Below are 57671 nucleotides of genomic sequence, written 5' to 3' on the forward strand. Positions count from 1 at the left end.
TTGATCACAGCGGTGGCCGTGGACTTTGCGACGACCAACGGAACGGCGATCAGCACCAATGACTACCGAGGAACCAACGGCACGTTGGCCTTCGCAGTGGGTGTCGCGTCGCGAACGATCACGATCCCGATCGCCAACGACACGTTGGATGAAGAGGACGAGACCTTTGAAGTGAACCTGTTCAATCCGCAATCGGGAGTGCAGCTGGGCACCATCACGAATACGGTGGTGACCATCGTGGATAATGATGCGGGTGGGACCATCAAGTTGTCGGCCGCGACCTATTCCGGAACCGAGGGAACCAATGCCATCATCAAGGTATTCCGCAGCGGTGGACTGGCGAGCGGCGTCACGGTGCACCTCGGTAGCTCCGCGGGGACAGCCACGGCGGGAACTGATTACACCGAAGTCTCGACCAATCTGGTGTTCGCGGCCGGAGAAACCAACAAAACCGTAAATCTGGCGGTTGCCATGGATGCTCTGGTCGATTCGAGCGAGACCGTCAACTTGACTCTGACGGAGGCGACCGGCGGGGCGAGCCTGGGTGAACCAAACACGGCAGTGCTAACCCTGACTGACAAGCCGGACCCGAACGCCATTCCGGCATCCGGTCCAGTCTTCCTCAAGTATACTATGGGCAGCACCTTGATCAATGTGCCGACGAATCTGCTTCAGGGAGCCGGCTATGACGCGGGAAGCGAGGATGGTTCAGTAGCTCCCACCTTGTCATTCGGCGGGTCGATCTTTGCCAATACGTTGACCTCGATCGACACCAAGCAACTCATCTTCACCCGAATCGTGGCGCGGACGCTGGGTGCTGTGACGATTTCAGGCAGCTCCGCCAACGGACTCGTGAATCTGACTCACACCCATGGTTCCCTGTTCTCGCCGACCACCGACAGTTATTCGGCTTACAACGGCAATGGGAGTGGGCCGGGTGGCACTTTCACTATCGATGTGCTCGACCCGGTTAACAAGCTTGCCACGGGCCGGTTTGATTTCATCCTGAGAAACGATGAGGACACCGAGTCCACGAACCCGCATCGCGATGTTCGTGTCGTCGGGAGCTTCCGCTTCCGCTGGCTCTGATTCCAATTTCATCCTCCGCATCTGGGAGCGGGAGGGGTTTTCCCCCCGCTCTCTTTTTTTTGTGTGTAGCGTGGGCCGTCTCGGCCCAGGAGGCGTGGGAAGAGGGAAGGGTGAAGGAACTTCCGCTGCGCTGGGGACCGGGGGAACGTCCAGCATGGACGACTCTAGTGACGTGTCGTTGGCGATGACGCGGGCCTCCTCAGCACCAACGGTGCGTCCCATCCCAGCCTGGGGTGAAGAACCCCAGGTAACTATCGTTCCCGCCATCGAGGGCTGAAAGCCCGGCGTAGGGCCGTCGGTTCCGTCTCAACCACTGTATAACCACGGATCTCCCAGATGACACGGAAGGGACCCCAAGGGGGAGCCGCTCTCCCGAGACCTTCCCCTTGAATTCACATCATTCATCGAAATCAATTGCAGCTTTCATTCTGACTGGGCAATCTGTCGCAAACCCGACCCTAACGGACTCAAGCTCCTGATGTGGAACGGGTATGGACCCGAGTCGCTATGAAGAAGATCGAAGCCATCATCAAACCGTTTAAGTTGGAAGAAGTGAAAGATGCCCTCCAGGAGCTGGGGATTCGAGGGATGACGACCACCGAAGTGAAAGGATTCGGGCGTCAGAAAGGGCACACGGAGATTTACCGCGGGAGCGAATACACCGTCGACTTTGTTCCCAAGACCAAGCTCGAGTTGGTGGTCAGCGACGATCAGGTGGACAGCGTCGTTCAGGCGATCGTCGTGGCTGCCAAGACCGGGAAGATTGGAGACGGCAAGGTGTTCGTGTCCCCCGTGGTGGAGGCTATCCGTATTCGGACCGAAGAACGCGGTGAGCAAGCTGTCTAGTTTCCACGTGTGATCCGCTGCGCCCTTGACCGTTGACCCTTGACCCTGACGCGAATCCCCAACCCCTCTCCCCATGACTCAACTTCGCCTCGCCTATTGGTTGCTCAGCTTGTGTTTCATGCTCTCTTCGCCGGTTACTGTGACGGCGGCCGAGCCCCCGCCCGCCCAGCGTATCGCTGACACGGAAGCGTATCTACGGAACGGCCCCCGCAGTGAGAACACAGCGGTCAATGTGGCCGGACCCGGGCACAACGCGTGGATGATGATGTCCTCGGCCCTCGTGCTGTTCATGACCTTGCCGGGGTTGGCGCTGTTCTATGGCGGCCTGGTTCGTCGCAAGAACGTGCTGTCGGTGGTGGCTCAGTGCCTGGGACTGGCTTGTCTCGTTCCGCTCCTGTGGTGGGCGGTGGGCTACAGCCTGTGCTTCTCGAAGGGTAACGCCCTTTTGGGAGGGTTGGATTTTGCGTTTTTTCGCGGGGTCGATGCCACGCCCAACGCCGACTACGGCGTCTGGGTCTCGCATAACATCTACGCCATCTACCAGATGATGTTCGCCATTATCACCCCGGCGTTGATTGTGGGAGCGATTGCTGAGCGCATGAAGTTTTCCGCCGTGATCCTTTTTTGCGTCCTGTGGATGTTTATCGTTTATTTTCCCACGGCCCACATGCTGTGGGGGGTGGGGGGCTGGATGAACGGGCTCTGGAATCCATCGGCGGCGATCAAAGGCATCGATTTCGCGGGTGGCATTGTGGTCCACATGACCTCCGGGTGGTCCGCGTTGGTCCTGTGCATCCTGCTGGGCAAGCGGCTGGGACATGGCCGGGAGCCGATGCCTCCACACAGCATGGTGCTGTGCGCCATCGGCACCGGAATGCTGTGGGTGGGATGGTATGGCTTTAACGCCGGCAGCGCGGTTGCTGCCGATGCTATCGCGGCCAATGCGTTTGTGGCCACGACACTCTCGGCCGCTGCGGGCGGGGTGACCTGGGCGGTGATTGAGTATGCACTTCGTGGCAAGCCCAGCATCCTGGGTCTTTGTTCCGGAGCGGTCGCAGGGCTGGCGACCATCACCCCGGCGAGCGGCTTCGTGACCGCCAACAGTGCTGTCTTGATAGGTGTTCTGGCTGGCGTGGCGACCTTCTTGGCGTGCAGCAAGCTTAAGGCGCGGTTGGGTTACGATGATTCCCTGGACACCTTCGGAGTTCATGCGGTCGGCGGTACTTTGGGAACGCTCCTCGCCGGGGTGTTCGCCACGCCAGCGGCCAATGCCAACCTGGATGCCCCTTATCTGAAGGAATTTGTCGGAAAAACTCTATGGCTCGAGCAGGTCAAGGCCGGAAGTATCGTGCTGCTGCTCTCCGTGGTAGGCACGGTGGTGATCTTCTATCTCGTGGGAGCGGTGGTTGGGAGCCTGCGGGTCGATCCCGAGACCGAAACGGTGGGTCTGGATCTGGCTGAACATGGCGAAGAAGGATACAACGACTAGGTCGTTCATCAACAACCCGCTTTCAGTGCATCTATCTTTTGGATTCATGGCTTCAATTGGACAACTTGAATAAAGTTCACCAAGAACAGGCAGCAATTCCGGCTGAAGAGATTTTTCACATGAGTGCTCGGAGGCCCCTCTGACCCTTTTTTGGCCTCCGGTTTTCCTCCAATCATTCTTGGTCTCACTCGGCGATCCTCTCGTGTACACGCGGCAATGGTGCTGAGTTCACAAATCATTCATTCATAGAATAGATAGATTTCATTAACGTCTGGCAGGTTCCGGCATGGCAACTGTTCTAGCCCCGGCGCATGAACAAAAAACCATTTCGTAACCGACCCAAACATCGAACCCTTTTGCTCGGGACACTGCTGGCCAGCGGAGCTTCCCTTGCGATGGGGCAAGAAACCGGAAAACTCGACCAGCTCGAGAAAGAGAACGTGGATCTTCGCAAGCGTCTAGAAGCCTTGGAGGCGATGGCGCAAAAAGAGGGCATCATGCCCAGCGGCGACGCTTCCCCAGCGATGCCCATCAAGGCGATGTCCGAGATGATGATCAGCGGCTTCGTCACCGCGTCCTATTTCTACGACACCCGGACTCCCAAGGACAATGTCTCCGACGGCTATCTCTGGAACCAGCGCCACAATTCCTTCTCGATCAACAAGGTTAAGCTCACCATCGCCAGTCCGGCGGTCGAGCGTAGCGGCTCCGATTGGGATGCGGGTTACCGGGCTTCTTTGATCTTCGGTGAGAATGCCAATGCTGTGAACACCGGCGGCGAGCTTCAGGGTCTCGAGGCCTTGCGCGAAGCCTACGTGGAAGTGAATGCCCCGCTGGGCACCGGATTGAACATCAAGGCCGGTCAGCTGATCTCGCTGCTCAACTATGAGTCGGGCGATGGTGGTGCGGCGAACGCGAATTTCTCCCAAGGCTATCAGTGGTACTACACGGGCAACGGCCCCTCCGCTGGTGTTCAACTGGGTTATACCTTCACCGATTGGATGGATCTCAAGGTTCGCGTGCAGAACGGCATGTATGCCGGAGCCGTGGACGGCAACAATGGCAAGACCGCGATGGCGAGCCTGGGGCTCAAGCCTGACAGCAAGACGTGGATCAACCTGATTGGCTTCGGCGGCGACGAGAGCAGCTCGCAGACCGTCAAAGGCGGATCGATCCTCGCAGGCCGTCAGATGACCGAGAAGTTCGGCCTCGGGCTCGAGCTCGACTACTTCCACTTCAACCCGCCCGGCGCCTCATCTGAACTGATGTCCGCAGGCGCATGGGTCACCTATGACTTCACTCCGAAGTTCGGAATCGCTCTGCGCGGCGAGTATCTGTCTGATCCCGATGGCGGCGGTCTGAAAGGCATCTTGGTCGGCGGACGCGCGGGCAGCGCGATCACGTCCACCGAGGCGGACGGCAACCTTGCCAGCTTGACACTCACCTTCAACTGGCGCCCGACTCCGAACATCAAGGTTCAGCCTGAAGTTCGCTACGACACCACCTCCTATGATGGTGGATTCGATGGCAAGACGGATCGTGTGATCGTGGGCGCCGGCGTGTCCTACCTGTTCTAATCTCGACTCCCAAGTCCTCTGACAAACAACCAATTAGTCCTCTCTATCATGAAACCTACCCTCTGGAAATTGTTCGCCTCCGCCGTGCTGGCGATGGTGGTCTCCAAAGCTTCGGCCGCGGAAACCGTCAAAGTCGGCGTGCTTCACTCGTTGAGCGGCACGATGGCCATCAGCGAAACATCCCTCAAGGATGTTCTGCTCTTCACCTTTGACGAGATCAACAAATCGGGCGGCGTGCTCGGCAAGATGATCGAACCTGTGGTCGTTGACCCGGCTTCGAACTGGCCTTTGTTCGCTGAGAAGGCCCGACAGCTTCTCGAAAAGGACAAAGTCTCGGCCGTGTTCGGCTGCTGGACCTCCGTCAGCCGCAAGTCTGTGTTGCCGGTCTTCGAACAGGCCAACGGGCTGCTGTTCTACCCGGTGCAATACGAGGGCGAAGAGCTGTCGAAGAACATCTTCTACACCGCTGAAGCCGTGAATCAGCAGGCCGTGCCTTCGGTCGACTACATGCTCGGTGAAGGCAAGAAGAAGTTCTACTTGCTTGGCTCCGACTACGTCTATCCCCGGACTACGAACAAGATCCTGAAGCAGTATCTGAAAGCCAAGGGAATTCCCGACGCTGACATCATCGAGATCTACACTCCCTTCGGCCATACCGACTACCAGACGATCGTGGCGGCCATCAAGAAGTTCTCTGCAGGCGGCGGCGCCTGCGTGATCAGCACCCTGAACGGGGATACCAACATTCCCTTCTTCAAGGAGTTTGCCAACGCCGGCCTGACCTCCGAAAACTGCCCGGTAGTGTCCTTCTCCATCTCTGAAGACGAGTTCCGCGGCCTGCCGGCCAAGGACCTGGTTGGACACTTCGGCTGCTGGACCTACTTCATGTCTCTGAAGACTCCCGAGAATCAAAAGTTCGTGGGTGACTTCATGAAGTGGATCAAGAAGCCGGTCGTGACCGGTGTGGACTACAAGGTCAGCGGCGTCGACCCCAAGGGCCGCGTCACCTGCAGCCCGATGAACCTCTCGCGCATGGGAGTTTATCTGTGGAAGCAAGCGGTCGAGAAGGCTGGCACGTTCGAAGTGGATGCGGTCCGGACCGCTCTCATCGGCCAGAAGTTCAAGGGACCTGCCGGCGAAGTCACGATGCAGGAGAATCATCACCTGATCAACCCGGTCTTCATCGGGGAAACCTTGGCCACGGGTCAGTTCAAGATCATCAAATCTCTCGGAGCGGTAGCTGGCGAGCCGTTCAGCGAGAAGTTCCTCCCGAAGTAAGAATAGACTGCTTCCGCCAAGACAGACCAGTTAGCTAGGTTCGAATTGGATAACCATAGTGTTGGTGCATTTGCGGGAGTGGACTCTGCCGGTAGCAGGGCCACTCCCGCCTCTCTCGGATGATAAATTTTCCACGAATTTTGCGGAGCGTCGGGTCTCCCATCTTGCAGGCCGTTGCGATGGGGTGGCTCGGGGCTCTGCCTTTTGTTCCTCGCCGGGTGGGACCGCTCGCCCCCTCGCGATTGTTGGCGCTTGGCCTTCTCATGTGCGCCTCGCTGATTGGGTCCTCGGTCCCGTTGGTGGGTCAGGCGGCTAGCCCACCCTCCAGCGTCCGGAAGGATCTGGTTTCGGCAATCCTCTCGGAGGATGTCGCCGAGCAAACTCAGAAGATCAAAGCCTTGGCTGAGTCGACGGACCCCGTTGTAGGTGTCGTGTTGGCCGCCTGGAGGCAGGGTGGCATCTTCATCCTCGAGACCAACGACACGAAAATCCCCTTTCTTCTGGATGCCCAGGTCGATGCCGATGGCCAGGCCAAGGGGCTTCGGGTGGAGGATGGTGCCGCGATCTCGGGCGCTAACGGCCAGCCGCTGGCGTTTCTCGCTTCCGACTGGACCGCGGTCGATACCACTTCCAAGCTGCGCAAGGCCATCAAGACAACCCTCGATCTGCTGGCGGTTGTGAACCCCGACGCGAAGATGCGTCGGGATGCCATCACGAAGCTAGGCCAGGAACAGAATCTCGAATACCTCCCCTACTTTCAGAGCCGCTTCGAAAAGGAGACTGACTCCGATGTGAAGCGAGCGCTGACGGAGGCGATACACTTGACCCGGATAGTCAGCACCAACGAGGCGGACCGGGTGGAGTCGCTGAACAAGCTGGGCGAGATGCGCAGCATCGCTTCCCTGGCCTTTCTTCAGAAGGTGGAGACTGAAGCCAAACAGGATCCCGCCCGTTGGGGGACGGCGACGCCGCAAGCGGCCCGCGAATCGATAGTTCTGATTAACTATTACGTGGCTTGGGGAAACCTGGTTGGAACCGCGTTTCGCGGCCTCAGCCTTTCGGCGGTTCTATTGGTGGCCGCCCTTGGTTTGGCGATCACGTTCGGCCTGATGGGCATCATCAACATGGCCCACGGTGAGGTCATGATGATCGGGGCCTACACTGCTTATGTCAGTCAGAACCTGTTTCGCAAATGGTTCGACGTGGGGACGACCGGATTCGACTTCTACTTTCTCGCGGCCCTGGTGCTCTCATTTCTGGTCGCTGCTGCGCTGGGGCTCTTTCTGGAACGCTCGATCATCCGGTTTCTCTACAAACGCCCATTGGAATCGTTGCTGGCGACCTGGGGTGTGAGTTTGGTGTTGCAACAGTTGATTCGTCATTTGTTCGGAGCCGCCAATGTGCAGATGAATTCGCCGCGCTGGCTCAGCGGCAGCTTTGTGGTGCAGGACGTGTTGTTTGCCTACAATCGTCTGTTCGTGATCGGATTTGCGGTTTTTGTCGTGCTGCTGACGTATTTGCTTCTCACCCGGACTTCCCTGGGGCTCCAGATTCGAGCGGTGATGCAGAACCGGGCCATGGCCTCGGCCTTGGGAGTGCGGACCGCTCGGGTCAACATGATGACTTTTGCTTTCGGCTCTGGACTTGCCGGGATGGCGGGGGCCTGCCTTTCCCAGATTAGCAATGTCGGCCCCAGTCTGGGTCAGAGCTACATTGTCGATTGTTTCATGGTCGTCGTTCTCGGCGGCGTGGGCAATCTTGTGGGCACCGTCTCCGCCGCCCTCGGAGTGGGTGTTACCGATCAGATCTTGCAACCGTGGCTTGGTGCCGTGATGGGCAAGATTACCGTGCTGGCCGCCATTATCCTGTTCCTCCAATGGCGGCCAGCCGGTCTTTTTGTAACCCGCTCTCGGAGTTTGGAGGGTTAACACATGAACTCCACCTTCAAACCTCGCGAGTGTTTCTGGATCGCGCTGTGCGCGGTGATTGGGTTGGTAGTCGTGCCCTGCCTGAATCTATTCCCCGCTCCGGACAGCTTCTTCCACATCAGCAATTTTTCGATCAACCTTTATGGCAAGTACCTCTGCTACGCGGTGCTCGCCATCGGGGTCAATCTGCTGTGGGGCTACACGGGCTTGCTGAGCCTCGGCCAGTGCCTGTTTTTCTCTCTGGGCGGCTACGCGCTGGGCATGCATCTCATGCTCATGATCGGGAAGTTGGGACAATACAAGGCCGACATCCCGGACTTCATGGTGTTCCTCGAGTTTCCGGCTCGGTTTCCAGAGACGGGCGGGCTGCCCCCGCATTGGATTCCCTTCAAGAGCTTCTGGTTCGCCGCCGCGGCGGTCATCTGGGTGCCGGCCTTGGTGGCCTTGATCTTCGGCTTCCTCGCCTTCCGTTCCCGTATCAAGGGCGTGTATTTCTCCATACTGAGCCAGGCGCTCACCTATGCGGCGACACTGATGTTCTTTCGGAACGACTTTACGTTTGGCGGAAACAACGGCCTCACGGATTTCAAGACCATTCTCGGCTACGACATCCACTCGGCTTCCACTCAGCGATGGCTTTATATCGCCTCCGGCCTGCTGCTGTTGGGCGTGTACCTGCTGTGCCGGTGGCTCACCTCTACCCAGTTCGGCTTGATTCAGCGGGCGGTGCGCGACAGCGAGAATCGAGTGCTGTTCTCAGGTTATGCCACCGCCCATTTTAAGCTCTTCGTTTTCGTTCTGGCTGCCGTCATCGCTGGGCTTGGCGGGGCGCTCTATGTTCCTCAGGTAGGCATCATCAACCCCAGCGACATGGCGCCTGAAAAGTCTCTGGAGACTGTCGTGTGGTGCGCGGTCGGTGGCCGAGGCAATCTGCTGGGCCCGATCCTGGGTGCCATTGGGGTCAACGCCTTGAAGAGCTATGCCACGCGGGCCTTCGCGGAGCAGTGGCTCTATGTTCTCGGCGGACTGTTTATCTTCTCCACGCTGTTCATGCCGAAGGGGATTATCGGGATTCCGGAGCAGCTGGCCGCTTTGAAGAAGCGATTCTGGGACCGCTCCGCCACCGCCACCCCCGGCTCGCCCGGAGTCGGCTCCACCAAAACCGTCGGCCTGGAGGCGGCGCCCAAGAAATGAAAAAGGAATTCATCCTGTCCCTCGAGGGCGTCAACAAGACCTTCGATGGTTTCAAGGCCATCAACGACCTCAACTTTTACATGGATGAGGGCGAGCTCCGGGTGATTATCGGACCCAACGGGGCCGGCAAAAGCACCATGCTGGATCTGATCACGGGGCGGACGCAGCCGGACACAGGCACGCTCGAGTACGAGCGCAACATTGACCTGACGGCGCTCAATGAATACCAGATCAACCGCCTCGGCATCGGCCGCAAATTCCAAACTCCGTCCGTCTATGTGGATCACACGGTGTTCGAAAACCTGTGGTTGTCGCTGGCGGGGACTCGCAGTGTTTGGAGCACCCTTTTCTCGCGGATCACTCCCGCCAAACGGGACAGAATTCAGGAAGTCCTCGAGATCGTGGGTTTGACCTCGCGCCAGCATGACCAGGCCGGATCACTCTCCCATGGGCAGAAGCAGTGGCTCGAGATCGGTATGTTGCTGGCCCAGGAACCCAAACTGCTCCTGGTGGACGAGCCGGCTGCCGGGATGACGGATGAGGAAACCGCCAAGACTGGCGAGTTGCTGCTTTCTCTGGCGGGCAAGCATAGCGTGATTGTCATCGAACACGACATGGTGTTCGTCCGTCAAATCGCCCGCAAAGTGACCGTCCTTCACCAAGGCTCCGTGCTCTGTGAGGGAACCGTCGACCAGGTGCAGAATGACGAGCGGGTGATCGAAGTGTATCTGGGTCGCAAGAAGAAGGATCGGAATTAGCCGCATGTTGACACTCCAAGACATCCATGTTTCGTACGATGGCAGCCGGATCCTTCGAGGGGTGAATCTGACCGTTCCCGAGAAGAGCCTGGTCTGCCTGATGGGCCGGAATGGTGTCGGGAAGACCACGACTCTGAAGAGCATCATCGGCCTGGTTCGTCCCGAAAGCGGCTCCGTGCGTTTGGCGGGACAGGAGATTGGGGGGCTGAAGCCCGAGGAATGTTCGCGCCTAGGAATTGGTTACGTCCCCCAGGGACGGGACATCTTTCCGCAGCTTACGGTTTGGGAGAATCTCAAGTTGAGTCTCGTTGTTCGGGGCAGCAAGCCCAATGGTCAGGTGGATCGCGTGCTGGAGCTATTTCCCGTTCTGAAGGAGATGCTGCAAAGGAAGGGCGGTGTCCTGAGCGGCGGTCAGCAGCAGCAGCTCGCCATCGCCCGCGCCCTGCTGACCGACCCCAAGGTGCTCATTCTGGACGAGCCGACCGAGGGAATCCAACCGAACATCATTGACCAGATCGGTGAGACCCTGATCAAAATCAAACGTGAGGGTCGGATGAGCATCTTGCTGGTCGAGCAATATCTGGATTTCTGCGTGAGCGTGGGGGATGCCTTCTGCATCATGGACAGGGGCTCAGTGGTCGCCGACGGCCCGATCTCGGCCCTGAATGACACCATTGTAAAGGAACACCTGACGGTATGAGCCTGGCACCTGACCTCTTGAGAACGCGCCCGCTGGATGCAGGGGAAGGCGGGCTTGAGGTGGATCTGGTGTTTGGGCAGAGCGCGGCAACTTCGGTATGGGCGGTGAATCCTCTCAAAGTTCTGGTGGCGCGCCCCCGCGGACCCAGCGTGTGGGCCTACCTGAGCAGTTTTGGGGGCGGGTTGGTGGCCGGGGACCAGACGCGCATGAAACTTCGCGTGGGGCAGCGGTCCCGATGCTTCCTCAGCACCCAGTCTTCAACCAAGGTCTATCGGAATCCGCTGGATCGACCCTGCAGCTGCGAAATTCAAGCCCAGCTCGAAGAGAACTCCCTGCTCGTGATGGTTCCGGACCCGGTGCAGGCTTTCGCTGATTCCTTGTACAGCCAGCGTCAGGACTTTCATTTGCATCCGACCGCCGGGCTGGTGCTCGTGGATTGGTTCTCGGCCGGTCGTTCCGCCTGCGGCGAACGATGGGAATTTACTCGCTACGAGAGCCGAAACGAGGTTTGGATCGGGGATGAACGTGTGTTCACCGATGCCCTGCGACTCTCGGATGAGGATGGTCTCATGCCCGGAGACCATCGGCTCGGCCGTTATAACTGCTTTGCTATGGTAACCCTGCTCGGCGTCCCCTTGGCGGAGACCAGCGCGCGGCTGTTGAAAGCGGCCGCAGCGAGTCCCGTGGTGGCGCGACCATCCTTGTTGTCGGGGGCGAGTCCTCTGCCTCACGGGTCGATCTTTCGTTTTGCTGGAGAGCGAACGGAGGATGTGGGGCGGGAGATTCACCAGTTGCTGAGCTTTCTTCCCTCCCTGCTGGACGGCGATCCTCTGAGCCGCAAGTGGTAATTCTTCTCCTATGCACCTCTCTCCTCGTGATCTCGACAAGCTCATTCTGCACCAGGCGGGCTCTCTCGCCCAGAAGCGCCTGGCGCGTGGCCTTCGGCTTAATTATCCCGAATCGGTGGCCTTGATTGCCAGCCAGCTCCTGGAATTTATCCGGGAAGACCGAACTGTGGCCGAGCTGATGAGCCTAGGAAGGCGGTTTCTGGGGCGCAATCAGGTATTGGCCGGGGTTCCGGAGATGGTCGCGGAGGTGCAGGTCGAAGGAACGTTTCCGGATGGCACCAAGCTGGTCACGGTGCATCATCCGATCGCCAGCGAGAACGGCGATCTCTCCTTGGCCCTCTATGGCAGTTTTCTGCCCGTCCCTCCGCTCACCGCCTTCGAGGCGGTGCCGCTCGAGGTGGCTGGCGAGCCAGGCGAGGTGGTGGCCGAGGAAGGGGAGGTCACCCTCAATGAGGGTCGGGGCACGATTTCGGTGGCCGTGACCAATTTGGGCGATCGACCGATTCAGGTGGGCAGCCACTATCATTTTATTGAGACCAATGCCTCGCTGCGGTTTGATCGGACCGCCTCCTATGGCAAGCGACTCGACATTCCGGCTGGCACTGCGGTCCGGTTCGAGCCGGGTGAGACCAAGACAGTTCGCCTGGTGGAGATCGCCGGAGGCCGCGTCATTCGCGGCGGGAACGGACTGGCCTCAGGACCAGTGTCGGAGGAGAATCTGAGGGCTGCGCTTGGCCGCGTGACCGCCCAGGGCTTTGGCAACGAATAAGGGAGGCTAGCATGGCGCATGTAATGAAACGTTCGAACTACGCCGAGATGTTCGGTCCCACCACTGGGGATCGTGTTCGGTTGGGGGATACTCAGCTGTTCGCGCGCGTGGAGCGGGATGCCACCGTCTACGGCGACGAGTGCAAGTTCGGCGGAGGGAAAACGATTCGCGAAGGCATGGGACAGGCGGTGGGGGTATCCCAGGCCGAAGCTCTGGATTGTGTTCTCACGAATGCGCTGATCCTGGATTATACCGGGATCTACAAGGCTGACATTGGCATCAAGAATGGTCGGATTGTGGGCTTGGGCAAGGCGGGCAATCCGGATGTCATGGCCGGCGTGGCCAAGAACATGATCATTGGCGTCACGACCGAGGTGATCGCCGCCGAGGGGCTCCTGGTGACGGCCGGGGGCATTGACACCCACATTCATTACATCTGTCCCCAACAGGCTTACGAGGCGGTGGCCGCCGGAGTCACCACGATGATCGGCGGGGGCACTGGACCCGCCACCGGGACGTGCGCGACCACGTGCACTCCAGGCGCGTTCCATCTTCGGCTGATGCTCGAAGCGACCGATGGTCTCCCTCTCAACTTTGGGTTCACTGGAAAAGGAAACACATCTCTTCCAGCGGGGCTTCCGGAGCAGATTCTAGGAGGGGCGATCGGCCTCAAGCTGCACGAGGATTGGGGAACCTCGCCGGCTGCGATTGACTGCTGCTTGACCGTAGCGGACCAGCACGATGTTCAGGTCACCATCCATACCGACACGTTGAATGAGTCGGGGTTCGTGGAGGCCACCATTGGGGCGATTCGGGGCCGGACCATCCACACCTACCACACTGAGGGTGCGGGCGGGGGTCATGCTCCTGACATCATTCGCATCTGTGGCGAACTCAATGTCCTGCCGAGCTCGACCAACCCCACCCGTCCCTACACGGTCAACACCATTGATGAGCACCTCGACATGCTCATGGTCTGCCATCATCTGGATCCTTCGCTTCCGGAGGACGTGGCGTTCGCCGAGAGCCGGATACGAGGGGAGACCATTGCCGCGGAGGACATCCTGCACGATCTCGGCGCCATCAGCATGATGAGCAGTGATTCACAGGCGATGGGGCGGATCGGCGAAGTGATTGCTCGCACCTGGCAAACGGCTGACAAGATGCGCCAGCAGAGAGGGATCCTGCCGGGGGATTCCGGCGGCTCGGACAACGCCCGGATCAAGCGCTACCTGTCCAAGTACACCATCAATCCGGCCATCGCCCATGGGGTCGGCCACCTGGTGGGTTCCATCGAGGTGGGCAAGTTGGCGGATTTGGTGCTGTGGAAGCCTGCCTTCTTCGGGATCAAGCCGGAGATGGTGGTGAAGGGCGGTTTGGTTGCCTGGGCGCAGATGGGGGATCCAAACGCGTCCATCCCTACGCCTCAGCCGGTGTACATGCGGCCGATGTTCGGCGGCTTTGGCATCGCTCCGGGCCGCACTTCACTGGCGTTTGTGAGCCAGGCTTGCGCGGATCAGGGCATCGCTGCCGGCTACGGTCTCACCAAACAAATCGAGGCGGTGCGTGGGTGTCGGAAACTCACTAAGCGAGACATGAAGTGGAACGATGCGATGCCGAAGATCTCCGTCGAGCCGGAAACGTACCGGGTTCTGGCTGATGGTGAGGCGTTGGTCTGTGCTCCGGCAAAGGTGGTCCCGCTGGGCCGTCGCTATAGCTTGTTCTGATCGATGCTGATCCCGCTTCAGACGGGGCTTGACCCCAGTGTCCAGCCGCTATCGATGTCGTTGCCGGTGAGTGAGGAATGGCTTGTTTGGCAGCTGGCTGATTCCGCCTTTCCTTCCGGAGGCTTCGCTCATTCGGCTGGGTTGGAAGCGGCCTGGCACTATGGTGAAGTGCGGGATCGTCATGAATTTCAGTCGTTCCTCGAGTCGAGCCTTCATCAGGCCGGACAGAGCTTGCTTCCCTGGGTGGCGGCGGCCCACACGGCCCCGGACCGGCTGGGGGAGTGGGATCGGCGCTTGGATGCTGCGACGCTCAATCACGTGGCGAATCGCGCCAGTCGCCTTCAAGGGCGGGCTTTTCTGGCCTCCAGCGCGCGGATTTTCTCGCTTCCGATCAAGAGGCCGTCTTGCGGACACCTCGCGCCGCTCTTTGGAGCGGTGCTTCGGGCATTGGAAGTGGATTCGATGAGAACGCTCCGTCTCTTTCTTTTCGGCCACTCCCGGGGCATTATTGCCAGCGCTGTTCGGCTGGGTGTCCTCGGACCCATGGAGGGACAGGCCATTCAATATCGGCTGACCGATCTATCCGAGCGAGTCATCCTGCGCGCCTCGCTCAGGACGGTTGATGATGCCGCCATGACCTCGCCGCTCATTGAGCTCTGGCAATCCGCCCAAGATCGCCTCTACTCACGATTGTTTCAAAGCTGAACCGAATCGAAACTGCATTTATGAGTCAACCTCACTCCCACCCGTCTCCGGATGGCTCTGCGCCGGATCACTCCCCCATGCACTCCCATGAGCACGGTCACAGTCATGGTCCTCACGGGCATACGCATGAACCGATGGACAGTCCGGGTCATTTCCATGAGCGGGATCGCCCGCTGGATCGTGACTACTCTCAGCGGGCGTTCACGGTCGGGGTGGGCGGGCCAGTGGGAAGTGGCAAGACAGCTCTGATGCTCCAGCTTTGTCGCCGGTTGCGGGAGAGGACCAACATCGCTGCGGTAACCAACGACATTTTCACCCGGGAGGATGGAGAATTCCTCATCCGGAACCAGGCGCTTGAGGCAGAACGAATTCGAGCGGTTGAGACCGGGGGATGTCCTCACGCCGCGATTCGGGAGGATATCTCCGCCAATCTCCTCGCGTTGGAGGAATTGCAGGAGATCTTCCATCCCGAAATCCTGCTTCTGGAGTCGGGAGGCGACAACTTGGCGGCGCACTTCAGTCGGGAGCTGGCGGACTACACCATCTATGTCATCGATGTCGCCGGCGGCGACAAGGTTCCCCGCAAGGGTGGTCCTGGCATCACCCAAAGCGATCTCCTGGTGATCAACAAGACCGACCTGGCCGTGGCCGTGGGAGCTGACCTGGAGGTCATGGCGCGGGATGCCAAGCGCATGCGGGCGGGCGGTCCATTTGTGTTCGCCCAGGTGAAACATGGAGAGGGCGTCGAGGAGATTATCGGACACATCCTGCATGCCTGGCAACACGCGCGGGGTGTGGCCCATCAGCATCATCATTGAGTGATGATCGTCCGCTTAGGCTGGACTGAGGCGGCATTTTCGGTCACTGAAGGTGGCCTATGAAGTCACTTAACCTTGGAATGGCATCGGCCGCCCTGATACTGGCTACTGCCGGATTGGCCGCTCAGCCCGCTTCCGAATCGCCCTTCTCGTCCGCGGTCACGCTCGAAGGTTCATACTCTGCCGCTTCCGACGTGGTGGCCGGCTCGGCTGTCGTGGGAGAGGTGGAGACCGTTCACTCCAAGCTGGATTGGCTCGGCACCTGGCGATCCTCCGAATCCTTCTCCTGGCTGACCGGCGCCAAGTGGGGCCGTTTTGGCTTCGATGCTCCTGCGGGGGCCTTGATCCCCGACGATGTTCATTCGATCGCCTTGCTGGTAGGGGCTGAATGGAAGTTCCGCGAAGGTTGGTTTACTCGGCTGGAGGTGGAGCCTGGAGTCTATACCGATGGTGAGGACTTCAGCTCGGATGACCTCAATGCGCCCGTCGCTCTGCGCCTGGGATACTCTCCCCATGAGAGGCTGACTTGGGTGGTGGCGGTTCGAGTGGACCCTCGTTCGGATATACCCGTGATAGGGGGGCCGGGCATTCGCTGGAAATTTCATCCCGACTGGACTTTAAATCTGCTGTTGCCTCGGCCACGCATCGAGTATGCGATCAGTGAATCGGTGACCCTTTTTGCCGGCGGCGAAATCACGGGGGGCACGTGGCGGGTGGCGGAGGATTTCGGGACGCGCCGGTCAGACACCCGTTTTGATAATGATGTGCTCGACTACCGGGAGATTCGGGTCGGGGTCGGGGCGCGTTGGAAGGTCGCGCCGGGATGGCGTCTCACGGCGGATGCGGGGTGGGCTGTCGACCGGCGGTTTACCTTTGACCGCGAGCGACTGCTGTTGAACGGCGACGGAGCGCCTTACCTGCAGGCCGGGATTGTAGCCAGCTTCTAGACAGCGATGCCAGCCAGCCGATCCTGACCGACCATGCAAGCGACTCTGAAGAGTCCCGCTGGGCCGAGGCGAAGGTGGAATTGGCGTTTGCCGGTGGCCGCCATCATTGGGTTCTGGGCGATCTGCCAAGTATTGCCACCCCGAGGGGTGGTGGAGGGTCAGAATCCTTGGCGTCGTTCCTCCGGAGGTCGCCCTCTGGTGATCGCCCATGGAGGCGGGCAGGGGTTGAACCCTCCGAACACCCTGGCAGCGTTCGAGGCGAGCGTTCGCTTGGGGTGTGATGTGCTGGAGACTGACTTGCGGCTGACACGTGACGGTGTGCTCGTCACCCTGCACGACGAGACCATTGACCGGACCAGCGATGGCACGGGGCGGGCCATTGACTTCAGTCTGGCCGAGCTTAAGCAGCGCAATTTTGGAGCCAAGTTCAAGGATCCGACCGGAGCCCAACCCTTTAACGAGCATCCCGCTCGCTTGGCGACCCTGGAGGAACTGTTCCAGGCCTTCTCCCAGGTACCGATGGTTCTGGAGATCAAGGACCGTGGGCCCAACGGCATCAAGGCTGCGGAGACGTTAGTTCGGCTGATTCGGGACTATCGGCGTGAGAAAAGCGTGATCGTAGCTAGCTTTGACGATGCAACCCTCGCCGCCTTTCGAGAACGTTCGGGTGGGACGGTATTCACGGCGACTCCCATGGGGGTCACGCAGTCGCACGTGATTCTGGCGCGACTTGGATTGAGTTGGTTTGCGCCGGTGGGTCAGCAGGCCATGCAGATCCCGGTCAGCAAGCTCGGCTATCGGCTGGACTTTCCGGCTTTGATTCGGGGGGCGCATCGTCGCAACATGGCGGTGCACTATTGGACTATCAATCTTCCGGACGAGATGAAACGGCTCATCGAGCTGGGGGCGGATGGGATCATGACCGATCGGCCTGATCTTCTGAAGTCGGTCCTCCGTGAGCTGGGGTACCACTAAGCTACGTCGGGCCCTCGGGTTCGCATCTGAGTGAGATTTTACACACCTTTCTGCTTTTTCCCTTGTCTTGCCCGGAACTCTTCTTACGTTACGCCTTCACACTGTGGAGATACTATGTCTCGTCGCACGCCAACACGTTCCACGTATGCTGCCCTGATTGCCGGCATGTTGATTGGATCTGCTCTCTCGCCGCTCGCCGCACCCGGGGAACCCCCCTTGGCTTCTGCCTTGGCGGCTTCGGCGGGGGATCTTACCTCGGGCACGACTTCGCCTCGGACCGCGGAGCAGCTCGAAAAGACGGTTCGAGAACTTCAGGCGGAATGGAGTACGACACGGGCCGCGGTGGAGCAACTCCATCGGGCGACCGAGAGTGAAGCCCGCCATCAGGCGGAGCAGCTGAGCCAGCAGCTGACCAAGTTGGAAAAGGACCTGGAAACGCAGAAACAGGAAAAGGAGCAAGTTCTCAAGATGGTGGAAGCCGCGAACCAGCAGACTCTGATCTATGCCGTGTTGTTCATCGGGATAGCCCTCATCGCGATCTTGGTGATTTCGTTGTTTCAGATCAAAGCCACCACCAAGCTGACCGCGTTGGCGGTGAACTACGCCGATCGTCTGAATCTTCAGCCGCCGGCCTCCGTTCCCAACCAGATCGCCGCGACCTCGGAATCCGAGCATCTCCTCAGATCTCTGGACCGGCTGCAACAGAGGATTGAGGAACTGGAGACCTCGGCTTCTCGGAACCTGCTCGGGCCGCCGGAGAAATCCGCCCCCACTCGCACGCTTCCTGAGGTGTCGAGTTATGCCGCCGCGGGCACTCCTCAGCTCAAGCCAGAATCAGGCAAAGTTCAGGTTTCAACCTCCGCCCTCGCCGTTTCTTCGCCTCCGTCCAACGGGCACAGTCACGAAGAGACGCGCGCGATCCTGCCAGAGGAAGGCAGATCGGACCCTCAGTCAATGGTCTCCGGAATTCTTGGGAAGGGGGAATCTCTGCTGAAGATGGGGCAAGCGAAGTCCGCTTTGATCGCCTTCGAGGAGGCGCTGCGGATCGATTCCCGGCATGTCGAGGCTTGGGTCAAAAAGGGTAGCGCGCTCGAGAAGCTCGATCGAATGGAGGAAGCCCTCTCCTGTTACGATCGAGCCATCGCCCTGGACCGGACCTCCACGCTCGCCTACCTCTACAAGGGCGGAGTTTGCAACCGGCTCGAGCGGTTCGACGAGGCTCTTGCCTGCTATGAGCAGGCCCTCAAGAGCCATGACCATGACGGCGTGCAGGGTTCCACCCAGATCTGATTGATCTAGGGGGCGCCAGGCCGCTTTCCCGCTTATTCGAAAAGCGGCCCGCTGGGCCGTGCCATCTTGCCCCAGGCTTCCCAGCCTGGAATCGGATGCTCTTGCATGAGCTCTTCCACCATGTAGAAGTCCGTGCGTCCTTGGGTTGCCGCCCTGATGCGCGCCACCCGGTCGGCGCTCACGGCCGGATAGTCATTTCCAAATGACTGTCGAACATAGCTTGCCACGGCGGCGATCTCCTCGTTGCTCAGCAGGCCGGCGAAGCCCATCATCGGGGGCACGCCGCGGTTCGGATCTAAGCGCTGCCCGTTCACTTCCATCGGGCCCCAAAGCCCCTTCAGAATCAACTTGATGACGCGATCTTCGTTGTCCAGCCAAGGGCTCTTGACGAGCGAAGGATAAATCCCGGGCAGTCCATCTCCGTGGTGCTGGTGGCAAGTCGCGCAATGAGCGTCCCGCCCAAAAACCTCCTTCCCCAGAGCATACATCTTGAGCTCTTCGGCGTTGAGCGCTCGCGTTGGACCGTAGGACTTGTTTTCGGGCTGGGTGACCGCTCCCTGGATCTTGAACTTGCCGGCCAGGTAGTCGCGGGCGTTGGCGTTCTGGGTGACGGCTGGATCTCCTGCTTTCTGCAGCGCTTCGACATCATCCTTCAACGTGTGTTCCAAAATCTGTCGGGTGACGGTCGCCATCCAGCGATCCAGTGGCATTTTCAGAGCCTCCAGAACGATGCGTGCGCCGACCGCGTTGTCTAGCCACGAAGCGGCTACAATAGCTTCCAGCCGCACGCGCCCGTGCGCATCCCGAACGGCTTGCATGAACAGGCGCTCCGCATCCGGCACCTGATGCGCGGTGTAGCGGAGCACGCCGACGGCGGCAGCGCGCGCCTGATGCGACTGCGCGGAGAGGCATTGGTGCAAGAGGGCCACATCAGGCTTGTTCTGTGCCCACGTGGCCCACAGCGCTTCACAGAGGTGGCGCTCATACTTGCTGTCCGATTTGTCCAGCTTGGCCGCCCATTCCTTGACCGCCGGCAGAACTTCCTTGGCGGGGCGGGACCGAAGTTCGCGGCGAGTGCGATAGCGGGTGCGATACTCCGGCAGCTTTAGATTCTCAAGCAGCTCCGGGATGCTGGCGCCTGCAACCTTCGCTGGCGTTACCAGCGGACGGGAAGGATACGTGATCCGGTACACTCGCCCATGATCGTGGTCGCGGTTGGGATCTCGAGCGTTGTGCTGCATGTGGCCGATCAACGCGTTGTGCCAATCGATGAAGTAAAGGGAGCCATCGGGCGCGAACTCCAGATCCACCGGACGAAAATTCGGATCGCTGGAAGAGAGTAGATCCCCGGCGAGCTTTCCCGTGAAACCCGATCCGTCCTCGGCCACCGAACTGAAGTTGATTCCCAAGAACCCGATGCTGTTGCAGGTCATGAAGTGGCCTTGGACATCGTCTGGGAAGTGTCGCGATGAAACAAACTCGGAGCCTGAGGTGGGGCGCGATCGTTTGGGCACGAAGGTGCCTACTTTGTCGATCTCCACGCCATAGGGCATCTTAGCCGACACCGGCAACCCCCAATAATTCTCGCCGCTGGAAGCATCGGAAATGAAGCCTTGTTCCCAGGAGTCAAACGCGAACCCCCACGGATTGTTGATGTCGAGTTGGCTGTAACGCTCGAGCCTGAAATTCTTTGGGTCAAAACGCCAAACACCCCCGTCGTTGACCCGCCGCGGACCGTAGGGCGTCTCCACCTGGCTGTGCAGGAACCGGCCCTCGAGCAGGTAAAAGGCGCCTGAAGCATCGGCGCAATAGGCGGAGATGGCGTGGTGAGTGTCATGGGTGTCAAAGCCATGCATGAGAATCTCCATGCGGTCGGCCCGGTCGTCTTGGTTCTCGTCCACCAACAGGCAGAGGTTCGGCTCCTGGGAAAGATAGACGCCTTCGGGAGCTAGCTCGAAGCCGATCGGCAGATGAAGCCCCTGAGCGAACACTGTCTGCTTGTCCGCGCGTCCATCGTGATCTGTGTCTTCCAAGATGAGCAGCTTGTCATTGGGTTTGGGATCGCCTGGCTTCCAATGCGGGTAGCTGGGCATGACGGCCACCCACAGCCTTCCCCGGTTGTCGAAGGACATCTGCACCGGATTCCGCATGTCAGGAAACTCCTTCTCCGAAGCGAACAGCTCGGCCTTGTAACCCGCTGCCATGGTGAAGCTCTCGATGGCTTTTTGGCCGTCGAGATAGGTGATGGGCCGCTTGAAGTTGGTGGGTACGGGCGGAAGCGGGTGTGTCAGGGCGTCATCGACCTTCAGGTCCTTGGCGCGACCTGCCGAAACCTCGTGGATCAGGCTGTCCCGCAGTCCCATCATCTCCCGCGTCTTCTTGATCTCGTCGGGATAGTTTTGAGGTCCGTATGGATTGTAGCGTTGGCCGTGCGTGTGAACGCCATTCACCAAATTATAGTCGTTGTTCCACAGGAAGTCCTTCTCCTTGACCGCTTCAAGGACCAGAGCGGGGTCAGTCGGGGACCGGCGGGACTGATAGCCAAACAGGCCGTTCGCCAGGAGCGAGGCCAGCGTTTCGTAGCCTGCTTGCGTAGGGGCAAAGCCGTTGATGGTCAGAGGGGGCAGAGTAGCATCGCTGGCCCGCTGGAGCGTCGGTCGGAAAAGGTCGATGAAGGTGAGTCCGTTCTTCTCTGCGACACGTTGGATAGCCCCGGTGTAGAGAGCGAGGTTCTGGTTCTCCGTGACGCCATTGGGGAGGTCTTGTCGGGCGGAGAGATTCTCAAAGGCGATCGGTGAAACCAGGACTAGGCGTGGGGCTTGCGAGCCATTGTAGGCTTTGCTGAGGGTGTGTTTCACAAAGGCCTCCATCTCTGCCTCGAAGTTGGCCAGGCCCGCCGGCCCGTCAAAGGACTCATTGTAGCCGAAAAATGCGACAATGGTATCGGCCTTCAGATGGGTCAACCATTGGTCGGGCGTGGGATAAAATCCTTTGCCGAAGTGAGATTTGAGATGGGGGTGAAACGTTTCGGCGCCAGGGAAAGCCCATTGGGAAACACGCGACGGATGAGGGCGGAAGCCCGGAGTATCTCCGGGCCGACCCATGTTGCGCACAATCAGTTTGAGCTCGGGGTAGCGAAGGTGAAGCTCCGTTTCCAACCGACTGAAGTAGACATCGCGTTCAGCCAAGCCGTTGCCCAAAAAGACCACCCGTTCGCCGGGTGCGGGAGAGGGGGGTTTCTGGGGGCGTGAGGTCGTGGCTTGGGCGGGTTCCTCGTGCGGCGCGTGAGGAGTGGGGAACGCCTCCTTTTTGGCGTCCGCCGCCCGCGCCGGCACCGCAGCAATCAAGGTGAAAGCGCTGACGCTGATCGAGAGTATCGAGAGTAATGATTTCATAGCGTAGAAAAACAAGCGGACGTAACGATGGGGACCGGGAAGCCTACCAATGCTTCCGGCCCCCTTTCCTGGCCTAGCCGATGAACAGAGGTTGCATGTGACGCTGATAAAGGTTTTCGGTGACATTCTTGGCCACGATAGCCGCATTGGCTTCCAGCAGTCGGCTGTAGCGGTCGCCGGTCTTGGCAGCCAACTTGAACGACACATGAAGCAACTGCCTCACGTGAGGGTTGAACTCGGGATGGCCCGGGATGTGTCGGAGGGCATTCGCCATCTGCGAGCCTGACCACGCTCGGACCGTGGACATGGGCGGGAGCTGGCGGCGGTCGATGTCGATCACGCTCGCGTAGGGCGCACATAGCTCCTCCACGTGGTCGAGCGCGGTTGCGTAGATTTCCTTGGCCAGCGCCAGGCCGTCCCCACCGGCCTCTGCCAGGCCGATGAGTTCCTCGAGCCAGGTGGTGCCCGCCGTCTTGATGTGCACTCCCGCTCCTGTCGCCTTCAGGGCGCGACGGATAATGGGATAAAGGCTGAACTTATCGCTGCCGCTGTGGACGCTGAGCTTCAGGTTTCCCGGGAGGCCATAGCGGGCGACCGCGTGACGGATCACCGCCAGGTCGTCGTTGAATTCGCGCTCAAACTGGGAAAGGTTTCCCACGTAGTCCACGCCCTTGTTGAAGCGTCCGGTGAATTTTGGCGCCACCGTTTGAACGCGGATCTTCTCGTCCGCCAGGGCGGCCAGGATGATCAGGAGCTCTGGCGGGGTCTGGGGTGCGTCGGTTTCATCCATCGAGACCTCGGCAATGAAACCAGCCTCCCCCTTCTTCGCCGCGATGTGCCGATAGATTCGGCCGGCCTCCTTCACCGCGAGCAAGTACTTTGCCGCGACCTGCTCGACATCGGATCGGGTAGTGGTGAACGGCTGCTGAACTCCCGGGAGGGAGATGGAGCCAACCAATTCCGGATGGCGCGCCAAGAAGGCGGCGACATCGGCGCTTTCCGCTGGCCGGCCGATAGAGTCGGCGACATCGATGGTGAAGAAGTCTGAGCAGCTCAGGAAGCGGTCCACTGTCTCGAGTCGGATATGGTCTGCATCCACATGCCACGGGCCATTCCAATCCAGGGACCTGACAGCCGCTTGGGCGGCGTCGAAGACGCTTTGGGGTTCGGACCCAATGAAAGTGTGTTCGCGGTTGGACTTGTTCCAAACCGGAACCACCTGAACACCAGCTTGGGCTAGGAGTTGAAAGGCCTGGAGCTGCGCGCTTGCCTGGTGGGCGAAGCGATCCCCGACACCGAAGGAAAATCGATCAAGAGTCAGCATTGCTGAAAAAGCATGCCTAAGCAGTCGTTCCAGGGCAATCGTGGAAAGTGGCATGAGCGCGTGGGCGTGATTCGAAGTGGGTGACGATTCTCTTTCAAGTCTCACCCGGAATTGATCAGACCCCGGCGTTTCCGGAGCGTCGCTTGTCGCTTGATTGACCTTCATCCAACCTTCACGATGCGCTTTAAGCCCTTCCGATACCCGAGGGTGTGCAGGTCCAGGCTGATCGATTTTCTATGCTAGACACCAGTGCCAGTCTCAGGGGGAAAACGCTGTTCATTACCGGTGCCAGCCGGGGTATCGGACTCGCGATAGCGCTTCGTGCGGCCCGTGATGGCGCGAACATCGCTGTCGTTGCCAAGGCAGCGGAGCCTCATGCCAAGCTGCCGGGTACGGTTTACACGGCATGCCAGGAAATCGAGAAGGCGGGTGGCCGGGCTATTGCCTGCGTGACCGATATCCGATCTGAGGAGCAGGTTGCCGATGCAGTCGCTAAGACCGTTCAAACCTTTGGCGGCATCGATGTGTTGATCAATAACGCGAGTGCGATCCATCTGAGCCAGACTCCGGCGACCCCGATGAAGCGTTTCGACCTGATGCACCAGGTCAACACTCGAGGGACGTTCGTCTGCTCTCAGGCCTGCCACTCTCATCTGTTGCGATCCAGCAATCCCCATATCTTAAACATCGCCCCGCCCCTGACTCTGCAGCCTAGATGGTTCGCGCCACATCTGGCCTACAGCCTGGCTAAGTATGGGATGAGCCTCTGCGTCTTGGGCATGGCGGAGGAGTTTCGCGAAGCGGGCATCGCTGTGAACGCACTTTGGCCTCGGACCATTATCGCTACTGCTGCGTTGAATCTGTTGGGCGGAGAGGCTGCCGTGCGTCTCGCGCGCAAAGTTGAGATCATGGGAGACGCTGCCCACGCGGTTCTCATCCAGCCCAGCCGAAGCCTCACCGGTCGATTTTTGATCGATGAGGAGGTTTTGGCCCAAGCTGGCGTTACCGACTTCTCCCCCTATTTAGTGGTTCCGGGAGCGGAACCGTTGCCTGATTTTTTCCTGCCATGAATACCCAGACTCCCTGCCTCATCCGCGTTGGTCATTTCTCGCATCGAAGGACCGCTCTCTGGAATCGATGCTGGGTGTTGTGTTGGGCCGTTCTCATCCTGAATGTCAACTTGGCGCAGGCTGCCTCCCCTCTGCGCCCCAACATCATTCTCATGCTGTCGGATGACATGGGATACTCCGATCTCGGCTGTTATGGAGGCGAGATTGCTACGCCGCACTTGGACTCTTTGGCGCGGGGTGGCCTAAGGTTCACCCAGTTTTACAATACCGCTCGGTGCTGTCCGACCCGCGCTTCCTTGCTGACCGGCCTGCATCCGCATCAGGCCGGAGTGGGGCATATGATGGAGGATCGCGGATATGACGGGTATCGAGGTCGGCTGAATCGCCAATGCCTGACCATCGCCGAGGCCTTGGCGCCTGCGGGCTACCGCAGTTACGCGGTTGGGAAGTGGCACGTGACTCCCGGGCAAAACCAGCAGGTGCTGGCGGACCGAAGCAATTGGCCGCTCCAGCGCGGATTCACCCGCCACTATGGAACGATTCATGGCGCGGGCAGCTATTTTGATCCCAGTTCTTTGGTGCGGGACAACCAATTGATTACCGTGGCCAACGATCCGGAGTATCGGCCGACGGAGTATTACTACACCGACGCAATTGCAGAGCATGCGGTTCGGTTCATTCGTGAACACGCGCGCGACCATTCGGATCAGCCATTTTTTCTATACACCGCCTTCACTGCCGCCCACTGGCCTTTGCATGCGAAGGCGGCGGACATCCAGAAGTATCGCGGGCGATACGATGGCGGTTATGAGCCGGTTCGACTGGCCCGACGGGCCAAGCTCAAGTCGTTGGGAATGCTTAATGACCGATGGGGGATGGTGACCCCTGCGGAGGAATGGGAGCAGGTGAAGGACAAAGCCTTTGAAAGTCGTTGCATGGAAGTCTATGCGGCGCAGGTGGATTCGATGGATCAGGGCATCGGTCGTATTCTGGAGGAACTGCGTTTGCGCGGTCAGTGGGAGAACACCTTGATTCTCTATTTGCAGGACAACGGCGGCTGCGCGGAGGGAATTGGACGCGGGACCAATGTGGTTCAGCGTCTACACGCGCCTAGCCTTTCGCCGCTGTCTCCGGAAACTCAGCAGTACGACAGTGTCCCGAAGCAGACACGGGACGGCTGGCCCGTGCGACAGGGTCGCGGCGTGATGCCGGGTGCACCGGATACCTACATCGCCTACGGACGCGGCTGGGCTCAGGTGAGCAACACCCCTTTCCGAGAGTATAAGCATTGGACTCACGAAGGCGGGATCAGCACCCCCCTGATCGCCCATTGGCCGCGAGTCATTAGAGGCTCCAACCGGGGGAGGCTGCGATCAGACCCAGGTCAACTCATCGATATCATGGCCACTTGCCTGGATGTGGGCGGGGCTAGTTATCCGAAATCCTATGCAGGGAATGCGCTCAAATCTTTGGAAGGCGTGAGTTTGCGGCCCGCTTTCACCGGGCGTTCTCTCCATCGGGCTCGGCCCTTGGTTTGGGAGCATGAGGGAAACCGGGCCCTTCGCGAGGGTCGTTGGAAGCTGGTTTCGCGAGAAAATCAACCCTGGGAGCTTTACGATTTGGGCGTGGATCGTACCGAGCAGCTCGATCTTGCCGGGGGGTTTCCCCAGCGGGTCACCTCCATGGCTGCTCAATGGGATGCTTGGGCGAAGCGGGCCAATGTTCTTCCCTTAAGTGCCTGGCGAGGATCGGCAGGCAGACCACGCCCAGCCCCCTAGGTTTGATCCAGCCCAGCCTAAGCCTCACCGGTCGATTCTTGATCGACGAGGAGGTGTTGGCTGCAGCCGGCGTTTCCGACTTTTCTACATAGGGTTAATCATCCCAGGAGCGGAGCCTTTGCCTGACTTTTTCTGCCATATGAATGAGGGTTCAACTGAACCGCTCGAGCAGAACATCCGCAGCGCGCGCCGCGCCGCCCTCCTCTCGAACCCAGCGGCCTTCCTTGGCTGCGATTCCGGTCATCTGCTGATCGGCCAGCAAACCTTCCAGTTCTCGCGCGAGCGACCGTTGCGAGAAGCGTGACCGCCGCAGGATTCGTCCAACGCCGAGCCGGCCAACCCGGTCGGCGTTGTCAAACTGGTCGTGCGCGAACGGCACGACGAGCTGTGGTGCCCCAGCTCGAAGCGCCTGCGCGGTGGTGCCCACGCCGCCCTGATGCACGACCGCGGATGCCCGAGAGAAGAGACCGGGATAACTTGCCCATTCCACAGCCGTCATACTGGGCGGAAGGTCGGCGCGCAGAGCTGCAGCCGCAGAACCCGCCACGAGCACAGCTCGCCGATTCAGGCACCGCGCCACTTGTGCCGCTACGGAATAGAAGTCGCCCGCCACTCGCACTGCCGCGCTCCCCAGTGTGAAGACAATGGGGGGGGCGCCTTCGCTGACAAAGCGTTCCAATCCCTCATCCAACGGTTCGTCAGGTGCGTCGAGGAACGGAAACCCAGTGACGTGGACGTTCGGCGGCCAGTCCGGTTGCGGCGGTCCGAAACGACCTGAGAACATCGCCAGCACCAAATGAGGCGAATGCTGCCCCTCCCAAAGCGGATCGCCTCCCGGAGGAAGCTGCAGCTCACGACGCAGTTCGCGCACAGGTCGGCTCCACGAATGAGAAACCCGCTTGAGCTGGCGAATTAGCCAACGGTTGATCCTCGGCCCCAAGACCCGCAGCTTCGCCAGCATGGGGAGTGGCGCTAGTGTTGGCACATCGTGCGCTGAAAAGAAGATCATGGGGGAAAGAACCGTCGATGCCCACGGTTTGCAGAGCTTTTCCGCCAGCATCGGAACCGCGTAGGTGAGCACATGGGAAACCAGCAAGTCGGCCTGCGTGGCTGGCTTGAGCAGATCTTGGTAGGTGTCGCGGAGCGCCGGCATCACATGCTCTTTGATCACGTTCTCCGGTCCTCGACGCGCGTCCATGATCCTCGCCATGATCGCCGGGTCGTCCAGCGGGGCCTCGGGTCGGATGGATGTGAACCTGATGCCCTGGCGCTCGACCAATGCCTGGTAGAAGGACGAAGTGGCGAAAGCGACGGTATGGCCTCGTCGCACCAATTCCCGACCCAAGGCCAAGTAGGGGTGAATATCGCCGTGCGAGCCGAGGCTGCAGAGGAGAATTCTCATGTCGTGTTCAGTGAGCCCCACCGGATTCGCTTTTCATGGTCGAAACCTCGAACAAAATCAACCACTGGTATTTTACGGGGATTGCCGCAGGGTCTTTGGCCGTAGACAGCCGCTTCCTAGACTACCCAATAGGATGCTTCGGAGAAGCGGGCCAAGTTTTTTCCCTTAATGCCTGGCATGGATCGGGCTGAGTTGCGACGTCGCTGCCACCCTCTTGGCCTCCTTGCATCATCCTTACAACGAGGCATCCCAAAGAGGGACAGACCTCTCCAAGTCGCGCCTGCCTCCTCCGTTTCAACCAGGGACAGGCCTCATCCGATCGGCCGGTTAAGGCTGAGCTACGAAGAGGGACAGACCTCATCGGATTCCCGCTCCTCGCCTGGTTGTATTTGCAAACTTCTTAATGAAAGTGGGTTGGGTAGATTTGAGTGAGGCCTGTCCCCACTTGGACTGGTCGGCTTTTGTCATGCTGGGTGAGGTCTGTCCCTTCTTTTGTGGCTCGTTCGGTTGGCGGCTCGACGGGGGGAGGGAGGGCAGGGTTCGGACTTCCGATGCCAGGGCGGTTGATTTAAGGTGTTCTCTATGCCGCGATACCGATGGGTGATTGCTTGGGGTCGGTCTTGGATCCGTTGCCTCACTGTGGTGCCTGTGATCGCATTGATGGGGGGGGGCTCGGTCGAGGGACAGACCTGGGACGTCGCCCCAGATACGTGGGTGGCGACCGACGGCTTAGGACGAAACGTGCCTGTCTTCCCGGAAGTCTCGACGCCTCGGGCCGATCGCACGGTTGGCATGTTCTATTTTCTCTGGCATGGAGCGCATATTCAGGGAGGGCCTTTTGACGTGACGCGGATTCTCGCAGCGGATCCGGCCGCGATGCAGAAGGCGGACAGCTCGCTGTGGGGCCCCCTCCATGCTCCCCACCATTGGGGAGAATCGCTCTTTGGCTACTACCTTACGGCTGATGAAGGGGTGCTCCGCAAACACGCTCAGATGTTGGCCGATGCCGGGGTGGACGTGGTGATTTTCGATGTCACGAATCAAGTGACCTACCGTGACGAGTATCGAGCATTGCTGAAGGTCTGGTCGGAGATGCGGCGACTTGGAAACCAAACTCCGCAAGTTGCCTTCCTAACTCCATTTTGGGACCCCGCTAAGGTCACTCGTGAATTGTGGCGTGATCTTTATTCCACCGGCTGGGCGCAGGATCTCTGGTTTCGATGGGACGGCAAGCCGCTGATACTGGCTGACTCGGAGCTGCTTTTTGAGGGCGAGGAAAATAAAGCGCAGAACACGCCAGCGGAGCTGCAGCCAGGACACACCTTAGGACAAACCTTCTCCACTCGCCGGACGTTGCTCTCCGTGGGGGGACGGTTTCCAACCTGGGGAACTCGGGGCAGCGCGGTGACGTTGACGCTGTTCCGGGACCGTCCTGGCGGTGAGAGGATCATTGCCCAGCGTTTTCACGATGTGGCAGACAACGGCTGGTTGCGGTTGTCGCTCGACCCGCCGCTACCGCCGGGAAACTACTACCTTGAAGCTTCCGAACCAGGAGAGCGGGTGGGCTGGTGGAGCCATACCAGTGATATGTCGCCGGGGGGTGAGGCCCTCGCCGACGCGCTTCCAGCCGGGGGTGATCGAACTCTACGTCTTCAGTTCGCTGATGGGGACACCCGCGAGATACTGGACTTCTTCACGTTCAGGAAACCCCAGCCAGACTACTTTCAAGGGCCCACGAAGGCCAATATGTGGAGTTGGTTGGAAGTTTATCCACAGCATGTCTTCACTAACGTCGCCGGGCAAAAAGAGCAGATGTCGGTCGGTGTCGGACAGAATGCCGTCAACGGCCGGCTGGGCTCGATGAGCGAGCCCGGCTCTCGCGGGCGTAGCTTTCATGCTGGATCGGTGGATGTCCGTCCCGACTCGGTTCGGCAAGGGTTGAACGCGGCAGAGCAATGGGCTCGGGTGTTGAAGGAAGATCCGCGGTTCGTCTTTATCACGGGATGGAACGAATGGATCGCGGGACGTTTCGCTGAGTTCAATCGGATTCGCCTCCCGGTTATGTTCGTGGACCAGTACGACCAAGAGCATAGCCGTGACATCGAGCCGATGCGCGGAGGACATGGAGATGACTACTATTATCAGTTGGTCAGCCAGGTTCGAAGATACAAAGGGGCACGTCCTCTGCCGGAGTTGAGTTCTCGGCCGATTCGGGTGGATGGACGATTTGAGGACTGGGCGGGGGTGTCTCCAGAATATCGGGATACGGTGGGTGACCCGGCTCGGCGAAATCATCGGGGATGGGATCCGAAAGTGACCTATCGCAATGGGACGGGTCGGAACGACATTATCGTCACTAAAACAAGCTGGGATTCGACAACAGCCTGGTTTTATGCCCGTACCCGACAGACGCTCACGGCGTCGGGAGGCACGAACTGGATGCTGCTCTTCCTCGATGTCGATGCCACACCAGCGACCGGTTGGCTCGGTTATGATTTTGTCGTTGGGCGCGCTGGAACGGGATCGCTGGAGCGCCGCACTGGAAGCGGTTTTCTTTGGACCGAGGCCGGAGCCCTGGAGGTTCGGGTTGACGGCAACGAGCTCGAGTTGGCGATACCCTGGAAATCGCTTGGCCTCACAGGACCGCCACTCAAGCTTGATTTCAAGTGGGCCGACAACTGCATCCAGTCTGGAGACTGGACCGATCTGACCCTCAACGGGGATACCGCTCCCAACGACCGGTTTAACTACCGCGCCACCCGACGCGCCGAGTGATTGAAAGCTAAGAAGATGGTGGGCACGACAGGGGTCGAACCTGCACGGATTTCTCCATTGGATCCTAAGTCCAACGCGTCTGCCAATTCCGCCACGCGCCCATCCTTACTGCGGCCATCATTGCCGGGTTCAGTCAGGCTGTAAATCTCATTTCGCTGAGGTTTTGGGTGGGATGATCCGAGCAGGGTTGCCCACGGCAAGGTGCCTGGCGGGCACATCTTTGGTCACCACCGCACCGGCACCTACGATCGCACGATCTCCCAGGGTTACGCCTTTGAGAATGATGGCCCGGGCTCCGATGAAACATCCGCGCCCGATGTGGATCGGCTTGGCCTCCCGAACGCAGTCGAATCCCCAAGCCCACTCTCCTTCAGGAAAATGGAAATCGTTGTCGGCTACCACCGCACCCGATCCGAAGATCGTTCCTTCGCCCACACGGATCTCCTTTCCTGCGACGAGCACGGTTCCGCTCAACCCGACGCCGCGACCTAGTTCGAGTACCGCGTTTGGTCCCATGGTGCGGAGTACACAGGGTTGGAAGCATCCCATGGGATTGGACCGGACAGCGCTGTTGAGCTGCAGATCGGGGCCCAGAATCATCCTGGATCCCGGAAAAACGCTGATCAAAGGCCGGCCGGCAAAGCGGCTGCCATCGGCGAGAATCGCCCCTTTCCAGGCCGCTTCCCAGCGCCACAAGATGCCTCCAGCTCCCCGAACATGACTGAGCAGGAGGCCGATCCGTTGTGAGAAACTCAAATTCGCCACCCCCGCTAGCTAGCGAAAACCGAGCCGATCGCCCAGCACGATTTTCGAATTCTCCATTTCCGTCAGCTCGATTCTAGGTCTGCTGCCTCAAGGTGATACTTCTTCTGGCGGGGACAGATCGATGATCACGCCTTCGCCAATGTTGATCGTCGGTACGATATCCCAATTGTGGCCGTCGTAGCGCGAAGTCTCGTAGGTTCCGGTGTCGACTCTCAATCGCCGTACCTGATCCCCTTCCTGAAAACGGAAGCCAGGAAGCACAGACGTGAGCAAGCCGGAGTAGGGGCCGGGCACTCCCAGAAAACGAAGGCCTCCCTGTGCGGTGCGCTCGGGCGTTGAGGCGGAGGAAAGCGGTCGGACTGTTCCGGACAAGGTCCAGGGGTAGGGCAGGCCTGGATTGTAGAGGTAGCCTCCCTCACCCGCCTGGAGAGGCATCGTGACATCCAGCCACTGTCCCCCGCTGAAATAGTTGGTGGCGGTGGCATCGGCAGCTGCATCCCATTTCAGAAGGTAGGTTCCGTCGGGAGGGTTGGGCAGAAGGTCGGAGAGGACTGGGACCTGAGCCGTGACGGGACAGCTGATGAGATTCCATCCGGTCCTGAGCATGAGGGTGATTCGCAGGTCCGAAGCGGGATCCTCATCTCCTGGTCGAAGGCCTTCATCCACGTTCTTGAGGGTCGACTCACGATCGGTCGTGCTTCGTTGCTCGCTGGTCCGAACCGGGGATGTGACCAGCACTTCACTCAGTGTTCGAACAATCAGCGGATCGGAGAATGACTGGTTTGCGCTGGAGTCTCTGGATCTTCCAATCAGGGTGTATGACGTGTCGGAATTCAGGTTGGTGAGTATAACCAGGTGATTGGTCCGTGGAGTTGGGTTGAGCCAGCTAAACTTCGGCAGAGCGTCGCCAATGGTAAACTTTAGCTGGTCATCGGCTGGTTCATCCGTACTCCAGGAGACCGATATCGAGCTGGAGGTGACCTCGACCACGGTGAAGTTTGCAATGACGGGAGGGGTGGTGTCCGAGAGTAGGAGTGCTCGGATGATGGTGTCGCTCGAAGAGGTCAACTCCCCATCGAAGGCCGTTAACCTCAGGCGATAGAGCCCTGGGGACCCCAGTCGAACGGAAGTAACCGCGAAGTTTGAATTCCCAAAAGTGACAGTGCCGGGTCCGCTGACCTTGGACCACCGCATGGCCAGGCGGCCGGGCGTTCGCGGCAGGCTATCGTCGGTGGCACGGCCGCGCAGCATGTAGTTGAGATTGGTTCGCACCGTCGTCCCTGCTCCCGCATCGACCACCGGCGCCAGGTTGGGCGGCGTGACCTCGGCCTGAAAGCTTGTCGAGTTGGTGAGAATGAAGTCCGTCGCGAGCAGGGTGATGACCGAGGTTCCTCGTTGGTCGGGCTGTGGGGTCAGGCGGACGAAGCGATTGGATCCGGTCCCGCTCAGCGCGATGTTCGCGGGGGCGATCAAGTCCGGATTCGAGCTTTGGGCGAGCAGCACCCAGTTAGTGGACCCGTTGAGTCCAGAGAGCCAGAAGGGATAGGCTGGACTGGTGGTATTCTGCGCCATGTAAACGTTGGCGGCCCCGGGGGGTTGGGGGGGAGGGCCGGGGACTTCGACCGAGACCTCGTTGGAGGACACACTTTCTTCGCCCGAGGCGGACACCGAGCTGGCCGTAAAGTAGTAGGTCATCCCTCCTTGGAGGTTTCTCAAGATAGCGCTGGTTCGAACGCCCACGTTGGTGCTGGCCACGTAGTGCCCGCTGGCTGTCCCATACCGGACCACATAGCTCGCCACCTCGGAGGCGTCTTGGGGTGGATCCCAGGCCACGGCCACTTCGCCTGCCCACGTCTGGGGGAGCAGTGCGAACAGCATTGCGATCCAACAAGCTAGCGGCGCCATGAGGCGCGAGACTTGGGTTCGAATGTAGGGGCTCAATTCCATGGTTTCCGGTGCTTTGCTGGTTGAGCCAGCAAGAGTCTGCAGGACCCAAAAGCAACCCCTCTGCCAAGCTGCCTTTGGTGGAAATGGAGCGTCCGGTCGGCGGTTAACCCTTCCCACTAAAGGACAGAGGCATCTCAATTCTTGACGGTTCATCAAGGTTGCATTAGCGGTCCGCTGGGCCCAGGCTCCAACAGTCCCGTGGCCTTCTTCTTGCTCAGAGCGAATCAAGTTTACGATCGATGCATGCCGTTTTAACCAGTTTCTCCAGAGTTCTCATAAACATCTTACAGAAAGATGTTTGTGTGTGCTCGGTTGGTTCGTTCGGCGGGAAGACGAACCGGTGGCTCCTAGGCATCCTTGTCCGGGTGAGGGTCTGCTTGGTTGGAATGGTGCTGGTCTGGTTCGGCCTGGCATCTCCGGGTTGGGCGGCCGTGAACTCGCCGCCGGAGGCCCCTTCGCAACTGACCGTCTTGCCGGAGGCTGAATGGGATCGGCCGGTTCTTCGGCGCGTGCCGTTCTCCTCGGAGGCGGTAGCGGCTGGCGGCAACGTCGCCATTCCGGTCTCCTTGCGTGTGGCCGGTCTGTCGGGAGTGGTGTCGGCGAACATCGTGCTCACCAATCGGCTCGCGGGAGGGGGGGGATCGGTGTTACGTCAGGGCTCCAACGTGTTGTCGGGAGACTTGAGGGGGATGGTCGATTTCAGCGAGATAGTGGCTGTGCCGCCGGGTGCCAGGGCGGGCTGGTATGAGGTGTGGATTTCGCTGAGCGATCAGGGCGGCCTGCTCGACACGATTCCGAGCGCGGGTGTCACCCAGGTTGCTCCGGGCACTTTCGCTGTCGGCGAGGTCCTGGTTGAGCATGTCTTGCAGCGGAGAGGGGTTAGCATCTGGGGTTTCAATGAGCCCGCTGGCAGTTCGGAGTTTGTCGACATCTTTGCCCAGCGATGGCCCCTCTTTTTGACAGCGTCCACGCTCCCTGTGAGCGGTGTGGCTAGTCCATTCGGTCGGGCCTTGCGCTTTCCATCCACCACGCTGAGCCCACCCAGTGTCATCATTCCTTGGCAGAGCACTCCTGCTCCCCCCTTCACTCTTGGCTTTTGGTTTAATCTCGAAAAGGGGGCCAACCTAACCACGATTCTAGGCAGCGGGGTTTACGCGCGCAATGGGCTGAGGATGGGCCTTGTCACTCGCGGTTCCAATAAGCTCGCGGCCGCCTGGGCGAACCAGAGCGGTGGGACCTTGGAGCTCATCAGCACCAATAAGATCAAGACCAACGAGTGGCATCACCTGGCGCTCACCTTTGACGGCAGCGTGGGCGTTCTCTATGTCGATGGAGTTGCGGCTGCGCGGCAGACGGGCGCCGTCGTGGTTCCCGCGACAAAGCCTCTGATGTTCCAGGGCGGCGCGATTACGAATGAGATGTCTTTTTCCGGCCTCGTGGACGAGCTTCTGGTGGCGTCGAGCGCGCTTTCAGGAACGGAGATCTCCGAACTCGTTTCCAACTATCGGTCCTCTGGTTCGTTGCTTCCGAGTTCCCTCGGCGCGGCTCCGATCTTGCTGCCGATTCCCGATCAACGCGTGAGGGCGGGGCGGTTGCTCAGTCTGCGTATCCCGGTGTTTGACGGGGATTATGATTTGGGGCCGATTGCTTCCCCCGATCTGCCTGCGGGGGCTTTGATTGATTCCGCCAAGCGGACCTTCCATTGGACCCCGGCGTTCACTCAGACCGGACTGCATCTGGTGACCATCCGAGCCACGGATCTGGCCGGGCGAGCCAGCGAGAGTCTGTTTGCGATCGATGTGCTTCCGGCCCCGGTGCCAGCAACCACCAATCTCTTTCTCTATTCTGTCCGTTCCACCAATTACCCGTCCCAGCAGCCACAGCTTACCCTCATCACGTCGGCCAACCTGGATGGCCTGCTCAAGGAAGGGGAACGGCTCGTTCTGGAACACGCCACCAATCCGGCGGCGCGCCTCCGGATCGTCTCGTCGCGTGGGGAGGAGATGTATCGCGGCGGCTACGGGCTGATGCCCCCGCTCCCCGCCGGCCACTATTTCATCGAAACCGAGGGCGACCGTCGTCACCTGATGGTCCTGCCGCGGGACTATCAGGGCTCGTCCTTCTTGGGGATCATGGCGGATCGGCCAGGCAGTCCGGAGCCGTTGGCACGAGCCGCGATTCTGCGGCCGGGGTGGCGGCGGCTAGGCACGGCTGTGAGTTGGGCGGACATTGAGCCCACCAAGGGCACCTATAACTGGACCGGATATGATCAATGGATCGCCATCAATCGCACCAACGGCAGCAAGATTCTGATCATGCTGGTCGATGCGTTGCCGGTGTGGCTGAGGGGAGCGACGGAGGCCACCGTGATCACCGAGCTCAAGCGATACACGCGCGATTATGTGAGGCGCAACAAGACCAAGTTTGACGTGCTGGAGCCCTTCAACGAGCCATCGATGAGCCCCATCAAGCTGGGATCGATTCGGGGCCTCACCAATGATTATCTTCTGGGCGCGCAGTTCCTGGCGCGAGCGTATGCGGAGGTCGCCACGGTGGTGAGGGCGGAGATGGGAACCAATGTTCAGTTGGCCGGCCCAACTTGGGAGAACATCGTGATGCCGTTTGACCGAATGCAGGCGGTCATGGGTGCGGCGGGGTTTGGAGGATCGGTGACCGCGGGTGATTTTCACGATTACGTGATGGGACGGCGCGCGCCGGATGGGAAGGAGCCGGGGTTCTACAATGTGCGGCAGTCGTCGGAAATCATGCGTCGGAACAGTGGCGGGGCGCCGTTCTTTGTTTCCGAGATTGGATTACACGGCAAGTCAGCGCTGGGTTATCTGTCAGACCCGGTCGCGGTGGCGAACGAGCCTTACGGGGAAACCGGCATTGGGTGGTATCTCGGGTTTCGGCGAACCCTGGTGTCGATGATCATGTATCACGGCGCTGGCGCGACCGCCGTGTCGGCTCACGATTTCAACATCGGCGCCGCTTTGGAGATGGGCGGCCTGGAACAGGCCCCCGGAGGAAAGACCCGTGGGTTTAAACCGCAGGCGACCGCCCATGTGATGATCAGCTACTGGCTGAACCAGAGTGTTCCGGTGGTGCAAGGATCCAAGGAAGATCGGCTGTTTGTGTATTCGATTCAGCGTCCCGGGGGTGAAAGCTTGGTGTTTGCCTGGACCCCGGAATCTACCACGATGCCCATGGATCCGGTCAGGACTGATAGTTTGATCCAGTCGGGAGCGGTTCAAGTTCACGATATTTTTGGGCGAGGTTTTGTGCCATCGTCCTTCGGAGAGGAGCCGATTCTGTTTCGGTCGTCGACGCTTAGTCCGACGGCGTTGGCTGGGGCGGTTTTGGGGTTGGAGACCGCATCCTGCGATGAGGTAATCGATCGGCCCGCTGAGGAGTGTGATTGCAACAATTTGGACAATCAGACCTGCGGCTCGCTTGGGTATGGGACGGGGACCCTTGGTTGTGTGAGCAATCGCTTCGATTTTGCCGGCTGCCAGTTCTCGCATCCGCAGACGCTGCTGACGGCGCATTTCCCTCTCAACGAGCTGTCGGGCACCGCCATTCAGGACCTCTCTTCGCGTCAGGCGGTGGCCAGGCTTTACACACCGAATGTGTCCAAGAGCTGGGTGAACTCCTCCCGGGGTCGGGTGCTGCATCTGGATGGGTTTGTGACGAACGTGCCCGTCGAGTTTCTAGTGATCTCCAATCGGAGCTACCAGGTGCTCCCGGGTTCTGGGGCGCCCTTCACGATCTCGATGTGGGTGAACGTGAGATCCAGGCCGTCCACCAACTGGGTCAGCATCATGGGTTGTGACCGCTACGACATTAGTGGGTTTCGGATGTGTGTGTTGAACACGGGGCAGGTGGGGTGGTGGACATCGCAGGGGCAGGGAAACATCGACCTGATCTCTCCCTCGGTCCTGTCCACGAATGCCTGGCATCATTTGGCAGTGACCTATCACACCGGGGGCGCCAAGCTTTACGTGGATGGCGCGTTAGCAGCCGAGACAGTGAACAACGTCTATTTGCCCTCGGGCACGGACATCTTTGTGGGGCATGGCATGACCGGGTCAAACATCTATCCGTTGAACGGAGAGGTGGACGACATCCGGTTTTATTCGCGCGTGTTGAGTGCGCTTGAGATTGCTCGCCTCGCGGCCGGCCCCTGAGGGACCTTCCGAGTCACTTCGCCATCGGGGGGAAATTCGTCATCGCGTTTCCTACAGGAGCAAGGCTCCGGTTCTCCTCATTTCCCTTTTCTCCGCGCGATGAAACCCTAGACTCCCGCCCGTGAATCTCATTCGTCCTTTGATTTGGCTCGGGGTTGCGGGCCTGGGTGCCTTTGGCTACTGGATGATCGCCTCGCAACGAGGGGAGCAGACCAACTCGGCCTACCTGCTCATTGCCGCCCTCTGCACCTATGCGTTGGGATACCGATTCTATTCCAAGTGGATTGCTGCGCAGGTTCTGACCTTGAACAACCGCCGGGCTACGCCCTGTGAAGTTCACGAGGACGGCAAAGATTTTGTCAGGACGAACAAGTGGATCGTCTTCGGGCATCATTTTGCCGCGATTTCGGGTCCCGGCCCGTTGGTGGGGCCGGTGTTGGCCGCTCAGTTTGGGTATCTGCCCGGGACCCTTTGGATTTTGATCGGCGTGGTGCTGGGAGGCGCGGTTCAGGACTTTGTCATTCTGTTCGGGTCGATGCGCCGCGATGGCAAGTCTCTGGCTCAGATGGTGCGAGAGGAATTGAATCCGACGGCGGGAACCATCGGATTGGTGGCGATCGTCTCGATCATGATCATCCTGCTGGCGGTGCTGGCGCTGGTGGTGGTGAATGCGCTGGCCGAGTCGCCCTGGGGGGTATTTACGGTGGGAGCCACGATTCCGATTGCGCTGTTCATGGGTGGATACCTGCGCTTTTGGCGTGTCGGGAAAGTTTTGGAAATCTCAGTCATCGGTGTTCTGCTGCTGTTGGTGGCGGTTTGGGGGGGGCAGTTTGTCCATGAGCATCCGGACTGGGCCAAGCTATTCACCCTAACTCGCGAGAAGTTGGCGTGGTCGATCATTCTCTATGGGTTAGCGGCCAGCGTTCTGCCGGTTTGGCTCCTGCTGGCACCGCGGGACTACCTGAGCACGTTCATGAAGCTCGGAACCATCGTCGCCTTGGCGCTGGGCGTGCTGCTGGTACTTCCGGATCTCCAAATGCCGGCTGTCAGCAAGTTCGTTGACGGATCGGGTTTGGTTGTTCCCGGGGCCCTCTTTCCTTTCTGTTTTATTACGATCGCGTGTGGAGCGATCAGCGGCTTCCACACCCTGATTTCCAGCGGTATCACTCCCAAGATCATTACTCGAGAAAACTACACTCGGCCCATCGGTTATGGGGCGATGCTGCTCGAGTCGCTCGTGGCGATCATGGCCATGATCGCGGCCTGCACGCTCGACCCCGGAGTCTACCTGAGCATGAACGTCACGGGCTCTAAGGCCGAGGTGGTGCAGAAGGTTGAAGCCTCGGGGCTGAAGTGGTGGGCGCCCGATCCCGCGGCTCCCGGCAAGTTCACGCAATCCGACGTGAAGGTATCCATTGAGTCGATGGACTCTTTGGCGAAAGAGATGGGAGAAACGACCCTGTTTGGGCGGACGGGTGGGGCGGCGACCCTGGCGGTGGGCATGGCCAATATTTTCTCCAAGGTGACCCAGGGGCGTTGGCTGGACCTGTGGTATCATTTTGCGCTGATGTTCGAGGCCCTCTTTATCCTCACCACTCTCGACGCCGGGACTCGGGTTGGGCGGTATCTCCTTCAGGACTCGCTGGGTCATCTGTGGAAGCCTTTGGGTGACATGAGAAGCATCTTTGCGAATGTGGTGGCCAGCTTATTGGTGGTGAGCGGGTGGGGCTTTTTTCTGATCGCGGGCGTGCGGGATCCTGATGGCGGGGTGAAGGCTCTGTGGCCGATCTTTGGAATCGCGAACCAGCTCCTGGCGAGCATCGCGCTCTGCCTGGCGACCACCATTCTGTTGAAGATGCAGCTTTCGGCCGGTGCGGGCTCCGGACGTCCCCGGTTGGCGCTGGTGACCCTGATTCCCTTGGTTTGGCTGCTGTCGGTCACCATGACCGCCGGCTATCAGAAGATTTTCCACGACAGTCCCCGTATCGGGTTCCTGGCTGCGATCCGAGCTCAGGATGTCAAAATCGCGGCTTTGGAGCAGCAGCTGTCCGCGATGCCGTCGGGCGCGGAGGGGGCGGGGTTGGCCCCGCTGACCAAGTCCTTAAAAGACGCCCGGACGGTTCGGTTTAACAATCGCATCGACACCGTGGTGACTGCGACCTTCCTGCTTTTGGTGGTGGCGATCGTGGTGATCAGCGTGCGTGAATGGGTATTGTTGCTGGCGCGCCGTCGATCGGCGGTGCTGCGTGAGACCGAGCCGGTCTGGCTTTCGGACTCGGCCTTGGTGGAGCCACGGGCTCCGAGTGTGTTGGGCGTTGTGGCTCTGGGTTGTTCCTTGGCGAAGGAGCTTTCAGGTGAGGCGGCGATCGATCGCGCGGAGACTCGGCTGGTGAGTTGCTGCGTGGAGCCCCGGAAAGCCGGCCAACCGGCGGAGGTAGCAGAATCAGAATCCGCCCGCTCTCAGGCTTACCGTCAAGCCCTGGAGGAGAAGTATCGTAAAATCAACCGCTGCTGCTAGCGAGTGCCGACTGATGAACGAAGGCCCCTCAGATATACCCAACCCACCGTCGTCCCAGTCCACACCGGGGATCGGCCTTTATGGTGGGTCCTTTGATCCGATTCACCTGGGTCATCTTTTGGTGGCGCAGGCCGCCTGGGAGGAGCTACGGCTGTCACGGTTGTTCTTCATTCCGGCCGCGCAGTCTCCCTTCAAGCCGATGCAGCCTCCCACTCCAGCCTCGGAGCGCCTGCGCTTGCTGCGGCTGGCTTTGGCGGGAGGAACAGGCTACGAAATTGATGATCAGGAGACGCGCCGAGGAGGGATTTCCTACACCATCGATACCGTTCGTGACTATGGTCGGCGGTTTCCCGGCCACCTCCTGTATTACCTGATTGGGGCGGATCATGTCTCGACCCTGCCCAAATGGCGGGAAGCGGGGGCGTTGGCGGAGGCGGTGACTTTTGTCGTGATCCCCCGGCCTGGTGAGCCGCCGCATGTGCCGCCGTCGCCCTTCCGGTTTCACTCCCTGGCCGGGTTCCCTTTGGGAGTCTCTTCCTCCCAAATCCGCGAGCGTGTCCGGACCGGCAAGTCCATCCGCCATCTGGTCCCTGAGACCGTGGCGGAAGCGATTCGCAACAATCGTCTTTATCTTTAGCCGAGAACCGGGCAAGCATTGGGTCGATGGATGCAAAGAAACTGGCCCTGCTGTGCCGCGACCTGGCAGATAATAAAAAGGCCGAAGATATCGTGATTTTGAACGTTCGGGAGTTGTCCTCGATCGCCGACTATTTTGTGATCTGCTCGGGGACGAGTGAGCCGCATTTGCGTGCGATCGTGGAAGAGATCAGCTCGGGACTGGAGGCGGGGCATGGTGTGGAGCCTCGCGCCAAGGACGGCAGCCTATCCAGCGGCTGGCTGGTGCTGGACCTTTTCGACGTCATTGTTCATGTCATGCACCGGGATTCCCGGTTGCGTTTTGACCTGGAAAACTTGTGGGGAGACGCTCCCCGTCTGAAGGTGAAAAAGCCCCGCAAGAAGGCGGATTAGCCGTTAGCTTTCACCATTTCATCGACCAGCTTCTTGAACTCGGCCAGGCCGGTCGCCGGGACGATGATGGTATCCCTGCGGCCGTTGACGTCCTCGGTGATTCGGAGGAATCGTCCGCGGGGATTTTGCTTCAAGGACAGGACGAACGTCTTCCGCTCGATCTGTACCTTTTCCGTCTTTAGCGTTTCCTCATTGGCAGGGGGACGGGGTCCCGCGTTGCCGTAGGAAGACTGCCCATAGGAACTAGCAGCGTCATTAGCCATCTTTCACCTTCCCGCAGGAGTAGATGCTTACTCCTGCAACACCACCCATACTATCAAGGTTGATTATTAATCTGAAATGTCAACCCCGGGAATGTCGTAGAAGGGGGTGAAGAGTGGGATCGGTTGGAAACGGGACACCCGGGCGGGACCTGGCGGCAGAGGCCAGGCTTCCCGCGCCGGCCATTCTAGCGGGCGGTGTCGCCCGGCAGGACGCCCTTGCTCCAGTTTAGGGCAACCCTCTTATGGCCAAGCCAATGCCGACAATTGTGCGCTCGAGTTTACGGCTCCAAGGAGTCGGGCGTGCGGAATTTGGTCTGGGTAGTAAACCGGGGGCCCTGAACCAATGTCAGGGTGCGAATGCTGAAGATCAGGATGCCGAGTTCCAGCAAGGCTGTGGAGGTATTCCAAATCGTCGACCACAGGGGATACGTGCGTTCGGCGCGGGCTCGTTCCTCGGCGGATACCTTCTGACTCGTGCGGTTGTAGTAGGCGGGGGCCACCACCTTGTCCATCTGGTAATTGCCCAGGAGGGTGAGGGTCAGCAGCAGGCACAGAAGTCCTCCGTTAAACCGGGAGATTCCTCGGCCGAGATACACCCATTCCGCAACCAGATGCAGCAGGGCGACGCTGATGCAGAGGTAGCTCAGCGCGTAGAACCGCTGCCAGGCCATCAGACCTACGCCACCGGCGTAAAAATCTCCGATCAGCCACTTGATGCCGGCGGAAGAAAAGAAAGGTCCCACCGCCAGAAGGTGGTAAAGCGAACCGCCAAGCCAGACTGCGGCATTCATCAAACCGACGACGCGCAGGAAAGAGATCACCGGAGGACAATAAGTGGCGTCGATTCCAGTGCCAAGCTTCGTTTGTGTGGGGTTGATCCTTTGCTTGAGAAGCCAGGTCGGCTTTCCTATGGTCAAGTCATCAAAGCGACTCTGGCATCTCGGAACGCAATGAGCCTTGTCCTGGTGGCGAGCCTTTGGCTCACCGGGGCGTGGCCCCGCTCCGTCTGGGCAGCGCCATCCGGCCCTGGCCCCGGAGCTGGATCTCCAACCAACGGGGTCGTGGTCTTATCCATCGAGGGCGAGAAGGCGCAGGTCGCGATTTCGCGCTCGGGCTCATCTTCCTGGGACCCGGCGTATGTGGGGCAGGTGCTCCAACCGGGCGATCGCGGACGCACAGGCCCGGACAGCCGTCTCTCGCTTCGTCTCTCGGACTTGAGCTTTCTCCGGATCAGTGAGCGCAGCGAGTTCACCATCAAGCAGCCACCTTCCTCGGACCAGACGTATGGAATGGCGCTCTGGAAAGGGCTTCTCTATCTGTTTCATCGCGACAAACCAGGCTCCACCCGAATCGATTCTCGCACCGCGTCGGCCGCCACCCGGGGAACGGAGTTCGTGGTGGCGGTGGATGAGGCCAGCCAGCAAATGACCCTGACGGTCTTGGCCGGCGCAGGGGAGCTGACCAATGATCAGGGGTCGGTAGAGGTTCCGGCTGGAGAACGCGGAGGAGCTGCCTTGGGTGGCAAGCCTGAGCGACTTCCGCGCGTGGAGGCCAACAACGTGATTCAGTGGGTGTTGTATTATCCCGGCATCCTGGATGTTGGAGAACTCCCGCTGGCCCCTGAAGAGGCCCGCCTCCTGCAAGGCTCGTTGGAAGCGTATCGAAAGGGTGATCTTTCCGAAGCGTTCCGCGCTTATCCCAAGGGGGCGGCGCTGGCAAGCGAGGCCTCACGAGTGTATCGGGCGGCGCTCCATCTGTCCCTGGGCCAGGTGGACGCGGCCGAAGCCGCGCTCCGGGACATCGGCCGGGAGGGCGGCTCCAGCGTCGGAGCGGTTGAGTCGAAGCTGGCTGAGGCGCTGCGACGGGTGGTGGTGGCAGTTCGTAATCCGGCCAAGATCGAATCGCGCGGGGATGAGCAGTCGGAGTCGGCGACCGTCGCCATGGCGCTGTCGTATGAGCAGCAAGCTTTGCGCGACCTGCCCGCAGCGTTGAAAGCGGCGAGGAAAGCCGTCGAAAGGCGGCCGGAGTTCGGGTTCGGGTGGGCTCGCGTGGCGGAGTTGGAATTCGGGTTCGCCCGAGCTTCCGCGGCCAGGGAAGCCCTGGAACAGGCTTTGAGGTTGAGCCCTCAGAATGCTCAGGCGGTAGCGTTGAGCGGATTTGTGGCGATGGCCGAGTACCGTTGGAGTGCGGCGCGCGCGCAGTTCGAGCGGGCCATCTCCCTGGACGGCGGACTGGCCAACGCCTGGCTCGGGCGCGGATTGCTTCGAATTCAGGCGGGTGACGTGGCGGCGGGGCGTGAGGATCTACAGATGGCGGCATCCCTGGAACCGCAGCGAGGAATTCTGCGGAGCTACCTGGCCAAGGCATGGCAGGAATCAAACGACCTGCCGCATGCGCGGGAGGAGCTGGCGTTGGCCAAGGCGCTGGATCCCCGGGACCCGACGGCGTGGCTGTATTCCGCGCTGTTGAATCAATCCCACCATCGCTTGAACGAGGCCGTCCGCGATTTGGAGCAGTCCCAGGTTCTGAACGACAACCGGGCTGTCTACCGTTCGGAGCTGCTCCTGGATCGGGACCGGGCGGTGCGGAGTGCCAACCTAGCGGCCCTCTACGCGGACACGGGGCTCTTCGACGTCGGTCTGGCGGAGGCATCGAGGGCCATTTCGAGCGATTACGCGGACTACTCCGCACATCTCTTTCTCGCCAACTCCTACAATCGCCTGCGGGATCCCCACCAGATCAACACGCGCTTGGAAAGCCCCTGGCTCAGCGAATATCTCATCGCTAACCTGCTCGCTCCAGCGGGCGCGGGAACGCTCTCTCAGACAGTTTCCGATCAGGAGTATTCCCGGTTCTTTGAGCGAGATGGCTTCGGCTTGGTGTCCAAAACGGATTATCTGAGTCGGGGCGATTGGCTGGAGAGCGCGGCGCATTATGGACGTTTCGCGCGAATGAGCTACGCGATTGAGACCAGCTACCGGTCCGAGCGGGGGCAAAGACCGAACGAGGACTTTACCAGCCATTTGGTCGATGTGCAGTTCAAGCAGGACTTCTCTGCGCGGGACAGCCTCTACGTTCAGGCCCTCTATTATGACGCGGAGTCGGGGGACCTTACCCCTTACTACAACCCGGCCCAATCCTTCAGCAAACTGCGGGTGCAGGAGAAGCAGGAGCCTATCGTGTTGGCGGGATATCGTCACGAATGGGCTCCGGGCGTTCAGACGCTATTTCTCGCGGGGCGGCTCCATGACCATCGCAGTTTCGATCTTCCCGATGCGCCCAGCTACGTGCTGCTGGAGAGCGGTCTGGGAACTCCGGTGGGCCTGCCGGTGGTCCTGGACCAGAGCTATCAGAGTCGAGCGGTGATCTACACCGCCGAGCTGCAGCAGATCGTTCAGAAAGCTGATCACACCTATGTTTTCGGCGGGCGGGCTCAGTTGGGCGGATTCGATTCGGAGAACCGTTACTCCGGGTTGACCGCCGGCTCGGGTTTTCCGCAGCTGCCAGTGGAGCCATCGACGCGTTCGGATGCCGATTTCGAGCGCTTCAGCACCTACGTTTACGATCACTGGCAATGGAGTCCAAGGTGGTTGGCGGTGGCCGGACTGACCTATGACCACATTCGATACCCTTTGAATCATCGATTCGCGCCGTTGGCGGCCGGCGAGCAGACTCAGGACCAGGTTTCGCCGAAGCTGGGCCTGATTTGGACGCCGCGCTCGGACACGACCCTGCGGGCTGCGTTTTCGCGATCGTTGGGTGGAGTGGCATTTGACCAGAGCTTTCAGTTGGAGCCGTCGCAAATCGTCGGCTTCAATCAAGTTTTTCGCAGTCTGATGCCTGAGTCGGTGGCGGATGCCAACAGCGCCTCGGAGTTTCAGATCGGTGCCTTGGCGATTGAACATCGGGTCAGCTCGAATACCTGGGTGGGACTGATTGGTGAGTGGCTCACCTCGGAGGTGGATCGCACCACGGGCGCGTGGAACTTTTTCGACGTCACCGCGAGCCCGCTGCCGTCCATGCGCGTTCGGGAGCACTTGAACTATGAGGAGCGATCCCTCACCGCCTACGCCTATCAGCTGCTAGGTCAGGAGTGGTCCTTGGGAGGGCGGTATCGGTTGAGCCATGCGGAGTTGGATCTCGCCCATCCGGATTTGCCTTCCACCGCGTTTCCGGTCCCTCCCTTCGGATCGCCGGCGACGTCTGCGCTCCTTCATCAGTTGCGCCTGTTTCTTCAGTTTCAGCATCCGGGAGGATTCTTCTCGTCGGTGGAGGCTCTCTGGCATCGGCAACAGAATTTCGATTACACCCCAGACTTGCCCGGGGATCAGTTCTGGCAACTCAACGTCTATGCGGGGTATCGATGGCCTAACCGGCGGGCGGAGGTTCGGCTGGGGCTGCTGAATGTTACCGGTCAGGACTATCGGTTGAACTCGTTGAACCTGACGGACACCCTTCCTCGCGAACGCACGCTGGCGCTCACCTTAAAGCTGAACTTCTGAGTTGGCTACTTCTCCAAGAACATTCGGCTCTGAGTGACGGCGTGGATCAGGTCCTTAAACCGATAGCCCTGGGTGCGCAGCTCGCGAAGCATCGCTTCGACCACTTCTCGATCGGCAAACTGAATCTCGGTCCCGGTGGCGTAGGCGATTAGCTTATAGATCAGACTGCGGGCGATCTGATCCCGATCTTCCAGGAGCAGCGATCGGTAGTCATCGATGTTGGTGAAGGGTTTGCCTGCGGCTGTCCGGTAGCCTTGCTCAACCAAAGGACCTTTCCAAACCTTGAGATGAGGATAATTCGGGAGGGCCGCCCGGCCGTTCACTTCCGACTTCACGCGGTACCATTCGCGCCAACCGCCGATCACATCGAAGGTCTCCAACGCGAACCCGGGAGGATCGATCCATCGGTGGCAACGGGTGCAGCTGGCCAGCTGACGATGCTTTTCAAGTTGCTCGCGAATGGTGGAAGCTCCTCGAATGTCGGGCTCGATTGCCGGAGTGTCGGCCGGGGGAGGGGAAGGGGGTTGACCTAGAATTCGATCGAGAATCCATTTCCCTCGCAGCACTGGCGATGTGCTGGTTCCGTTGGCGGTGACCTTGAGGATGGAGGCGTGGGTGATGACCCCTCCGCGATGCGCCTGGGCCGGCAGGTTAGCCTTCCGGAGTTCCCATCCGGCGACGCCTTGGATTCCGTAGTGTCTCGCCAGCCGTTCGTTGAGATAACTCCAATCGGAACGGACCAGCTCATCGATGGATCGGTTCTCTGACAAGAGGGTGAGCAGGAATCCGTAGGTCTCCTGCGGCATGGACCAGAGCAGGGCGGAATCGAACTCGCCGTACATCAAGTCGGGAGTGGTGGCATGGATGTTTCTCAAGTCCAGCCATTGGTGAGCGAAGTCGGTAATGAAGCGCCACGATCGCGGGTCGTTCAGCATCCGTTCGACCTCCGTGCGGAGTTGGGCTGGTTCCGTGAGCTGACCCAGTTTCGCTCGGGTCCGCAGGGACGCGTCCGGCACGGAGTTCCACAGGAAGGCCGCCAATCGGGCGGCGACAGCCGGACCATCCAGACGGCCCGGGTTCTCTACTCGGAAGAGGAAGTGGGGAGAGGAGAGCATAGCCTGACCGGTCGCTTTCAGGGCCTGACTCAGATCGTCTCCCTGCTCCAGTCGGCGGCGAGCATAGAGGCGGTACGCGGCGAGAGCTTCCCCGGGCAAAGGTTGCGGCAGGATTTCAGAAGCCAGCCGATCGACCAGACGGTCCGCGTCCGATGCGACGGGATCCGGGGTCGCTGGGCGCTGCGGATCCGATTGCTGGTCGGCACTTGTTCTCTCGGCCGGCTCAGGTCGGGTGGCGGGACTGGGCTTGAGATTCCATCGTGGCTCCAGTCGCCGGTTCGTGAGCGGCTGATCTCCCAGCACCCGCCGATGTGCGAGGGTAGGAAAGGGGTCCAAAGGTCCTTCGAACTCCACCCAATTTAGGGTGAGTCCGGGTCCTGTCAGTCCGGGCTTTTCGTTGAGCGCCGCTTCCGCTTCGAGGGCGCCTGGTTGCCGTTGCTGCGCAAGTGACCAGCCGACCAGAGCGATCGATTGGTTTTTCCAGCGGTCCGAATAATGAGGGACCTGGATCTCGAGATCCACCGTGCGAGCGGTTGTCTCCGGAATATCCTTCACGTCGATGATGCGTTGGAGCGTGGGGTCGGCATCGGGTTGGTATCCGGAAAGGAAGACGAGCACGGGCAGAGGGTTGCCGCTGTTGCCTCGGGCTTGCAGCGAGGCGCGCAATCGGTAGCGACCTGGCGCTTGGGGGAGCCCGGCCACGATTTGCAAATGGGGATGGAAGGCCGACTGGGCATAGAGGGTTGCCGAGTTGCCCTCCACTCGCACCGAGGCTCTGAGGGCGAGTTCGGCTAGACGCCCTCCGACACGCAGTTGCTGGTCAAACCACTCGCGGCCCGTGAATCGGCTCTGCTGAGACCGCGGTGGGCTTGAAGGAAGCGCGGCGTCCATCGCTCGTTGGGCGGCCTGTTGGTATCGCAGCCAATGCTGGGCTGACATGTCGATCCCACGGCTGACCTTGTCGAACCCGCCGACACGATTGTCTTCCGGCAAGAGATCGAGCACCTCCACTTGGATTCCCAGCAGATCGTTGACGGAATGAGAGTACTCGGTTCGAGTCAAGCGACGCAGCGGGGACCTGCCTTCTCGGAGTTGGCGTTCGCGCGAGGCTTTGGCGAGATTTTGGCCGAGCCCGGAGAGCAGGGTCGTCCGTTCAGCAAGCGTCGGTTGAGGCCGGTCGGGTGGCGGCATCTCGAGCTGGGCGACCTTGTCGAAGACTCGAGTCCAGCGGTCCAGCAGCCCAGGATCCTCGAATCTTGCCGGTGTGTCCTCCAGGGAAAGGCGGGCTTTGGCGGTATCGCGGTCATGACATTCCCAGCAGTACCTTTGCAGCAGTGGCTGGAAATCGGCGGGCATGTCTGAGGCCAAGCCGGCGGAGTTTTGACCGAAGCCAAACTGGCTGCCGCTCTTCAAGAGAACCGCTAACAGACCGACCAGTAGCGCCCTTCTGCTGAGACGCTGGCGAACGGTCTTCTTAACGGGTATCACGATGTGTCATTACCCTATCCGCCGATCTAGGTAAACCCCCCTTGTGTGAGCTCAGCTGGGTTCCGTGGAGCCTGGGGGCTAATCCCCACCCGCCTGGGGGCTGTTTCCCACATCGCGAAGGCGTGGAAGGCTTTGCTTGAGCTTCGACTCGATCTACCGAGGGTGGATGGCGACGGAGAGCGCAGGTGACTCACGACTTCTGGTTGGCCCAACGGGAGCGGCTTAAGTTGTTCTAGCGCCTAATGGGTTGGTGATAAATTGGATGTGGAGCGAGGATGCGCGGGCCTGAGAGTTCTTGGCTGGCTTGTGAGGCGGCGGATTCGAGGGGAAGGATTTTCAAGTTGTTGGATTGTTTGGCCGCCGATCCCATGGCATGATTCTAGCAATCAGCCTGATCAGAACTCCGGACAAGCGACTAATAACCTCAATCCATCCTTGTAAGCCATGAATCGCATTTACCTCAAACTCGCCCAACTCTGGTCCTGGGCCTGTGTGGCCCTGGCGGCTGCTGGTCTGTTCTCTTCGGGAACGGTAAGAGTCTTCGCTCAGGATTCGGATCCAGCCTTGCTGCCGGTCGTCTCGCTGGTCCCGGTGGCCGCAGAAACGACGGAGCCGTCGATCACGAGCAAGATAGCCCCGGCGCGGTTCCTGATCCGACGGGAGGGTGATCTCTCCCAGACCCTGCATCTCTTCCTGCAGTACGCGGGGACGGCCACTCCTGGAAAGGACTATGTGGAGCCTGATTCGGTGGTTGAGTTGGCTGCGGGAGCCGCTTCTCTGGAAGTGATTGTATCGCCTTTGGACGACGACTTGGTGGAGGGGCCGGAGACGGTACTGGTTCGTTTGATTGACCCTCTGACGGACAGTATTCCCAATTACAGGATCGACCGTACTGCGGACACCGTGCGTCTGTTGATTCGCGACAACGAGGACCCGGGAACGCTGAGACCGCCGGTGGTGGGCTTAGAGACGCTGGTGGCCACGACCTCCGAGCCCAACCCGCTCGCCCTGATTGCCCCGGGGACGGTGAAGCTGAATCGTGCCGGTTCAACTGTGGACGCACTTCGAGTCGGTTTGCTCGCCCAGGGAACAGCCACGCCGGGCAAGGACTACGAGATCCGGATTCGTGGTTTGGAAAAACCTCTGGAATTCAGCGCTAACGGTACGACCATCGTGCCGGTGCCAGCGGGTGAGACGTCGGTGACGCTGCTTATCCTGGGTCTGGCGGACGAATGGGTCGAGGGAAATGAGACCATCGGCCTGACCTTGTTGCCCAGCCTGGACATGACTCCTACCGGGGCCTATTTGATCGATGCGCAGGCCTCGGCAGCGCGATTGATCCTGAGGGACCAGGATGTCGGCCTGAGCCCCTCGCTGGAGATCACTCAGCCCAAGGAGGGCCAAAGTTTTGCTGAGGGGACTCCCATCGAGATTAAAGCCACGGCTGTCGATCCGCGCGGGTATATCGCTCACCTTGATTTCTACGCTGATGGGCGGAAAATTGGGGAGTCCACCCTGAATTTTCTAGTGGCTCCCGCACCTGGGACGCCGATTCATCACGCATTCACTTGGATGAAGGTACCCGCGGGCACCCACGTGCTCACCGTCCAGGCCCCGCTGCCCGAGGGGGGCGTGATTGAGTCCAAGCCAGTGGCGATTGTGGTGGTTCCTGAGCCCATCCTGCCGGTCGTCAGCATTTCGCACATCCAGACGCGCGAGGCGATTCCGGACGCGGACTACGCACCCGGTCATTTCCTCATCGAGCGAACCGGGCCGACAGAACAGCTGCTGGGAGTCTACGTTAGAAAAGGTGGCACCGCGATTGCGGGAGTGGATTATCGTGATTTTTCGGAGCTGATTTGGATCTCGCCGGGAGAGCAGTCCGTGGCGATCAAGATTGAGGCCATCGATGACAAGCTTCCCGAAGGCCAGGAAACGGTGACGTTGACGCTGGTCCAGCCTTCGTCCGACGCGACGGGGCCCGTGCTGCCGAGGTATCGTATTAATCCGGACCAAGCATCGGCTCGGCAGTTGATGTACGATAACGATCGTGCGAGCACGATCGCTTCCTTGAAGCTGATGAGCCCGGCGGACGGGGAGCAGTTCGGGTTGGGCAGTGAGATCCGGATCGTGGTGGTCGCGATCGATTCGCAGGCTGACATTCGCAAGGTGGAGTTTTTCGATGGGAATACCTCCATCGGCATCTCGGAGCATCTGACCAAGGATGCGATCATCCCGGGACGGCCCCGGGAGCACGTCTTTATCTGGAAGGACGCATCGGTGGGGAGCCATGAGATCTGGGCGTGCGCGTTGGATTCGGAAGGGGCGACTGTGCTATCGAATTCGGTGAAGATCCGGGTGACCGAACTGCCGCCGCGGGTGTCGTTGGCCGTGGTGGCCAAGGATCCGGTTGCGGCGGAGAATGGGGTGGGCGGCGAGGCGCCCGATCCCGCCGTTTTCAGCATCCGTCGAGTATCTGGCCCACGCGACGTCGAAGTCTTGGTTCACTACGCGCTGGGAGGCGTGGCCGAGAATGGAGTCGATTATGAGCGTCTCTCGGGTCGCGTGTTGCTGCCGAGCGGCGCCGAGAGCGTAGATGTCGTGTTGACTCCCATCCCGGACAAAGCGATTGAAGGGGATGAAGGCGTGGTCATGGAGTTGATGCCCCCTGCATGCATCGCGATCTTTCCGCCTCCGCCACAGTGCTACCTGATCGCCGGTGACGGGGCGGCCAGAGCCGTGATTCAGGACAGCAAAACGTCGGAGAATCTGCCGCCCAGGATTGCCATCACCAAGCCTGCGACCGGGGACTCCTTCGAATTCGATCAGAACATTCAGCTGGTAGCTGAGGGGCAGGACCCGGACGGCTTTATTCGGCGGGTGGAGTTTTATTCGGGTCGGGTGAAGATTGGGGAGGTCGGGGTGGATCGGCCAAATCCGAGCAACCAGCCGCGCGTGCAGGTCTTTCGCTTGGTCTGGAAGGATGCCGAGCCGGGCAAGCATTCGCTCACCGCGAGGGCCACCGACAACCAGGGAGCCATTTCGATGTCGGCGACCGTTGAGATCTCGGTCTCGGCTGATCATCCACGTCCGATTGTGACGGTGGTCGAGTGGGATCCTCACGCGGTGGAGCCCCGGCATCCCGGCGAGCTGAATACCGCCTCCTTCCAAGTCCGGCGCTCGGGATCCACTGCTGACCCGCTGTTAGTCTTCTACGCACTGGAGGGGACTGCCACCGAGGGCAAGGACTACGAGGCTCTCCCGCGTCAGGTCGTCATTCCGTCCGGACGGAGTTCTGTGTTCGTGACGATCACACCCGTGGATGATTCCGAGCGCGAGCGAACCGAGTCGGTGGTGTTTCGAGTCGTTGACTCTCCGGTGGCTGGGCCGGTGCCCCCCTACACCGTGGGGCGTCCAGCGACCGCGCGGGCGGTGATCGCGGATTCAGGTTGGATCCTGCCGCTGGGTGATGCTCATTGTGTGGAGTTGCCCGGAGGCTTGACCCATCTCTGTTTTGCGGGAGCGGATGGCAGCCGGTTTCGCGTGGAAGCGAGCGACGATCTCCTGACTTGGGAAACCGTTCTTCATGCCACCGCGATCGATGGGGCCTGCCATTTCGTGGATGAGACAATCCCAGGCCGCAGCCGTCGATTCTACCGGGCCGTGCCTCTACCTGCTTCCGAGGATCCGTCCGCTCCCTGATTCAACTTACCGGAGCCGATACGAGCCCTCTCCACTTTCGAGTGGGGAGGGTTTTACTTTTGGCAGGCGAACACGCCTTCTTCTCCGGATGGATTGGTCCAGTACGCTGCCACTTGGATGCGATACCCGGCTAAGAGGGTTCGGAGCCGCTCGGGAGTGTGGCGGTAGGAGAAGAACAGTCGAAACGCTTCTCCCGTTGCATAATCGTATTGTCTTCCTGCAAAGGCGATGTGGCAGTCGCGGAGGAATGTGACCCTCGACTCGACCCGCAGCAGAGTGGAGGTTTCGGTGGGTTGGGCGATGGAAAAATCCATTCTTCCGTCCGCGCGTTCGATCCCGAGGTCCTGAAGCACTGACCATAGCCAATCGCGAGTGGGGAGGTTGTCGTAGAGCGGCATGATTTGCTGGACGCCGGTAGCGTAATCAGTACCCGGGGCGAGGTTCGCGCTCAGCAGCAGCAGGTCGTCTGGACGAAGCAAGCTCGCCAGACTGGGCAGTACGGACTCGGGCACGAAGTTGGGCAGCATTCCGAAAAAGCAGACAGCGCGTCGTGACCCAGGATCCAGGGCCGTTCCCAAGGATGTCATCCAGTCTCCGGCTTCCGCCAAATCGATGACGACTGGAGTCGTATCCTCTGCTGCCAGGCCGGCCTCAATCGCCGCGGCTCGAGCTGTGAGTGCCAGTCCTGAGCTGACATCGACGGGAACGTAACGCAATCGGGCTTCGGGGAATGACGCGGCGAGCTGACGTAAGAATTGGGCGTCCTTTTGTCCGCCTCCACAACCCAGGCTGACAATTTCAATCGCGCGCGCGCCCTGGAGTCGAGCTGCGGTGTCGGCGAAGGCCTGCTCGTAGATCTGTAGGCAGGCAGGATCCGTGCGGGCGGGCGAAAAGGCTTCGTGGATTCTCAGCCAGCTCTGGGTCTGTTTGGGAGTATCGTAGTGAAACTTGTGGTTCATCTCCCGAGTGCGCAGGGATTCGCGGAGCGAGGCTTCGATCGCTCCAGGGAACTGACTGGGATGGATCAAAACACTGACTGGAGAGTGGTGGGGCGACGACATGATTCAAAGGTGAGTGTCGGTCGGTTGTTGACCGAATGCAACCTGCGATCCGGGGAGGGGTGGCAACCGTAAAATGGTAGGGAGAGACTCCGTCGAGCCCATGAAGGCTCCAGGCTCCGCTGCACACGAAAGGGCACCCCCGATAAGGACCTCTCGACGTAGGTTATCTCTGAGCGCTCCTCGCCGTGGCTCCATCAAGCCTTTCGAGCCTTGGGCATTCATGGGCTCGACGGAGTTTCTCCCTACCTCGTCACGAGGAGCACAACCCGAATCTCACCCGGCTTTAGTCACATCTGTAGCGCAGGCGGCCCCGCCGAAAATAAAAAGGCCAGCCCAGGCGAACCCGGGCTGGCCAGTGTGGCGATCGGGAGATCGCGTGCGGATGCTATTGCACCTTCACGGCGCGATAGTAGCGCTGAGTCTTGCCGGCGGTGGAGGTTGGATCGGCCACCTGGATACTAGTCCCGTTGAGCGAAGGGATGTCGATCAGGGTAGTCCATGCACCGGCGGCTGCCAGTGTTTCGCGGTACTCCAGCCGGTAGTGCTGTCCCGAAACACCCTGGGCCAGCAGCACGGTCGGCGAGCCTTGGGTGACGGTGATGGTCAGAACGGGTCCGGTCTGGGTTCCGAGGAAGGCTTGGGCGTGGCCCAACAAAACCTCGGCGCTCAGGACTTCATCATAAACCGTCACGCGGTGAATCGTGCCGGTCATGGCTTCACTGCCACCGCTGGTTGCCCCTAGAGCTCCGAGGCCGGCGGGCATCTGGAACTCGGCGCTCACACCGGTCGTGGCGCCCACCAGGGCGCCATTGAGGAAGAGCTGCATGGAGGCGGTGCCAGGCTGCCACACATAGGCGACATGGGTGGCGGTTCTGGGCGAAGGAACACCCGGCGTGAACTGGTAGTCGGCAACACCGCCTTGGGTGAAGCCCAGCTCTCCGGTGTTCTCCCAGACTTCATAGCGCAGGCTGCTGACGCTATTGGCGCCGACTCCCAGGAACCCGCTGATGCTGGCGTCGGGATTGCCCTCCACGATGAACTCGAGGGTGGCATCGTCGGCTGCGGTGCCGAAGTCAAACGGAAATCCGTTGATGCCCTTGAGGACCACGGGTGCCAGCAGACGGGTGACCGGCGGTGTGGCTGCTTCGGAGATGACGGCGTCGTAGGCGCTGAGCTTCGGGCGGGCCTGAGTCAGGAAGGCGTCGGCGTGGCGTTTGATGGTCTCCGGGCTGGGGGGATCGTCATACACGGTCACGCGATGGATCGTTCCCACCAAGGCTTCGCTGCCTGCTGGGTTCGCTCCCAGCCATCCCGGGCCGGTGGGCAGTCCGAACTCGGCGCTGACATTGGCCGCCGTGCTCGCCAGAGTGCCGTTCACATAGACCGACATGGTGAGCCCCACCGAGTCCCACACATAGGTAAGGTGGGTAGGCCAGGCCGAGGAGGGCACGGGCGGCGTGAAGAGGTAATCGGCGACTCCTAGCAACGTGAAGCCGTTCTGTTTGGTTTCGGCCCATTGTTCGAACCGAAGATTGCTCCGGACGTTTTCGCCCACGGCGAGGTAGGAGTTGACGGTGGCATCGGGATCACCTTCGACGATGAACTCAATGGCTGCATCCTCCGAGACCGTCCCGAAATCAAACGCCGCGCCACCGAAACCGGTGAGGCTGACTGCCGAGGTGAGTTGAGCTGTGGGTGTGATCCCCGCCGCGGCGTCGGCCGTGATGGCCGCGTCATAGGCGTCCAGCTGGGGATCAACATACACCGTTACCTTGGACTCGGCGGTGCCCTGATCGTTCACCGCGGTGAGCACGTAGGTGGTGGTCACTTCGGGCGAGACGTCGATGGTGGTCACGGTGGTGCGGTCAACGCCGTCGATCAGCACTTGCTTGGTGTTGGAGGCGCTCCATTCCAGTTTGGCGGGCTGTCCGGCAGCGATCCGAGCCGGGGTGGAGGTGAAGGAGGCGATCAGCGGAGGTTGGAGAACATCGGTGAAGCCGCGGGCATGACGGAGGATGGTCGCGTCCTCGAGCAGATCGTCATAGACGGTCACGCGGTAAATGATCCCGACCATGCGTTCGCCTCCACTGGTGTTCGCTCCAAGAAAGCCGGGGCCGTGAGGCATGGCGAAGGCCGGATCGACACCGGTGGTGGTTCCGGCGAGAGCACCGTTAATGTAGAGCTTCATGGTCTGGCTGGCCGCCACATAGGCATAGGTGACGTGGGTCGGCTGGACCGGCGAGGGGGTGCCAGGGGTGAACGAATAGTCCGCGACGGCACCGCGGGTGAAGCCGAGTTGGCCCGTATTGTTCCAGAGCTCGTAGCGAAGGCTGTCGCGGGTGTTTTCCCCAACGGCCAGGAACGCGCTGTTGTTGATGCTGGGGTCGCCCTTGAGAACGAACTCCATGGTGACATCATCCGCACTCGCACCGAAGTCAAACGGGGTCTGTCCGCTGGCCGGCAGCACGATGGCCGAGGCTTGTTGGACTAGGGGAGACAGTCCGGTTCCTGCGTCGGCCGCGATGACGGTATCGTAGCCGGTGAGCGCTGGGAGCACATCGCCACCGAACGCGTCGGAATGGCGGCGGATGGTGGCGGCGTCGAGAATGCTGTCATAGGCCGTGACTCGGTAGATGGTTCCCAGCAGAGTCTCGGTGCCCGCCCCGTTCGCGCCCAGCCAGCCGGCTCCGGTGGGCAGGCCGAAATTGGCGTCCACTCCGGTAGTGGTGCCCGCCACCTTTCCGTTCACGTAGACGGTCATCGTGGCTGCCGCTGGGTCCCACACATAGGCGAGGTGCGTGGGCTTCTTGGGTGAAGACACCCCGGGGGTGAATTGGTAGTCTGCCACACCGCCTTGAGTGAATCCGAGCTCACCGGTGTTATTCCACACTTCATACCGCAGGCTGCTGACGCTGTTGTTTCCCACCGCTAGAAAAGCGCTGTTATTAAAGGCGGGATCACCCTCGACGATAAATTCGATGGATCCGTCTCCGGAGATGACGCCGAAGTCGAAAGCGGATCCACCCGCACCTGTTAGGGTGACGGGGGCTGCGAGTGTCGCGGCTGGGGATAGTCCGGCAGCGTTGTCGTTATTGATCTCCGCATCGTAGTTGTCGAGCGGAACATCCGACCAAGCGGTGCTGCAGAGCGCGGCGGAGACTGCCAAGGTTCCCAACCAGGTTGGAAAGCGTGGAGGGTTGTAGTACGTGGATCCGAAGAACCGGGGTTTTGTTGGTTTCATAATGATTTACTCATGGACAAGGAATGGATAGGACACGGGGTTTCGAGATGGGCAAGTTCAGCCGGAGGGGATTCACAGCCGAGGTCGAACCAAACAGGAAACGGTTAACACGGAGGCCAAACTTTAGATCGCACCTTTGAAAAGTCCAGAGTCATCTGCCCGCGATGGCGAACTCACCTGATCTTGCGGGCCGGACAACAAGTCTGATCTCAAATGGTCAGTTTGCACAAAACGCACCACTTCCTCGCCGAGGAAATGTGGTCGGGTCCAATCGCTCTTTCCTCAAACAAGGTTTTAGCTGATGGCCGAGATGTTGTGGTGGAAGTCTTTGAGTCGGCCCGTGGCCAGAAAGAGCGCGGGATCCTTAAGGTCGGCAAACTTACTGCTCTATGTCTCAGGCTTTGCGCCAAACCGCCACCAGCTCTGGCTCGCGTCTACACCCGGTTCGGGTGGGTGCCGCCTTGGCTTTGGGCGTGTTGCTTTCCCTGGCTTTGTTCTTCGCGTATCGCGCTCGCGAAGCGCGGGAAGAGGAGATGGCGACCACCGAGGTGGTGCATCGACATCTGGAGCAACTGCAGGTGAGCATTCTCAGGTCGATGGAGGTGCTGTATTCCTTGGCCGCCCTGCATCGGGTTCATGGCGGAATGAAGCCACCCGAGTTTGCGCTGTTTGTGCAGCAGGCCCTGGCCCGACAGCCTGAGCTGCAGGCTTTGTCGTGGAATCCCTATCTCGCAGACGCGGAGCGGGACGGCTTCGAGCGGCAGGCGGAGCTCGAGGGAGCCGAGGGATTTGTGATCCAGGAAGAGGTGTCGAGAGGCGTCCTTCGGAGGGCGGCGCGAAGATCCGACTACGTGCCCGTCTATCTCATTGAGCCCTTGAGTCGAAACCTCAAGGCGTTGGGTTACGATCTGAACTCGGATCCCGTGCGGCGGCGGAGCATCGAACAGGCGTGCGTCACCGGGAAGGCAGCGGCGACCGCGCCCATCCATCTGGCGCAAGAGTCAGGGGAGGCTCCAGGGGTGCTCGTTCTTCTGCCGGTGTATGAGCACTTGCGGGCGGAGGCAGAGACAGCATCCGGGCGGCGTCCGGCGGGATTCGTTGTCGCAGTTTTTCGCGTTGGAGATTTGGTCGGCACGGTTTTCCGTCAGCTGGGGGAGGCGGGAATCACCGC

The 57671-nt window shown here is 60.2% G+C and carries 37 protein-coding genes and 1 tRNA gene (1 of these 38 running past the window's edge); 27 read left to right on the forward strand and 11 right to left on the reverse strand.

Translation table 11 applies throughout. From position 1 onward, the window contains the following. The 17 genes from JNN07_15010 to JNN07_15090 all read left to right on the forward strand — a co-directional run. Positions 1 to 1089: hypothetical protein (locus JNN07_15010; protein ID MBL9169048.1), on the forward strand; the 1089-nt coding region annotated here is incomplete at its 5' end. A 507-nt stretch (positions 1090 to 1596) separates the two neighbouring features. Next, positions 1597 to 1935 (forward strand): P-II family nitrogen regulator, encoded by a 339-nt coding sequence (locus tag JNN07_15015; protein MBL9169049.1) that lies wholly within the window; start codon positions 1597 to 1599, stop codon positions 1933 to 1935. Between the two features lie 73 nt (positions 1936 to 2008). Beyond that, on the forward strand, positions 2009 to 3424 hold the full coding sequence (locus JNN07_15020) for an ammonium transporter (GenBank protein MBL9169050.1): 1416 nt from the start codon (positions 2009 to 2011) through the stop codon (positions 3422 to 3424). A gap of 311 nt (positions 3425 to 3735) precedes the next feature. Continuing rightward, positions 3736 to 5001: a porin gene (locus JNN07_15025; protein ID MBL9169051.1), complete on the forward strand. Its 1266-nt coding sequence runs from the start codon at positions 3736 to 3738 to the stop codon at positions 4999 to 5001. Positions 5002 to 5049: 48 nt separating this feature from the next. Continuing rightward, positions 5050 to 6279 (forward strand): urea ABC transporter substrate-binding protein, encoded by a 1230-nt coding sequence (gene urtA, locus JNN07_15030; GenBank protein ID MBL9169052.1) that lies wholly within the window; start codon positions 5050 to 5052, stop codon positions 6277 to 6279. A gap of 179 nt (positions 6280 to 6458) precedes the next feature. Further along, positions 6459 to 8207, forward strand: coding sequence for an urea ABC transporter permease subunit UrtB (urtB, locus tag JNN07_15035; protein ID MBL9169053.1), 1749 nt, complete (start codon positions 6459 to 6461; stop codon positions 8205 to 8207). Between the two features lie 3 nt (positions 8208 to 8210). After that, positions 8211 to 9401, forward strand: a complete 1191-nt coding sequence (urtC, locus tag JNN07_15040; GenBank protein ID MBL9169054.1) for an urea ABC transporter permease subunit UrtC — start codon at positions 8211 to 8213, stop codon at positions 9399 to 9401. Continuing rightward, the gene (gene urtD, locus JNN07_15045) at positions 9398 to 10159 is read left to right on the forward strand and encodes an urea ABC transporter ATP-binding protein UrtD (protein ID MBL9169055.1); all 762 of its coding nucleotides are present in this window, start codon (positions 9398 to 9400) and stop codon (positions 10157 to 10159) included. The genes urtC and urtD overlap by 4 nt, the downstream gene beginning before the upstream one ends. 4 nt (positions 10160 to 10163) lie before the next feature. Continuing rightward, positions 10164 to 10859 carry an urea ABC transporter ATP-binding subunit UrtE gene (urtE, locus tag JNN07_15050; protein MBL9169056.1) on the forward strand — a complete coding sequence of 232 codons (696 nt, stop codon included), beginning with the start codon at positions 10164 to 10166 and terminating at the stop codon, positions 10857 to 10859. Further along, positions 10856 to 11707: an urease accessory protein UreD gene (locus JNN07_15055; protein ID MBL9169057.1), complete on the forward strand. Its 852-nt coding sequence runs from the start codon at positions 10856 to 10858 to the stop codon at positions 11705 to 11707. Before urtE ends, JNN07_15055 begins: the two co-directional genes overlap by 4 nt. Before the next feature lie 10 nt (positions 11708 to 11717). Continuing rightward, positions 11718 to 12476, forward strand: coding sequence for an urease subunit beta (locus JNN07_15060; protein MBL9169058.1), 759 nt, complete (start codon positions 11718 to 11720; stop codon positions 12474 to 12476). A gap of 11 nt (positions 12477 to 12487) precedes the next feature. Continuing rightward, positions 12488 to 14203, forward strand: a complete 1716-nt coding sequence (gene ureC, locus JNN07_15065) for an urease subunit alpha (protein ID MBL9169059.1) — start codon at positions 12488 to 12490, stop codon at positions 14201 to 14203. Between the two features lie 3 nt (positions 14204 to 14206). Continuing rightward, complete coding sequence (locus JNN07_15070) at positions 14207 to 14908, forward strand: hypothetical protein (GenBank protein ID MBL9169060.1); 702 nt, start codon at positions 14207 to 14209, stop codon at positions 14906 to 14908. A 134-nt stretch (positions 14909 to 15042) separates the two neighbouring features. After that, positions 15043 to 15726 carry an urease accessory protein UreG gene (ureG, locus tag JNN07_15075; GenBank protein ID MBL9169061.1) on the forward strand — a complete coding sequence of 228 codons (684 nt, stop codon included), beginning with the start codon at positions 15043 to 15045 and terminating at the stop codon, positions 15724 to 15726. Positions 15727 to 15785: 59 nt separating this feature from the next. After that, positions 15786 to 16673, forward strand: coding sequence for a hypothetical protein (locus tag JNN07_15080; protein ID MBL9169062.1), 888 nt, complete (start codon positions 15786 to 15788; stop codon positions 16671 to 16673). A 33-nt stretch (positions 16674 to 16706) separates the two neighbouring features. Continuing rightward, positions 16707 to 17648: a glycerophosphodiester phosphodiesterase gene (locus JNN07_15085; protein ID MBL9169063.1), complete on the forward strand. Its 942-nt coding sequence runs from the start codon at positions 16707 to 16709 to the stop codon at positions 17646 to 17648. 114 nt (positions 17649 to 17762) lie between these two features. Next, complete coding sequence (locus JNN07_15090; protein MBL9169064.1) at positions 17763 to 18938, forward strand: tetratricopeptide repeat protein; 1176 nt, start codon at positions 17763 to 17765, stop codon at positions 18936 to 18938. A gap of 32 nt (positions 18939 to 18970) precedes the next feature. Here JNN07_15090 and JNN07_15095 read toward each other — a convergent pair whose 3' ends face one another. Together JNN07_15095 and JNN07_15100 are read right to left on the reverse strand one after the other, a co-directional pair. Further along, positions 18971 to 22333: a c-type cytochrome gene (locus JNN07_15095; protein ID MBL9169065.1), complete on the reverse strand. Its 3363-nt coding sequence runs from the start codon at positions 22331 to 22333 to the stop codon at positions 18971 to 18973. A 73-nt stretch (positions 22334 to 22406) separates the two neighbouring features. Next, on the reverse strand, positions 22407 to 23657 hold the full coding sequence (locus tag JNN07_15100) for a hypothetical protein (protein ID MBL9169066.1): 1251 nt from the start codon (positions 23655 to 23657) through the stop codon (positions 22407 to 22409). 236 nt (positions 23658 to 23893) lie between these two features. Here JNN07_15100 and JNN07_15105 point away from each other — a divergent pair, with 236 nt between their 5' ends. Both JNN07_15105 and JNN07_15110 read left to right on the forward strand, forming a co-directional pair. Continuing rightward, entirely contained in the window at positions 23894 to 24727 is an 834-nt protein-coding gene (locus JNN07_15105; protein ID MBL9169067.1) for an NAD(P)-dependent oxidoreductase, read from the forward strand. Beyond that, positions 24724 to 26505 (forward strand): arylsulfatase, encoded by a 1782-nt coding sequence (locus tag JNN07_15110; protein MBL9169068.1) that lies wholly within the window; start codon positions 24724 to 24726, stop codon positions 26503 to 26505. The genes JNN07_15105 and JNN07_15110 overlap by 4 nt, the downstream gene beginning before the upstream one ends. Positions 26506 to 26656: 151 nt before the next feature. Here JNN07_15110 and JNN07_15115 read toward each other — a convergent pair whose 3' ends face one another. Continuing rightward, positions 26657 to 27907: a glycosyltransferase gene (locus tag JNN07_15115; GenBank protein ID MBL9169069.1), complete on the reverse strand. Its 1251-nt coding sequence runs from the start codon at positions 27905 to 27907 to the stop codon at positions 26657 to 26659. 582 nt (positions 27908 to 28489) lie between these two features. Between JNN07_15115 and JNN07_15120 the strand changes: the two genes are divergently transcribed. Beyond that, entirely contained in the window at positions 28490 to 30682 is a 2193-nt protein-coding gene (locus JNN07_15120; protein ID MBL9169070.1) for a hypothetical protein, read from the forward strand. 16 nt (positions 30683 to 30698) lie between these two features. Here JNN07_15120 and JNN07_15125 read toward each other — a convergent pair. The 3 genes from JNN07_15125 to JNN07_15135 form a co-directional block, all read right to left on the reverse strand. Continuing rightward, positions 30699 to 30783 (reverse strand) — tRNA-Leu (locus JNN07_15125). Between the two features lie 46 nt (positions 30784 to 30829). After that, on the reverse strand, positions 30830 to 31438 hold the full coding sequence (locus JNN07_15130) for an acyltransferase (protein ID MBL9169071.1): 609 nt from the start codon (positions 31436 to 31438) through the stop codon (positions 30830 to 30832). 96 nt (positions 31439 to 31534) lie between these two features. Beyond that, positions 31535 to 33352, reverse strand: a complete 1818-nt coding sequence (locus JNN07_15135) for a fibronectin type III domain-containing protein (GenBank protein MBL9169072.1) — start codon at positions 33350 to 33352, stop codon at positions 31535 to 31537. A gap of 344 nt (positions 33353 to 33696) precedes the next feature. Here JNN07_15135 and JNN07_15140 point away from each other — a divergent pair, with 344 nt between their 5' ends. From JNN07_15140 to rsfS, 4 genes are all read left to right on the forward strand, one after another. Next, the gene (locus JNN07_15140) at positions 33697 to 37581 is read left to right on the forward strand and encodes a beta-galactosidase (protein MBL9169073.1); all 3885 of its coding nucleotides are present in this window, start codon (positions 33697 to 33699) and stop codon (positions 37579 to 37581) included. Positions 37582 to 37765: 184 nt separating this feature from the next. Beyond that, a complete protein-coding gene (locus JNN07_15145; protein ID MBL9169074.1) occupies positions 37766 to 40099 on the forward strand; it encodes a carbon starvation protein A in 2334 nt (777 codons plus the stop codon). Between the two features lie 13 nt (positions 40100 to 40112). Next, positions 40113 to 40736 (forward strand): nicotinate (nicotinamide) nucleotide adenylyltransferase, encoded by a 624-nt coding sequence (gene nadD / locus JNN07_15150; GenBank protein ID MBL9169075.1) that lies wholly within the window; start codon positions 40113 to 40115, stop codon positions 40734 to 40736. A gap of 26 nt (positions 40737 to 40762) precedes the next feature. Then, complete coding sequence (gene rsfS, locus JNN07_15155) at positions 40763 to 41128, forward strand: ribosome silencing factor (GenBank protein ID MBL9169076.1); 366 nt, start codon at positions 40763 to 40765, stop codon at positions 41126 to 41128. On the opposite strand, the gene JNN07_15160 is transcribed toward rsfS, so the two are convergent. Together JNN07_15160 and JNN07_15165 are read right to left on the reverse strand one after the other, a co-directional pair. Continuing rightward, entirely contained in the window at positions 41125 to 41391 is a 267-nt protein-coding gene (locus JNN07_15160) for a PUR family DNA/RNA-binding protein (protein MBL9169077.1), read from the reverse strand. The genes rsfS and JNN07_15160 overlap by 4 nt on opposite strands. Before the next feature lie 278 nt (positions 41392 to 41669). Beyond that, positions 41670 to 42308, reverse strand: a complete 639-nt coding sequence (locus JNN07_15165; protein ID MBL9169078.1) for a hypothetical protein — start codon at positions 42306 to 42308, stop codon at positions 41670 to 41672. Between the two features lie 33 nt (positions 42309 to 42341). On the opposite strand from JNN07_15165, the gene JNN07_15170 reads away from it, so the two are divergent. After that, entirely contained in the window at positions 42342 to 45893 is a 3552-nt protein-coding gene (locus JNN07_15170) for a TonB-dependent receptor (GenBank protein MBL9169079.1), read from the forward strand. Between the two features lie 5 nt (positions 45894 to 45898). Here JNN07_15170 and JNN07_15175 read toward each other — a convergent pair whose 3' ends face one another. Continuing rightward, positions 45899 to 48496 (reverse strand): DUF1592 domain-containing protein, encoded by a 2598-nt coding sequence (locus JNN07_15175; GenBank protein MBL9169080.1) that lies wholly within the window; start codon positions 48494 to 48496, stop codon positions 45899 to 45901. A 444-nt stretch (positions 48497 to 48940) separates the two neighbouring features. Between JNN07_15175 and JNN07_15180 the strand changes: the two genes are divergently transcribed. After that, positions 48941 to 52198 (forward strand): hypothetical protein, encoded by a 3258-nt coding sequence (locus JNN07_15180; GenBank protein MBL9169081.1) that lies wholly within the window; start codon positions 48941 to 48943, stop codon positions 52196 to 52198. Between the two features lie 53 nt (positions 52199 to 52251). On the opposite strand, the gene JNN07_15185 is transcribed toward JNN07_15180, so the two are convergent. Next, complete coding sequence (locus JNN07_15185) at positions 52252 to 53259, reverse strand: L-histidine N(alpha)-methyltransferase (GenBank protein ID MBL9169082.1); 1008 nt, start codon at positions 53257 to 53259, stop codon at positions 52252 to 52254. Positions 53260 to 53644: 385 nt separating this feature from the next. Then, a complete protein-coding gene (locus JNN07_15190) occupies positions 53645 to 56500 on the reverse strand; it encodes a hypothetical protein (protein ID MBL9169083.1) in 2856 nt (951 codons plus the stop codon). Between the two features lie 389 nt (positions 56501 to 56889). On the opposite strand from JNN07_15190, the gene JNN07_15195 reads away from it, so the two are divergent. Beyond that, on the forward strand, positions 56890 to 57671 hold the 5' portion of the coding sequence (locus tag JNN07_15195; protein ID MBL9169084.1) for a CHASE domain-containing protein. 1759 nt of this gene lie beyond the right edge of the window; the window shows 782 of its 2541 coding nt (coding positions 1-782); it begins with the start codon at positions 56890 to 56892; its stop codon lies beyond the right edge, outside the window.

Source organism: Verrucomicrobiales bacterium, from assembly GCA_016793885.1.
Taxonomy (GTDB): Bacteria; Verrucomicrobiota; Verrucomicrobiia; order Limisphaerales; family UBA11320; genus UBA11320.

Bases quoted from the DNA above. Each gene is read 5' to 3' on its own strand.
- JNN07_15015 (MBL9169049.1), top strand. From the start codon at position 1,597: ATGAAGAAGATCGAAGCCATCATCAAACCGTTTAAGTTGGAAGAAGTG.
- JNN07_15020 (MBL9169050.1), top strand. From the start codon at position 2,009: ATGACTCAACTTCGCCTCGCCTATTGGTTGCTCAGCTTGTGTTTCATG.
- JNN07_15025 (MBL9169051.1), top strand. From the start codon at position 3,736: ATGAACAAAAAACCATTTCGTAACCGACCCAAACATCGAACCCTTTTG.
- urtA (MBL9169052.1), top strand. From the start codon at position 5,050: ATGAAACCTACCCTCTGGAAATTGTTCGCCTCCGCCGTGCTGGCGATG.
- urtB (MBL9169053.1), top strand. From the start codon at position 6,459: ATGGGGTGGCTCGGGGCTCTGCCTTTTGTTCCTCGCCGGGTGGGACCG.
- urtC (MBL9169054.1), top strand. From the start codon at position 8,211: ATGAACTCCACCTTCAAACCTCGCGAGTGTTTCTGGATCGCGCTGTGC.
- urtD (MBL9169055.1), top strand. From the start codon at position 9,398: ATGAAAAAGGAATTCATCCTGTCCCTCGAGGGCGTCAACAAGACCTTC.
- urtE (MBL9169056.1), top strand. From the start codon at position 10,164: ATGTTGACACTCCAAGACATCCATGTTTCGTACGATGGCAGCCGGATC.
- JNN07_15055 (MBL9169057.1), top strand. From the start codon at position 10,856: ATGAGCCTGGCACCTGACCTCTTGAGAACGCGCCCGCTGGATGCAGGG.
- JNN07_15060 (MBL9169058.1), top strand. From the start codon at position 11,718: ATGCACCTCTCTCCTCGTGATCTCGACAAGCTCATTCTGCACCAGGCG.
- ureC (MBL9169059.1), top strand. From the start codon at position 12,488: ATGGCGCATGTAATGAAACGTTCGAACTACGCCGAGATGTTCGGTCCC.
- JNN07_15070 (MBL9169060.1), top strand. From the start codon at position 14,207: ATGCTGATCCCGCTTCAGACGGGGCTTGACCCCAGTGTCCAGCCGCTA.
- ureG (MBL9169061.1), top strand. From the start codon at position 15,043: ATGGACAGTCCGGGTCATTTCCATGAGCGGGATCGCCCGCTGGATCGT.
- JNN07_15080 (MBL9169062.1), top strand. From the start codon at position 15,786: ATGAAGTCACTTAACCTTGGAATGGCATCGGCCGCCCTGATACTGGCT.
- JNN07_15085 (MBL9169063.1), top strand. From the start codon at position 16,707: ATGCAAGCGACTCTGAAGAGTCCCGCTGGGCCGAGGCGAAGGTGGAAT.
- JNN07_15090 (MBL9169064.1), top strand. From the start codon at position 17,763: ATGTCTCGTCGCACGCCAACACGTTCCACGTATGCTGCCCTGATTGCC.
- JNN07_15095 (MBL9169065.1), bottom strand. From the start codon at position 22,333: ATGAAATCATTACTCTCGATACTCTCGATCAGCGTCAGCGCTTTCACC.
- JNN07_15100 (MBL9169066.1), bottom strand. From the start codon at position 23,657: ATGCTGACTCTTGATCGATTTTCCTTCGGTGTCGGGGATCGCTTCGCC.
- JNN07_15105 (MBL9169067.1), top strand. From the start codon at position 23,894: ATGCTAGACACCAGTGCCAGTCTCAGGGGGAAAACGCTGTTCATTACC.
- JNN07_15110 (MBL9169068.1), top strand. From the start codon at position 24,724: ATGAATACCCAGACTCCCTGCCTCATCCGCGTTGGTCATTTCTCGCAT.
- JNN07_15115 (MBL9169069.1), bottom strand. From the start codon at position 27,907: ATGAGAATTCTCCTCTGCAGCCTCGGCTCGCACGGCGATATTCACCCC.
- JNN07_15120 (MBL9169070.1), top strand. From the start codon at position 28,490: ATGCCGCGATACCGATGGGTGATTGCTTGGGGTCGGTCTTGGATCCGT.
- JNN07_15135 (MBL9169072.1), bottom strand. From the start codon at position 33,352: ATGGCGCCGCTAGCTTGTTGGATCGCAATGCTGTTCGCACTGCTCCCC.
- JNN07_15145 (MBL9169074.1), top strand. From the start codon at position 37,766: ATGATCGCCTCGCAACGAGGGGAGCAGACCAACTCGGCCTACCTGCTC.
- nadD (MBL9169075.1), top strand. From the start codon at position 40,113: ATGAACGAAGGCCCCTCAGATATACCCAACCCACCGTCGTCCCAGTCC.
- rsfS (MBL9169076.1), top strand. From the start codon at position 40,763: ATGGATGCAAAGAAACTGGCCCTGCTGTGCCGCGACCTGGCAGATAAT.
- JNN07_15160 (MBL9169077.1), bottom strand. From the start codon at position 41,391: ATGGCTAATGACGCTGCTAGTTCCTATGGGCAGTCTTCCTACGGCAAC.
- JNN07_15170 (MBL9169079.1), top strand. From the start codon at position 42,342: ATGAGCCTTGTCCTGGTGGCGAGCCTTTGGCTCACCGGGGCGTGGCCC.
- JNN07_15180 (MBL9169081.1), top strand. From the start codon at position 48,941: ATGAATCGCATTTACCTCAAACTCGCCCAACTCTGGTCCTGGGCCTGT.
- JNN07_15185 (MBL9169082.1), bottom strand. From the start codon at position 53,259: ATGTCGTCGCCCCACCACTCTCCAGTCAGTGTTTTGATCCATCCCAGT.
- JNN07_15190 (MBL9169083.1), bottom strand. From the start codon at position 56,500: ATGAAACCAACAAAACCCCGGTTCTTCGGATCCACGTACTACAACCCT.